We start from the raw sequence: 56,445 nt of genomic DNA, 5'->3' as shown, positions 1-56,445 counted from the left end.
GCGTGCCGACGACGCCCAGCAGAACTACGAGAACCCGCAGTCGGGGCCGGCCCTGGTGGCGGGTGCCGCGTACTACTACGGCGGCGGGCGGCTGCGCTGCGTGGACCCGCGCGGCGCGGGCCTGCGCTGGTCCTTCCCGGTCGGCGAGGACGTGCCCTCCCGCCCGGCCGAGCGGGCCGGGGTGCTGTACGTGACGGCCGGTACCCGGGTGTACGCGCTGGACGCGGCGACCGGCGCCGAGCGCTGGCGCTTCGAGGCCCCGGTGGTGCTGTTCACCCCGCCGGCGCTGGACGCGGACGCGGTGTACGTCGCCGACTACCTCGGCACGGTGTACGCGCTGGACGCGGCCACCGGCCGGGACCGCTGGCGCGGGGTCACCGGCAACCGGCAGGGCGCCGAGCCGGTGGTGGTCGGCGACGGCCTGGCACTGCTGGCCAGCGGCGAGGTGCTGTACGCCTTCGAGGCGGCCACCGGCCGGGAGCGCTGGCGCTACACCGCGCGGGGCGAGATCGTCGGTTCCCCGGCGGTCGCCGACGGCCTGGTCCACCTCGGCAGCCGGGACCACTCGCTGCACACCCTGGACCTGGCGAGCGGTCAGCTGCGCTGGGAGCTGGGGACCAAGGGCGAGCTGACCGGCTCACCGGTGGCGGTCGGCGGGCGGGTGTTCGTCGGCAGCAAGGACCGCTGCGTCTACGCGCTGGACGCCTTCTACGGCACGGCGGTGCCACCGCACTGACGGGCGGGCGGGCCTGCGGGCGGGGCTACCGCCGGCGGGCCCGCGGGTGGCGGGCGCACCAGCCCTCCCAGGCCGAGGCGACCATCTCCTCGACGCCGTACCTGGCGCTCCAGCCCAGCTCGCGGCGGATCAGCTCGGCGGAGGCCACCACCCGGGCCGGGTCGCCCGGCCGGCGCGGGGCGATCTCGCCGGTGGCGTCGTAGCCGGTGACCCGGCCGATCACGTCCAGCATCTCCTTGACGCTGACGCCCTCGCCGCGGCCGATGTTGAGGACCAGCGAGGTCTCGCCGGGCGGGTCGGCGGCGAGCCGCCGGGCGGCCGCCACATGGGCCGAGGCGATGTCGGAGACGTGGATGAAGTCCCGTACGCAGGTGCCGTCGGGGGTCGGGTAGTCGGCACCGAAGATCTGCGGGGCCCGGCCGGCCGTGAGCCGTTCGAAGACCATCGGGATCAGGTTGAACACGCCCTCGTCGGACAGCTCGGGCGAGGCCGCGCCCGCCACGTTGAAGTAGCGCAGGGAGGCGGTGGAGATGCCGTGGGCCCGGCCGGCGGCCGCGGCCAGCCACTCGCCGGCCAGCTTGGTCTCGCCGTACGGGTTCATCGGCGCGCAGGGCGCGGACTCGGTGACCAGCTCGGTGTCCGGCATGCCGTAGACGGCGGCGGAGGAGGAGAAGAGGAAGCGCCGTACGCCCGCCTCGGCGACCGCCTCCAGCACGTTCTGCAGGCCGGTCAGGTTCTCCCGGTAGTAGAAGAACGGCCGCTCGACCGACTCGCCGACCCTCTTCTTCGCGGCGAAGTGCAGGACGCCCCGCACGTCGTGCGCGCGGATCGCCGCGTCCAGGGCGGCCCGGTCCAGCGTGGAGCCCTCGACCAGGGCGACGCCCGGCGGCAGCCGGGTGGGGTCACCGGTACTGAGGTCGTCCAGCACGGCCACCCGCTCGCCGGCCGCCACGAGCTGGTGCACCACGTGCCTGCCGATGTATCCGGCGCCACCGGTGATCAACCAAGTCATGGCCCCGATCCTAAGGCGCCCGGGTGCCGGGCGAGTCGGGCCTCAGATTCGGGCATATCGGTGAAATGCTGACAAAGATCTCTGTAGTGGGAAACCTGCGATCCGGGTGACCCCCGTGTGGCGATGGAATCGGAGGCAGCCAAGGTGAACCGCAAGAAGGAAGCCACCCGCCCGTTCCCGGTCCGGCCGCGCCCGGCCGGGCGCGTGCCGCTCACCGCCCGCCTGGTCGTCCCCGGGGTGGCCGCCGCGCTGGCGGCACTGGTGGTGGCCGGATGCAGCAGCGGCTCGTCCTCCTCCTCGTCGGCCGCCCCGGCGACCGGTTCGGCCCCGGCGTCCGCCTCGGCGTCGTCCGTGGCGAACGGCAACCAGCTCCAGAACGCGTACCAGAAGGTGATCGCCGACGTCCTGCCCTCGGTGGTGCAGATCACCACCGCCAACGGCCTCGGCTCCGGCATCGTCTACGACGACAAGGGCGACATCGTCACCAACGCCCATGTGGTCGGCACCGCCGGCACCTTCGCCGTCACCCTGGCCAACAGCACCAAGGCCCTCGACGCCAGCCTGGTCGCCAGCTACCCCGACTCCGACCTCGCGGTGATCAAGCTGTCCAGCCCGCCGAAGGATCTCAAACCGGCCACCTTCGGGGACTCCACCAAGGTCGAGCTGGGCCAGATCACCCTCGCCATGGGCAGCCCGCTCGGGCTCTCCAGCAGCGTCACCCAGGGCATCGTCTCGGCCACCGGCCGGACCGTCTCCGAGCCCAACGAGGGGGCCTCTCCGGGCGCCACCATCGGCAACATGGTGCAGACCTCGGCCGCGATCAACCCGGGCAACAGCGGCGGTGCGCTGGTCAACCTGGACAGCCAGGTGATCGGCATCAACACGCTCGCCGCCACCGAGCCCGAGGCCAACGGCGCCGCCGCGCCCGGTATCGGCTTCGCCATCCCGGCGTCCACCATCACCAGCATCGCGGACCAGCTGATCAAGGACGGCAAGGTCACCAACTCCGGCCGGGCCGCGCTGGGCATCACCGCGCGGACCTTCTTCGACCAGAAGTTCCGCCCGGCGGGTGCCGCGATCGTGGCGGTCACCTCCGGCGGCCCGGCCGCCGCGGCGGGCCTCCAGGTCGGGGATGTGATCACCAAGATCGACGACACCCCGGTCGACTCGCTGAACTCGCTCACCACCGCGCTGGCCTCGCTCACCCCGGGCAGCAAGGTCACCGTCACCTACGTCCGGGACGGCCAGAGCAGGACCGCCGACGTCACCCTGGGCACCCTGGCCACCCCGTAGGCCCCGTACGGCGGCCGGCCCGCAGCCGCGCAAGGGCCGCGCGGGCCGGCCGCCGTACGGGCGGAAGGAGCCGGGACCTCGTCACTGCCTCGACGAGGTCCCGGCTCTCGGCGTACCGGCGGGCTCGCGCCGCCCGGAGTCAGCGGCGGGCGGTGCGGGTCCGCCAGGGGAGCTCGATGGTCACCGTGGTCGGGCCGCCGTCCGGGCTCTCCACCAGGAACACCCCGTCGACCGCGCGGACCCGCTCGGCCAGACCGGCCAGGCCGCTGCCCGGGTAGGCGGCGGCCCCGCCCTTGCCGTCGTCCTGGACCAGCAGCATCAGCTGGTCACCGGCCCGCCAGGCGTCGACCGTGGCGGTGCGGGCACCGGAGTGCTTGGAGACATTGGTCAGCAGCTCGCTGACGGTGAAGTAGGCGATGCCCTCGACCGCCGAGTCCGGGCGCTCCACGGCGCCGTCGTCGCCCTTCAGCTCGACCTGCACCCGCACCCCGCCCGGCACGGTGCAGCGGGCGGCCACCGCGGAGAGCGCCGCGTCCAGGCCGCGGTCGGTGAGCACCGCCGGGTGGATGCCCCGGGCCAGGTCGCGCAGTTCCTGCAGGGCGAGCTTCACCTCGCCGTGCGCGTTGTCGACCATTCTGGCGGCGGCGGCCACGTCGTCGGGCGTCTCGGTCTCCTTCAGCCGCTCCTTCGCCAGGCCCAGATCCATCGCCAGCGCCACCAGCCGGGCCTGGGCGCCGTCGTGCAGATCGCGCTCGATCCGGCGCAGGTCGGCGGCGGCGGTGTCGACCACCGTGCCGCGGTCGTCCTCCAGCTCGCGCACCCGCTCGGACAGCGCGCCGGGGTAGAGCAGGAGCTCCACCAGCATCCGGTCCACCGCGGCCTGGAAGCGGACCACCCACGGCAGGACCGGCCAGCCGACGATCACACAGATCAGTGTCACCGTGAAGCTCAGCACGCCCCAGGGCAGCAGCAGGATGTTGTACAGGGCCGAGCGCCAGCTCAGCGCGTCGGTCAGGTGGGCGACCGCGTAGCCCATGGCACCCGGCCTGGTCCGGCGCACCGGCTCCGGCTCGGTCACGCCGGAGTCGTACGCGGACCGGGCCCGGCGCCGGGCGAACGCGCCCAGGCCCCGGCAGCCGGCCAGCCCGGCGGCCAGCAGCGGCAGGCCGACCACCGTGATCGACAGCGCCAGCCCGATGCTCAGCATCGCGAAGGTGAAGACGAACCCCATGATGCCGAGCGGCAGGTTGAACATCAGCTGCCCGGCCTGCTTCCACATCCGCGCGCCGTACAGCGGGGCACGTCCGATGCGCGCGTCCTGCTCTCTGATGGCATCCGCGGCGCGGCGGTGCAGAGGCTTCATCTGGATCTACCGTCCCTCTTGATCGAGCTGGTGGTCCAAGCTTCCCCGGAGGGGGCGGGGCGTGGCCATGGGGGTGATACGTCTCCCCGGGCGGGGGTTAACCCCACCTTCGGGGGAGACCGCCGCGCGGCGCCGGGGTGTCCACGGGTTGTCCACCGGCCGTCTTGCGGATCGGGCGGGGTGCGGGGGTGGGGAGCCGTGCACTTAGACTCACGCATTGGCGATGGTTATGACCGTGTAAAGAAACGTCGTAGAACTGCCTTGTAGGGCGGTTTTCACGGCCGATGTGGAGGCGAAGGCATGGAGGGGCAGCAGGCGGCTGCCGCCGCGGCCGACCCGGCGGTCGGCAGCGGCTACTTCGACGCGTATGCCGCGATGGGCCTGCTCGCCGTCGTCGGCGTGCTCTTCGTCGCCGTGGCGTTCACCGCCAACCGGCTGCTGCGGCCGGTGGTGTACTCGCCGGAGAAGCTCCTCGCCTACGAGTGCGGCGTGGACCCGGTGGGGGAGGACTGGGCGCACACGCAGGTCCGCTACTACGTCTACGCCTTCCTGTACGTGATCTTCGCGGTCGACGCGATCTACCTGTTCCCGTGGGCGACCGTCTTCGCCGCCGACGGGTACGGCGCCGGGACGCTGATCGAGATGTTCGTCTTCATCGGCTTCCTCGCGGTCGGGCTGCTCTACGCCTGGAAGAAGGGCGTTCTGGAATGGACGTGACGCACAACCACTCGCACGGGCACGGCGCCGCCGGCGGCCCCGTCCCGCTGGGCCTCCCGGACCCGTCGCGCCCCGGCGCCGCGGTCGAGCCGCACGGTATCGGCCCGCTGGCCAGGCTCGCGCCGGACCCGGTCAAGGTCGTGCTCAACTGGGGCCGCCGCTACAGCCTCTGGTGCTTCAACTTCGGCCTGGCCTGCTGCGCGATCGAGTTCATCGCCGCGTCCATGGCCAAGCACGACTTCATCCGGATGGGTGTCATTCCGTTCGCGCCCGGGCCGCGCCAGGCCGATCTGATGATCGTCTCGGGGACGGTGACGGACAAGATGGCGCCCGCCGTCAAGCGCCTCTACGAGCAGATGCCCGAGCCGAAGTACGTCATCTCCTTCGGCGCCTGCTCCAACTCCGGCGGCCCGTACTGGGACTCCTACTCCGTCACCAAGGGCGTGGACCAGATCATCCCGGTCGACGTCTACGTACCCGGCTGCCCGCCCCGGCCGGAGGCGCTGCTCCAGGGCATCCTCAAACTCCAGGAGAAGATCGCCGCCGAATCGCTGCCCGCCCGCTACGCCGCGCCCGCCGCGGCGCTGCGGCGTCCGCTGGTGGCCGGCCCGGCACCCGAGGGAGGGGCCTCATGAGCACCGCCGAGCAGTACGCGGCGTCGGTCGGCGAGTGGGCCACCGGCGCCGAGGCATACGGGCTGATCACCGTCGACGTGCCCGCCGAGCACTGGATCGAGGCGCTGACCGCCGCCCGGGACGGGCTGGGCCTGGCCTTCTTCGACTGGCTGAGCGCCGTCGACGAGCTGGCCGAGGGCTTCTCCGTGGTCGCGCACCTGGCCGCCCCGGAAGCCCCCGGCGTGCGCCACCTGGTGCTGCGCACCCGGGTACCGCGTGACAAGGCCGCGCTGCCGACCGCCGTGGCGGTGTACGCCGGTGCCGCCTGGCACGAGCGCGAGACCCACGAGATGTTCGGCATCGACTTCCCCGGGCACCCCTACCTGGCCACCCTGCTGCTGCCGGACGGCTTCGAGGGGTACCCGCTGCGCAAGGAGTTCGTCCTCGCGGCCCGGGTCGCCAAGGCCTGGCCGGGTGCCAAGGAGCCGGGCGAGTCCGACCACGGCGACGGGCCGGCGCGACGCAAGATGCAGCCGGCCGGTGTGCCGGACCCGAACGAGTGGGGGCCGCTCAAGGGCACCCTGCCGCCGGTCGCCGAGCGGCCCGCGCGTGGCGCGCGGGCGGCGGGGGCGGCGCGTACGCCGCGGGCCGCGGCCGGTGCGGCGGCCGGTGCTGGTGCGGCCGGTGCCGAGGGTGCCGCGCCGGTGCGGGCGGATCGTCCGAGGCGGACCAGGACCGTCGGCGAGGGGTCGGTCAGCCAGGGCGGCGAGGGTGCCGCCGAGGGCACGCCCGCGGCCGAGGGTGCCGCGCCGGTGCGGGCGGATCGTCCGAGGCGGACCAGGACCGTCGGCGAGGGGTCGGTCAGCCAGGCCGCCGAGGCCGCCGGGCCTGCCGCATCCGCTGAGCCCGTTGCGCCCGCTGAGCCCGCTGAGCCCGCTGAGCCCGCTGAGCCCGCCGAGGCTGCCGCGCCCGCTGAGCCCGCCGAGGACGCCGAGCCGAAGCCGGAGCGGTCGGCGCCCGCCCGTACCCGGTCCGCCGACGCGCCCTGGCACTCGCCGGTGCCCGCGCACGACGAGCCCGGGAGCGCGGCGGAACCGGACGGCGCGGAGCAGCCCGGGACCGGGAGCGAGAAGCCGGCCGCACCGGCCGACCAGGACGGAGACAGCGCGTGAACCTGCTCGACACGTTGCTGCGCTGCGTCGCCACGCTCGTCGTCTTCCTCACCCTCCCCCTGGTCATCGGCCAGACCGAGCACAAGGTGATGGCGCACATGCAGGGCCGCCTCGGCCCGATGTACGCCGGCGGCTTCCACGGCTGGGCGCAGCTCGTCGCCGACGGCGTGAAGTTCGCGCAGAAGGAGGACATCGTCCCGGCCGGGGCGGACCGCCGGATCTTCCAGCTGGCGCCCGCCGTCTCGCTGCTGCCGTACCTGTTCGTGCTGCTCGCGATCCCGGTGGGCCCGGACGGCTTCGTCGGCCAGGCGGTGGACGCCGGCCTGTTCTTCGTCCTCGCCGTGCTCGGCGTCGGCGTGCTCGGCAAGCTGATGGCCGGCTGGGCCTCGGCGAACAAGTTCTCCCTGCTCGGCGGCCTGCGCACGGCCGCGCAGCTGATGTCGTACGAGCTGCCGATGGTGCTCGCCGCCGCCTCCGTCGCGATGGCCGCCGGGACGCTGTCGCTGCCCGGGATCATGGACGCCTGGCAGTGGTACTGGATCCCGTGGCAGATCATCGGCGCGTTCGTGTTCTTCACGGCCGGCCTCGCGGAGCTCCAGCGCCCGCCGTTCGACATGCCGGTCGCCGACTCGGAGATCATCTTCGGCGCGTACACCGAGTACACCGGCCTGCGCTTCGCGCTGTTCCTGCTCTCCGAGTACGTGGGCATCCTGGTGGTGTCCGCGCTGACCGCGGTGCTGTTCCTGGGCGGCTGGCACGGCCCGCTGCCGGACCAGCTCGGCTGGCTGTGGACGATCCTGAAGACCTTCGCGCTGGCCTTCGTGGTGATCTGGCTGCGGGTCACCTTCCCGCGGCTGCGCGAGGACCAGCTGATGCGCTTCGCGTGGCTCGTGCTGATCCCGCTCGCCCTCGTCCAGCTCGCCCTCACCGGCATCATCAAGGTGGCGATCTCATGAGCTTCCCCGGCGCCGGCCTGGCCAAGGGCCTGGCCGTCACTCTGCGGACGATGACGAAGAAGAGCGTCACCGCGCAGTACCCCGAGGTGCAGCCCGCGCTGCCGCCGCGCTCGCGCGGCGTGATCGCGCTGCTGGAGGAGAACTGCACGGTCTGCATGCTCTGCGCCCGGGAGTGCCCGGACTGGTGCATCTACATCGACTCCCACAAGGAGACGCTGCCGGCCGCCGACCCGAACGCCCGCGCCCGCACCCGCAATGTGCTGGACCGGTTCGCCATCGACTTCTCGCTCTGCATGTACTGCGGGATCTGCATCGAGGTCTGCCCGTTCGACGCGTTGTTCTGGTCGCCCGAGTTCGAGTACGCGGAGACCGACATCCTGGAACTGACCCATGAGCGGGACAGGCTCCGCGAGTGGATGTGGACCGTCCCGGCGCCACCGGCGCTGGACCCGGCGGCCGAGGAGCCCAAGGAGATCGCCACCGCGCGCAAGGCGGCGGACAAGCTGGCCGCCGCCGCTGCCGCCGCGGCTTCGGACGAGGGGGGTGCCGCGGAATGAGCCCGCTGCTGCTCGCCGCGACCGGGCCGCTGGATCCGGCCGCCCGGTCCTTCCTCTCCCCGACCGGGGTGGAGATCGTCTTCCTGCTGGTCGGCATCGCCGTGCTCGGCTCGGCCGTGGTCGCCGTCACCACCAGGCAGCTGGTGCACGCCGCGCTCTGGCTGGTCGTCGCGCTCGGCGGGCTGGCGGTGGAGTTCCTGCTGCTCACCGCCGAGTTCATCGCCTGGGTGCAGGTGCTGATCTACCTCGGCTCGGTGGTCGTGCTGGTGCTGTTCGGGCTGATGCTCACCAAGGCGCCGATCGGGCGCTCGCCGGACGCCGACTCGGGCAACCGGTGGGTGGCCCTGGTGGTGGCGCTGGCTTCGGCCGGCACCCTGGTGACGCTGGTCGTGGACGCCTTCCGGACCTCCTGGATCGACCTCGGTGCGGGCGGCGGCTCGGCGGCCGTGACGGGCGCGAGCCTGTTCCGGACCTGGGTACTGCCCTTCGAGGCGCTCTCGGTGCTGCTGCTGGCGGCGCTGGTCGGGGCGATCGTGCTGTCGCGCGGGGCCGGGCGGCGGGTGCCGCCGCCCCGGGCCGGCCGACTGCGGGCCGGGCGGCCGGTGGGGTCCAACGTGACCGTCGCCGCCGCCGCGGCGAAGGCCGCCGGTACGCCCGGGGCGCCGGCCGGTCCCGCCTCGACGACCCCGCCGCAGGAGGGCTGATGCATCTCGCCTACCCCGTCGTCCTCGCCGCGCTGCTGTTCAGCGTCGGCGTGTACGGCGTGCTCGCCCGGCGCAACGTCGTCCTGGTGCTGATGTCGGTCGAGCTGATGCTCAACGCCGTCAACCTCAACCTCGTCGCCTTCGACGCCTGGCTGCGCGACTCACTCCACGCCGGCCAGGCGCTCACCCTGTTCACCATCACCATCGCCGCCGCCGAGATCGGTCTCGGGCTCGCCATCGTCCTGCTGCTGTTCCGGGCCCGGGGCACCGCGGACATCGACAAGGTCACCGCGCTCGGCGACCCGTCCGAGTCCACCGCCGAGGAGGCGCCCGCCGGCGCCGAGGCGCTGAAGGGCCAGGCCGCCGTATGAACCTCGCCCTGCCCGCCCTCGTCCCCGCCCTGCCCGCGCTCGGCGCCGCGGCCACCCTGGCCACCGGCCGGCGCGCCCCGGGCCTGGCCCGGCCGCTGGCGATCGTGCCGGTCGCGGTCTCGGCCGTGCTGGCCCTGGTCGTCGCGCTCCAGCTCGGCACCGGCCAGACGCTGGACGCCGCCACCCGGCTCACCCCGACCGGCGGCCCCGACATCGCGCTCGGCATCCACCTGGACGGCTTCAGCTCGCTGATCTCCGTCCTGGTCGGCCTGGTCGCCACCTGTGTGCAGGTCTACTCGACCGCCTACCTCAAGGACGACCCGCGCTACCCGTCCTACGCGGCGCTGGTCTCGCTGTTCACGGCGGCGATGTTCCTGGTCGTCTACTCGGGCGACCTGATCGTGCTGCTGGTCGGCTGGGAGGTCATGGGCATCTGCTCGTACTTCCTGATCGGCCACCACTGGGAGACCGCCGACGCCCGTTCGGCCTCGCTGAAGGCCTTCCTGGTCACCAAGCTCGGCGACGTGCCGTTCCTGTTCGGCATCTTCCTGCTCGGCGCCGACGCCGGAAGCTTCCGGATCCCCGACGTGCTGACCGCGGCCACCGACGGGCGGCTCGGCCACCCGACGCTGATCGCGCTGCTGCTGCTCGCCGGTGTGGCCGGCAAGAGCGCGCAGTTCCCGCTGCACACCTGGCTCCCGGACGCGATGGCCGGCCCGACGCCGGTCTCCGCGCTGATCCACGCCGCCACCATGGTCGCGGCCGGCATCTACCTGGTCGCCCGGCTGCTGCCGGTCTTCCTGCTCTCGGGCGCGGCGCTGGTCGTGCTCGCGGTGATGGCCGCCGTGACGATGATCGGCTCGGCGCTCTGCGCGCTCGCCCAGGACGACCTCAAACGGGTGCTCGCCTACTCGACCGTCGGCCAGCTCGGCTACATGGCCGGCGCGCTGGCCAGTGGCGACCGCGAGGCGTCCGTCTTCCACCTGGTCAGCCACGGCGCGTTCAAGGCGCTGCTGTTCCTGGCCGCCGGTGTGGTGATCCACGCCGCGCACACCAACTCGATCTCCGCGATGTCCCGGATGCCGGGGCTGCGCAGGCGCGTCCCGGACGCCTACTGGACGATGGGCATCGCGCTGGTCGCCCTGGTCGGGCTGCCGCCGTTCTCCGGCTTCTTCAGCAAGGAGGCGGTGCTGACCGCGGCCGAGCACGCCGCCAACGGCGAGGCGCTGACCAACGGCCTCGGCCCGGCCTCGGCCGTGCCGCAGACGGCCGGCTGGATCGTGCTGATCTCGGCCGGGCTCACCGCGCTGATCACCGCCGCGTACGCGACCCGGCTGTTCCTGGTGGCGTTCCACGGCCCGGCGGCCGCCGCCGGTGCTGCCGCTCCCGCCGGGCCGGAGGCGGACGCGCCGTACTCGCCCGAGGTGGACGAGGCCGACCCGGCCACCGCCGAGCCGCCCGCGATGCGCTGGCCGCTCTGGGTGCTCGCCGTCCCGACCATGGGCTTCGGCGTCGCCGGCCTGCGCTCCGACTGGCTGCCCGCGCTGCTGGACGGCGGCTCGCTGCGGCCGTCGGCGGTCACCGCGGTGACCGGCACCGGCCTCGCCCTGGTGGGCGTGCTGCTGGCGTACGGGGCCTGGCGGTCGGCGACCGCACGGCTCGGCGCGGGCCGGCCGGCCCCGGCCGCCGAGGGCCGGGTGCCCGGGCAGGCCGGTGCCCCGGCCGCCGAGGTGATCGTCGCCGACCCCGGGCGCACCCTGCTCGGCCCGCTGTTCGGCCCGGCCCGGCACGGCTTCGGCGTCGACCGCCTCTACAGCACGCTGTTCGTCCGCCCGGTGACCGCCGCCGCGCGGCTCGTCCGCTTCCTCGACCGCGAGGTCGTCGAGACGTACGTCCGCAGCGGCGGGCTCGGCGCCAACCTGCTCGGCCGGGCCGTCCGGCTGGCGCAGACCGGCAACGCGCAGACCTACCTCAGCGCGCTGCTCGCCGGCGTCGTGCTGCTGGCCGTCCTGGTGGCGGTGTAGCGCATGCCCCAGCCGACCCACCCCGTCCAGCCGACCGCAGCCCGTAGGAGCCACCGATGAACGCAGTCCTCATCGCCCTCCTGGCACTGCCGCTGCTCGGTGCGGCCCTCACCCTGGCGCCGGTGTTCGGCACCGACCCGGCCGTCGCCGACCGGCGCGCGCTGCGGCTGAACACCGTCCTCACCGGTGCCGTCCTCGTCCTCACCGTCGCCCTGGCGGCCGGTTTCGACCACGACGAGCCCGCCCGGATGCAGGCCACCACCGACGTGTCCTGGATCCCGGCCATCGGTGTGCGCTTCCACCTCGGTGTGGACGGCGTCTCGCTGCCGCTGATCGTGCTGACCTCGCTGCTCACCTTCCTCTGCGCGCTGTACTCGGAGCGGCGGCTGCCGAGCGGGGAGCACGTGCCCTCCGCCCGGGCCTTCACCGGGCTCTTCCTCCTCCTCGAAACCGGCATGCTCGCCACCTTCGCGGTGCTGGACCTCGTGCTCTTCTTCCTGGCCTTCGAGATCGTGCTGATCCCGATGTACTTCCTGATCGCCCGCTGGGGGAGCGGGGCGAAGGTGCCGGCCGCCAACCGGTTCATCCTGTACACGCTGCTCGGCTCGGCCGTGATGCTGCTCGGCTTCCTGCTGGTCGGCAGCAAGGCGGGCACCTTCGACATGCAGGCCCTGGCCGCCGCCCACGGCAGCGGCCTGAGCCACACCACCCAGGTGATCGCCGCGCTGGCGATCATGATCGGGCTCGCGGTCAAGGCCCCCGCCTGGCCGCTGCACAGCTGGCTCCCGGACGCGCACACGGCGGCCCCGACCGTCGGCTCCGTGCTGCTCGCCGGTGTGCTGCTGAAGATGGGCACCTACGGTCTGGTCCGCGTCCTCCTCCCGGTCGTCCCCGACGGCACCGCGACGCTCGCCCCCTACCTGGGCGCGTTCGCCGCCGTCGGCATCGTCTACGGCTCGCTGGTCTGCCTCGCGCTCGCCCGGTCCGGAGCCAAGGGCGACCTCAAGCGCCTGATCGCCTACTCCTCCGTCGGCCACATGGGCTTCGTGCTGCTGGGCATCGCCTCCCTCACCCCGGTGGGCGTCAACGGTGCCCTGTTCGCCAACATCGCCCACGGCCTGATCACCGGCCTGCTGTTCTTCGTGGTGGGCACGCTGAAGGACCGCTACGGCACGGCGGACCTCGACACCCTCGCCGGCTCCACCGGCGCCGCCCTCTACGGGCGGGCGCCGCGGATCGGCGCGCTGCTCGCCTTCGCGGCCGTCGCCAGCCTCGGCCTGCCCGGGCTGGCCGGCTTCTGGGGCGAGCTGCTCGCGATGTTCGGCGCGTTCGATCCGGCCGAGGGCCTGTCGCGCCCCGCCTTCGTCACCTACATGGTCCTGGCCGGTCTCGGCACCCTCCTCACCGCCGCGTACCTGCTGATCGTGGTCAAGCGCGTCTGCATGGGCGACCCGAAGCAGCCCGCCCCGGTGCCGGAGCTCGCCGATCTGCGCCCGTACGAGGCCGTCAGCTGGACGCCGCTGGCCGCCCTCACCCTGCTCGCCGGCCTCTGGCCCGCGCTCCTGCTCGGTCTCTCCGATCCCGCCGTCAAGCACCTCCTCGGGGGTGGCTGATCATGCTCGGCACCGCGCTCGGAGCCCAGCTCGCACTCGGACCTCACTCCACGGGGCAGCCCACTGTGACCTCCCTCGCCGTAGCCAACCCGGGCAGCCTGATCCAGTCCGTGGACTGGGTGGCGATCGCGCCCCCGCTGATCGCCGCCGTGGCCGCCCTCGCCGTGCTGGTCACCGACCTCTTCCTGCCCGCGCGCCACAAGAAGCTGCTCGGCCGGCTCACCGCGGCCGGACTCGCCCTCGCGCTCGTCTCCCTCCTCTCGCTGACCGGCGGCGGGCCCCGGGGCACCTTCTGCGTCCGGGACACCGGCACCGACGCCCAGAACGCCGGCTGCTCGTACGTGGCCGACCACTTCGCCCTGGTCTTCCAGCTGCTGGCGCTCGGCGGCGCGCTGATCGCCGCGCTGCTGTCGATGCACACCGTGGACGAGGAGGCGCCGGGCGGCGGCTCCGCCGCGGGGCTGCCCCGCGGCGAGTACTGGTTCCTGCTGCTCTCCAGCGCCACCGGTGCCGCCCTGCTGCCCGCCGCCCGTGACCTCGCCACCCTGGTGGTCGCCCTGGAGGTGGCCTCGCTGCCGGCCTTCGCGCTGGTCGCGCTGCGCCGCGACGGCCGGGGTGCCGAGGCCGCGCTGAAGTTCTTCCTCTCCTCCGTCACCGCGACCGCCGTGATGCTGCTGGGCGTCGGCTTCGTCTACGCCGCCAGCGGCAGTCTGCACCTCGCGCTGATCGGCCACGGCCTGGACGGCGTCCCCGGACAGCTCAAGCCGCTGGCCGAGGCCGGTGCGGTGCTCACCCTGGTCGGCTTCGCCTTCAAGGTCGCCGCCGCCCCGTTCCACTTCTGGGTGCCCGACACCTACACCGGTGCCCCGCTGCCGGTGGCCGGCTACCTCTCGGTGGTCGGAAAGGCGGCGGGCCTGGCCGGTCTGGCGCTGGTCACCACGATCGCCTTCCGCCCGTACGCGCACACCTGGGGTCTGGCGCTCGCGGTGCTGGCCGCCGTCACCATGACGGTCGGCAACGTGGGCGCGCTGCGCCAGCGCTTCGACACCTCGTACAGCGCGGTGCGGCTGCTCGCCTGGTCCTCCGTCGGCCAGGCCGGCTATCTGCTGGTGCCGCTGGCCGCCGCCGGCTACGCGCCCACCGGGACCGACCCGCTCGGCGCCACCGCCGCGTACGCGCTGATCTACGGCGTGGTGAACCTGGGCGCCTTCGGTGTGGTCGCCGCCGTCGGCCGCCGGGCCGGGACCAGGGTCGACGACTTCCGCGGCCTGTTCGCCCGGCGCCGCTGGACGGCTCTGGCGCTCGCCTTCTTCCTGCTCTGCCTGGCCGGGCTGCCGCCGGGCGTGGTCGGTCTGTTCGGCAAGGTGGTGGTGTTCCGCGCCGCCGTCGACTCCGGGCTGGGCTGGCTGGCCGTGGTGATGGCCGTCAATGTGGTCATCGCCCTGTACTACTACCTGCTCTGGACGGCGCGGCTCTTCGCGCCGGCGGCGGACGGCGGGAAGGCGGCGGAAACGGCCCCCGAGCCACGGCTGCCCGCCTCGCTGGCCGCCACCCTCGGCCTCACCGCCTCGGCCGCCGTGGTGCTCTCGGCGGCTCCGCAGCTGGTCCTCCAGGTGGCCGGCGGCACGCTGTTCTGAGCCCCGGCCGGCGGTGCGGGGGATCCGGCGACCGGGTGTCGCGGTGGTCACAAGGGAACAAGGCCGACGGCCCCACCCGTTGAGCGGGCAGAGGGACGAGGCAGAAAGGGCTTCCCCACCGCGCACCATTGGAGGGCCTGCCGTGCACCGCCGGCACAACGGACTGAGGACCGCCGCACTGCTCGGTGGCCTCTCGGCGCTGATCCTGGTGATCGGCAGCTTCTTCGGCCGTACGGGTCTGGTGATCGCCCTGCTGGTCGCCCTCGGGACCAACGCCTACGCCTACTGGAACAGCGACAAGCTCGCCCTGCGCGCGATGCGGGCCCGCCCGGTGAGCGAGATCGAGGCGCCGCAGCTGTACCGGATCGTCCGCGAGCTCTCCACCTCGGCCCGCCAGCCGATGCCCCGGCTCTACATCTCGCCGACCCCGGCCCCGAACGCCTTCGCCACCGGCCGCAACCCGCGCAACGCCGCCGTCTGCTGCACCGACGGCATCCTGCAGCTGCTGGACGAACGCGAGCTGCGGGGCGTGCTGGGGCACGAGCTGAGCCACGTCTACAACCGGGACATCCTGATCTCCTCGGTCGCCGGGGCGCTCGCCTCGGTGGTGATGTTCCTGGTGAACTTCGCCTGGCTGATCCCCTTCGGCCGCAGCGAGGACGACGACGGCCCGGGGCTGTTCGGGATGCTCGCGATCATGATCCTCGGCCCGCTCGCGGCCTCGCTGATCCAGCTGGCCGTCAGCCGCTCCCGCGAGTACCAGGCCGACGCCGACGGCGCCCGGATCACCGGTGACCCGCTCGCCCTGGCGAGCGCCTTGCGCAAGCTGGAGATCGGGACCAGGCAGCTGCCGCTGCCGCCGGAGCCCCAGCTCCAGACCGCCAGCCACATGATGATCGCCAGCCCGTTCCGGCCCGGCGAGGCCGGCGCCAAGCTGTTCTCCACCCATCCCCCGATGGCCGAGCGCATCGCCCGGCTGGAGCGGATGGCGGGCCACCGCGGCTGAGCCGCCGGCTCGCGGCCCGGGTGGCCCTGGCGGCCCTGTGTCGGCCCTGGCGCGGCCCGGGCCAGCCGGTCACGCAGCGCGCCCGTACCTGAGCGGGGGTACGGGCGCGTGGACGGGCCTGTGGTGCCGGGTGGCGCGGAGCGCGGTCAGTGCGCGGCCTGCTCCGGGCGGTAGACGCAGAGCGCCCAGATGATGAAGACGTCGAGCGCGATCACGACGAGCGACCAGAGCGGGTAGTACGGCATGGACAGAAAGCTCTCGGCGGCGCTCAGCACGGTGAGGACGATACCGGCGTACCGGGCCCAGGCGGCTCCCCGGAGGACGAAGAGACCGACCACCGCGACCAGCGCGCCGACGACGATCTCGATCCAGCCCCATCCGGTGAGATCGAACCGGAACACGTACCGCGGGGTGGCGATGAACAGCTCGTCGTTCGAGACCGCCATGATGCCCCGCAGCACCTCCATGAAGCCGTTCAGCAGCATCAGGACACCCGCGAACATCACCAGGCCGGGGGCCCAGTCGCTGAACCGCTGCCCGGGCGGGGCGCCGGACCCGGCGCGCCAGGGCTGTGGCTGCTCGGGGCCGGCCGGCGGGGTGCCCGAAGCGCTGTTCATCTGCTCCTCCAGGGCCGAACGGACATGTGCTCCTCCAAAAGCCGAACGGACATTCGGACTTCGACCGTCTGCCGGGCCCGGGCGGCCGGCAACCGGGCCGCGCCTGTTCGGGTGACGCGTCGTGCGTGCCCCGGACGCCCACCGGCGGCGACTGGTAGTGGTTGTCCGACCACTGTCCGGGCCCGGTCCGGCCCCGAGCACGGAAGGCGCGGTGCGTGACTCTTCTGCCGCAGGACGTCGTGGAGCAGGCCCCGCACCCGTCGCACGCTCCCCGGCTGGACCGCTGGCTCTCCGTCCGGCGGCGCCGCCGCGGCCAGGCCCTGGTGGGCTGGCTGACCACCACCGACCACAAGCGCATCGGCACCCTCTACATCACCACCGCGTTCCTGTTCTTCCTGGCCGGCGGGGTGATGGCGATGCTGATGCGGATCGAGCTGGCCCGGCCGGGGCTCCAGCTGCTCTCCAACGAGCAGTTCAACCAGCTGTTCACCATGCACGGCACGATCATGCTGCTGATGTTCGCGACGCCGCTGTTCGCCGGCTTCGCCAACTGGATCATGCCGCTTCAGATCGGCGCGCCCGACGTGGCCTTCCCCCGGCTGAACGCGCTCGCCTACTGGCTCTACCTGTTCGGCTCGCTGATCGTCATGGCGGGCTTCCTGACCCCCGACGGCGCGGCCGACTTCGGCTGGTTCGCCTACGCGCCGCTGAACGGAGCCGAGCACAGCCCCGGTATCGGCGCGGACCTGTGGATCATGGGGCTGGCGTTCTCCGGCTTCGGCACCATCCTGGGCTCGGTCAACTTCATCACCACCGTCGTCTGCTTCCGGGCCCCCGGGATGACGCTGTTCCGGATGCCGATCTTCGTCTGGAACATCCTGCTGACGGCGGTGCTGGTGCTGTTCGCCTTCCCGGTGCTGGCGGCGGCGCTGCTCTGCCTGGAGGCGGACCGCAAGTTCGGGGCGCACGTGTTCGACGCGGCCAACGGCGGGGCGCTGCTCTGGCAGCACCTGTTCTGGTTCTTCGGCCACCCGGAGGTGTACATCATCGCGCTGCCGTTCTTCGGCATCGTGACCGAGGTGATCCCGGTCTTCAGCCGCAAACCCGTCTTCGGCTACCCCGGCCTGATCGGGGCGACCATCACCATCACCGGGCTGTCGGTCACGGTCTGGGCGCACCACATGTTCGTCACCGGGCAGGTGCTGCTGCCGTTCTTCTCGATCATGACGATGCTGATCGCGGTGCCGACCGGGGTGAAGTTCTTCAACTGGATCGGCACCATGTGGCGGGGCTCGCTGAGCTTCGAGACGCCGATGCTCTGGACGGTCGGCTTCCTGGTCACCTTCCTCTTCGGCGGTCTGACGGGCGTTCTGCTGGCGGCCCCGCCGATCGACTTCCACGTCTCGGACTCGTACTTCGTCGTCGCCCACTTCCACTACGTGGTCTTCGGCACCGTCGTCTTCGCGATGTTCGCCGGCTTCCACTTCTGGTGGCCCAAGTTCACCGGCAGGATGCTGGACGAACGGCTCGGGCGGATCCACTTCTGGACGCTCTTCGTCGGCTTCCACACCACCTTCCTGGTGCAGCACTGGCTCGGCGCCGAGGGCATGCCCCGCCGCTACGCCGACTACCTCGCCACGGACGGCTTCACCACCCTGAACACCGTCTCCAGCATCGGATCCTTCCTGCTGGGGATCTCCACGCTGCCGTTCCTCTACAACGTCTGGCACACCGCGCGGTACGGCGAGAAGGTCACCGTGGACGACCCGTGGGGTTACGGCCGCTCGCTGGAGTGGGCCACCTCCTGCCCGCCGCCGCGGCACAACTTCGTCACCCTGCCGCGGATCCGCTCCGAGTCCCCGGCCTTCGACCTGCACCACCCCGGGATCGCCGCGCTCGACCGGCGGGAGAACGCGCGCGAACCGCTGCGCTGACCGGCCGGGCCGCCGCGCTGCCGGGCCGCGCTGCCGCCCCGGGCCGCTCGTTAGGATGACAGCGTGTCCCGCCGGCCGCGGGGCGCACCATCCGGAGGGAGTGGCCGTCATGGCAGAGGAGAGACACGGCCAGGCGGCCGGGGATCCGCGTGCCCGGCGGCGCGGCCAGGGCGAGCTGGAGGCCCAGGTCCTGGCGGTGCTCCAGCGGGCGCCGGGACCGGCCACGGCGGGGTGGGTGCAGGAGCGGCTGGACGGCGACCTGGCGTACACCACCGTGATGACCATTCTGTCCCGGCTGCACGCCAAGAAGGCCGTCTCCCGGACGCGTTCGGGCCGTTCGTACCTGTGGCAGGCGTCCTCCGACGCGGCGGGTCTGGCCGCGCTGCGGATGCGCCGGATGCTCGACGGCGAGGCCGACCGGGACGCCGTGCTGGCCAGCTTCGTCAGTGCTCTGCTGCCGCACGACGAGGAGTTGCTGCGGGCGCTGCTCGACACCGCGTCCGCCGATCCGGCAGTGGCCGACCGTGAGAGCTGACCCGTGGGCTTCTTCGTCTTCCTCCCGCTCATCCTGCCGCTGACGGCGGTGCCGATCGCCCGTCTCACCGAGCAGCATCTGCATCCGCGGGCCGCGACCCGCCTGCTGACCGTGATCAGCGCGGTGATGGCGGTGTGCAGTGCGCTCTGCCTCGGCCTGATCGGCGTGGTGGGCACGGCGCAGATCCCGGGCAACCCGCTGCCGGACAGCTGGTCCGACCCGGAGGTGCGGGCGGCGCTGCCGTACCACGAGACGGTCGGCACGGCGGCGATCTGCCTGCTGGTCGTGGTGACCGGGGCCTGCCTGCGGACGGTCGTGCGGCATCTGCGGGTGCGGGCCCGGGCGCGGCGGGCGCTGGACGGGCTGCCGGCCGGGCCGGCCGACGATCTCGCGGTGCTGCCGGACGAGAGCCCGTACGCGTACGCGCTGCCCGGGTCGCCCGGGCGGGTGGTGGTGTCGACGGGCATGCTGGCCGGGCTGGCCGAGGACGAGCGGGAGGCGCTGCTCGCGCACGAGCGGGCGCACCTCGTCCACCGGCACCACCGCTATCTGCTGACCACTCAGCTGGCGGGCAGCGTCAACCCGTTCCTGCGGCCGTTGCGGCAGGCGGTGGCGTTCAGTGCGGAGCGCTGGGCGGACGAGGAGTCGGCCCAGGCGGTGGGGGACCGGCGGATCACGGCGCGCGCGGTGGCGCGGGCGGCGCTGGTCTCGCGCCAGGCGCCGACCCCCGGGTTCGCGGCCTTCGCCGCCCCGGCGCCCGTTCCCGGCCCGGTGCCGCGCCGGGTGGCCGCGCTGCTCGGCCCGGTGCCGTCCACGCGGAACTGGCCGCCGGCGCACACCCGGGCGGGGCTGGCCGCGATGGTCGCCGCGGTGGGTACCGCGGCGTCGGCGCTCTGCGCGCTCAACGCGGCGGTCGCGCTGCTGCTGGTGCTGAAGGCCGTTACGCCGCTGTAGGCCCGCCGTGCCCTCGGGGCCGGCCCTGGCCTGGTCGGCGGCCGTAGATCGAACGTTTGTTCCTTCCTGTTCTATTGAGGCAGGGGTTCGTATGCATGGCGCCCAAGGGGGCGCCCGGCTGCATATGAGGGCGTGCGCGGCGTTTTGCACGCCGGTGCCGGGCTGTGCGGAATCGATTCCTCCCTTGGTGAGGGCGTGCCTTCCGTGGAGAAACCGCCGTTCCGGGCCGGTCTGCGGGTCCGAAAAAACCGGCCGACCGGCCGATCGATAGTCATATTTTCTTAACTATCGATTTGTGATCTGAACTTATCACTCCTAGGGGTGACGGGGCTGGACAGGCCGCCGGGGTGTCGACAATCTTGACGCGAAGTAAGGACCAATCACGTATGCCGAGTTGACCGCAGGCCGGTCAGCGGAATTCTTGGGAGACATCCCGTGGCGGAAGCCCGAGCAGAGTCGGCCCCCGTTATCCAGCAACGTGACACCAGGCGTCAGTTACGCACCGCCCCGATCGCGGCCACCACCCTGTGGGCCGGCACCCTGGCCGAGGTGTTCGATGCCCGGCTGTTCCGGGCCAGTACCGAATCGGTGGCCAGCCGGCTGGAAAAGCACCTGGCCGACGTGGCGATCCGAGGGCTCGAACTCACCGATCCCGAAATCCTGACCAAGACGGCCCGCGGGCTGATGACCCCGGAACGGGACCGGATCGCCGCCTTCGACGAGGAGCGGTTGTCGGCAATCGTCGACCTCTATGTCCGGACCGGAATCCAGGTCCATTCTCCCGGGGCCATGGGGCGGCAGTTCTCGGGGGTGATCCCGCTCGCCGGGGTCGTCGATTTCGTGAGTTCGGTGGTCAATCAGCCGTCCTCGTTCTACGAGGCGGGCCAGCTGCCCAATGTGGCGGAACGCATCATGGCGGAGGAGCTCAACCGGTTCATCGGGTGGGAACCGGACAGCTTCGCCATGGTGACGACCTCCGGGGGCTCCCTGGCCAATCTCACCGCGCTGCTGGCGGCGCGGAACAAGCACTTCCCGGACTACTGGTCACAGGGCGGCGGCGCGCTCGCCGGGCGGCCCCGGCCCGCCATCGCGGTCGGCGCGGACGTGCACTACAGCGTCTCGCGGGCGGCCGGGGTGATGGGGATCGGCGACGAGCAGCTCGTCCGCCTGCCCCTCGGCGCCGACCAGCGGATCTGCCTGGACCGGGCGCGCGCGGCGCTGGCCGAGGCCGAGCGGCGCGGGCTGGAGGTGTTCTGCCTGGTCGCCTCGGCCGGCACCACCGCGGTGGGCGCCTTCGACCCGATCGACGGGCTCGCCGACCTCGCCCGGGAGAAGGGCATCTGGCTGCACGTGGACGGTGCCCACGGCGCCAGCCTGCTGGTCTCCGACAAACTCCGGGGAAAGCTCGGCGGAATCGAGAAGGCGGATTCGCTGACCTGGGACGCGCACAAGATGATGTTCGTCCCGGCGCCCTGCACCTTGCTGTTCTACCGGGACAAACGGGACAGTCTCGGGGCATTCCGCCAGCAGGCCAGCTACGTTTTCGACGAGCAGCCGGACATCTACACGGCGCTGGACAGCGGGGACAAGAACTTCGAGTGCACCAAGCGCCCGATGATCATGCCGCTGTGGGCGCTCTGGAGCATCCACGGGCGGGCCCTTTTCGCGGAGAAGATCGAATACCTCTGCCAGCTGACCGAGGATATCCACCGCATTCTGGTGGACGAGCCGGACTTCGAACCCGTGCACCGGCCGGAGGCGAACATCCTCTGCTTCCGGCACCTGCCGGACGGCCTCGGCGAGAACGAGGTGCACCGCCTCCAGCTGGATATCCGGAACCGGCTCAAAATCCAGGGCAATTTCTTCATCTCCAAGGTCGACATCGACGGGGTGGCCGCCCTGCGGGTGGTCATGATGAACCACCGGACCACCACCGAGCATTTCCGGATGCTGCTCGGCGAGATCAGGCGGGCCGGATACGACCTGCGCCACCGCGACCACAGCAGCGACAGTGAATAGGAATTCGACGATGAGCCCAGTGAGCGTTCCGCAGACCCGGACGCCGACCGTCGACGCCGCCGAGCTGGCGGTCCGGCTGATCCCCGACTGGGAGCTGAAGCCGGACTCGGTCGACGCGGTCGGCAAGCTCCCCACCTTCCTCAGCCGGATGCGCGAGGCCGAGCGGGCCTGCCACGCCCCGTACAGCGAGCTCCCGCACGAGGTGCAGGACGCGCTGGTGCTGCGCCGGCTGCAGCAGATGGTCAACACCGCGCTGCTCAACCCGCTCTGGCGCGAGCGGCTGGCCGGTGGTGGGATCGCCGGCGCCCCCGCGACGTACGAGGACTGGCAGCGCGTCCCGCTCTCCGACAAGGACGTCCAGCGCGACTTCTTCATGGACGGCCGCCCCGGCATGGTGGTGCCGATCGCGGCGGGCGGCTTCGAGATCGTGGCCAGCGGCGGTACCACCAGCGGCCGCCCGCTGGAGACCGTCTACTCGCTGCGGGAGCTGCGCGACACCTACGAGGTGGCCGGCCACTTCATGGGCACGTACCAGCTCGACGAGTACCTGGGCGGCACCGATCCCAAGTGGCTCTACACCACGCTGGCCGACTACCAGATGTGGAGCAGCGGCACCATGGTCGGCGGGGTGCTGGCCAACGTGCCCGGCATCAACTACATCGGCGCCGGCCCGGTGACCGCCCCGGTCCTGGAGCACATGTTCTCCTACCCCGGCCCCAAGGCGCTGATGGGCATCACCGCGGGCATCGCGATCCTCGGTGAACTCGGCGCCGGGATGAGCCGGGAGGCCAAGGAGAGCTTCCGGGTCGCGCTGTACGGCAGCGGGGTGCTGCCGCAGCGCAAGCGGGCCGAACTGCAGGCGATGTACCCGAACCTGGCGATCCTCAGCTACTTCGCCGCCACCCAGGCCGAGACCATCGGCCTCCAGCTGCGGGAGGAGTCGCCCTTCCTGGCCGCGGTCCCCGGTCTGCACCTGGTGGAGATCGTGGACGAGCACGGCCGCTGGGTCGCCGAGGGCGAGGAGGGCGAGCTGGTCGTCACCCGGCTGCACGCCCACGAGGCGCCGCTGCTGCGGCTCAAGCTCGGCGACCGGATGATCCGCCGGCCGCGGCTGGACGGGCCCGGGCTGAAGGCCGAGCAGTTCGAGTTCGCCGGCCGGACCGGGGACATCCTGCACCTGAACGACAGCCAGTACTCCGCCCGGCGCGCCTACGAGGCCCTCCGGGACGAGCTGCGGCGGGCCGGGACGGTCGACCTGGACGAGGTGGCGCACGAGATCCAGTTCGTGAACCACCGGGAGAGCAGGACCATCACGCTGCTCGCCTCGGTGGACGACGTGCCCGGCCTGACCTACCGGGCGGACACCGGGCTCGGGCCGTACGGGCTGCAGCGCGTCTTCGTCAACGCCCTGCCGCGCGCCCTGTCCCTGTTCAACCAGGGCGAGGCGAACCCGGCGTCGATCGAGAAGACCGGCTACCGGTTCCTGCTCACCTTCGTGCCCCGGTCCTCGACCGAGATCGAGCGGACGAGCGTGGGCAAGGTGCCGCTGGTCCGGGACCGCGGCTAGCGCGGACCCGACACCGAACAACCGTAGAGGACAGGAGTGTTATGAAGCCGCAGGTCAACATCGCCGTGGTGGTGGACGTCATCGGGGCGCTCTCGGCCGGCACGCTGCTCGACGGGAACCTCACCCTGGTGGACGACGGATCGTTCCAGAGCACCGGCCAGGGCACGCCCGAGCTGTGCACCGTCGTCGCCCCCGGCCAGGTGATCCAGTGGTCCGCGCTCGCGGTGGACCTCCAGACGCCGGTCGACATCAGGAGCATCACCTTCCTCGGGGCGGGCCACGGCGCGGAGCCGGACCCGGAGGACTTCACCGAGGAGGGCGAGAAGCTCGACCTCGACGTCTGGACCGGCGTGGTGCCGCCGTACATGACCCCCGGGGTGCTGTACCGGTACCGCCTCGAACTGCAGATGTACGAGGGCCCGCACAGCGTGCTGCACATCGACTCGCCCGCGCTGATGTGCATCTGACGGCACGCGCCGTCCACGGCACGCGGATCTGACGGAACTCCCCCGAACGACAACGAGAAAGGCGGGCTCATGCCCCAACAGCTAGCGGTCATCGTGCTGGTGGACGTCGGCAACGCGCTGGCGGCCCGGACGCTGCGGGACAACACCTACCTGTTCGACAACATGAAGCTGCACGGCTCCGAGGGCGAGGGCACCGGCGACCTGGTGACCATCATCAACGGCTCCTACTGGCAGGACGGCTCGCAGGCGAGCGAGCAGGTGCTCAACTGGCTCCCGTACAGCCTCGGTTCGATCCCGCCGACGGTCCCGCGCGGCTACCACGCCGACCGGGCGCGGCAGGCCGACCAGCAGGCGCTGACGGAACTGGCGGCGCTGGCCGACGGATCGGGCACGGTCAGCGCGGCCGATCTCGGCCGGATCCGGCGCACCGCCGGCAAGCGGGTGCGCACCACGGCCGGCACCCGCGGCCTCTCCGGCCAGAAGATGCTGGACGTGACCGGCCAGCTGGTCGCCGACGGCGGGACGTCCGCGCACAGCTACCCCTCCCCGGTGATCACCGACATCATCGGCGAGGCGGTGGACCAGAAGATCATCTACCCGGCCGAGTACGGCTCGCCGGACCTGGTGACGGACGGCTGGTACTGGTCCGCGACGATCGACACCTCCCGGCCCGGCACCTACCGCTACACGATGAAGATCCAGCTCCACGACCTGGTGCGGAAGGGGGAGGACTGGGTCTGGGAGCCGGTGAACCTCAGCTTCGACTCCCGGCTCAAGATCGTCACCGAGCCGCGGCGCAACGCCTTCACCGGGACGGGCATGGGCTACCTCCCCATCCCGCTCGGCGCCCCCGCCTGATCCGCCACCGTCGACGAACGAGGAGGAGAGCAGATGACCACCCCCGCGAGCAACAGCGGTAGCAGCACCGGCGGCGGCAAGGCCAAGCAGGCCCCGCGCAAGGCCGGTTCGCAGCGGCCGATCTCGATCACCGCCGTCGTGGACTGCGTGGGCGCCCTGGCGTCCCGCAGCACCAGCGGCCATCTCTACCTGTACGACACCAACAAGGCCGGCGGCTCGACCGGGTTCGGCACCGAGGAGCTGCGTACCAAGGTCAAGGCCGGCGACCAGCTGCTCTGGAACGTCCTGGCGCTGGAGTGCGAGGCGTTCGTCGCCATCGACGACATCGTGATCGACCCGGACATCTGCGAGCCGGAGCGCAAGGTGTACCCCGGCACCGACGTCGCCTACTGGACCGCGACGGTGAAGAAGGACGCCGGCGGCGTGGTCCCGTACCGGCTGAAGTTCAAGCTGGGCACCCGGGACGCGCCGATCACCGCCGCGCTGTCGCCGGCCCTGGTCGGCTAGACCACTTTCGCACCCAACTCCACACCGAAGGAGGAACGTTGACGAGCGCGAAGCTCAACAGCGTTGAGGAGAAGCAGAATCCGGGCCAGCTGAACTCGGTCCAGCTCAACGTCGTCACCCTGGTCAACATGGAGCGGGCGGCCGCCGCCGGCTCGCTCGCCGACGCGATGTACATGATGGACAACAGCGTCGGCGGCTCCGGCCAGGGCACGTCGCACCTGGAGACGGTCTGCAAGCAGGGCCAGGTCCTGAACTGGATCATCCGCCCGATCGACATGGAGAAGCGGCTGGACGGCACCTGGCCGCCCATGCCGAAGATCAACAACATCGTCTTCCTGGACACCGAGGCCGGTGACGAGGAGGACGTCGCGGAGCGGAAGATCTTCACCGAGCTGAAGATCTACGGCATGCCCGACCGCATGCGCGACAAGTTCACCCCCGTCTACTACTACTGGGCGGGCACCGTGCTCAGCACCGCCAAGCCGGGCCTCTACCGGTACCGGCTGGTCGTCGAGCTGGAGCAGGAGCACACCAAGGAGAAGCTCTACCTGAACACGGTCGACCACCCCGCCCTGCGGGTCCTCGCGGTCTGACCCCCGCCCACGCCCTCCACGACGGCCCGCCGGTCTGCCCCCGGCGGGCCGTCGCGGCGTTCCGGAGCCGGTGGGGACCCACCGGAACGGGTATAGGCCACCCGGGGGAGACCGTCCGTGGGAGGCTGGGCAGTATGAAGGTGATCGATTTCGTCCTGAACGTGCTCTGGCTGATCTTCTGCGGCATCTGGATGGCCATCGGCTATGTCGTCGCCGGCATCATCTGCTGCGTCCTGATCATCACCATTCCGTTCGGCATCGCGTCGTTCCGCATCGCCGGCTATGTGATCTGGCCGTTCGGCCGCACCACCGTGGAGAAGCCGGGCGCGGGCGCGCCGTCCTGCGTCGGGAACGTCATCTGGCTGGTGTTCGCCGGGTGGTGGCTGGCGATCGGGCACCTGATCACCAGCATCCCGCTGTTCCTGTCGGTCATCGGGATCCCGTTCGGCTGGGCCAACCTGAAGATGATCCCGATCTCGCTGATGCCGCTGGGCCGCGAGGTCGTCGCCACGGACGAGCGGTTCGGCGGGCGCTGAACCCGGCCGGCCGTCCGGCCGGGGGTGCGGGGTGGCGCCGGGGGCCGCAGCATGGAGGGCACGGGGGGTTCGACGTCCGGGCGCCGGGCGGTGGCGTGAGGAGATGCGATGGAGCCGAACGAGCCGCCGGACGCGGAGCGGTCGGCCGAGGCCGAAGCGCGGGTCGAGCTGCTGCGGGCGATCACCGACGAGGTCCACGCGCTGGGCGGGTACCCGGGGCAGCACCATCGTGCCCTGGTCGAGCTGGCGCACGCGTACGCCCTGGTGACCGGCGGCCGGGGAGCGGCCGCCACCTCCAGCCCGGAGCAGCAGCTGTAGCCGGAGCCGGAGGTGGCGTGATGGCGGGCGGTTCCGAGAGGAGTGGCGGCACGCCGGGGGTGGACCCCCGGCTGCTGGGCTCGGTGTTCACCGGGCTCTCGGCCGGCCTGCTCGTGCTGGACCCTGGCGGGCGGATCCTGGCCGCCAACCCGAGGGCCGAGGAGCTGCTGGGCCGCCGGGCGGCGGCGATGGCCGGGGAGGACGCCCACGAGCTGCTGCACCGGGGGCCGGGCGGCACGGAGATCCCGCGCGAGCTGTGCGTCCTGCTGGCGGTCGCCGAGCACGGCCGGCCGGCGTGGGGGGAGAGCGACACCTTTCTGACCGGGGACGGGAAGGTACTGCCGGTGCGGTGGTCGGCGGCGCCGGTGGCCCGGGACGGGCGCGTTCTGGGGCTGGCCGTGCTGTTCGCCGATATCGCCGGAAGCAGCGCGCCGGTCGGGCGGGAGGCGGGCCGGGTGGACCTGCTGGAGGACCTGGCCGAGCGGCTGACCCTGGTCGGCGAGGTCACCGAGGTGCTGTCGGAGACGCTCGACATCGAGGAGGCGCTGGACCGGCTGGGCCCGCTGCTCGTGCCCCAGCTGGCCGACTGGGTGGCCGTCGACCTGCGGACCGCCGAGGGCGACGTCCGCCGGGTCGCCGTGCTGGGACCGAAGGGCCGGGCCACCGCGCTGGAGGCGTGGCGGGGACCGCTCCCCCCGCCCACCTCGGAGTTCCGGTCGGCGCTGGCCCGCGTCCTGCACGGTGCGGAGCCCGTGGTGATCGACGCCCGGGAGATGGCCCGGCTGCCGGACGACCCGCTCGCCGCCGTACAGGCCGGCTTCCTGCGCGCGCTCGGGGCGACCTCGGCGGCCGTCGTCCCGTTGACCAGCGCCCGTGAGATCACCGGCGCGATGACGGCGGTCCGGACCGTTCGCGACCGGCCGTTCACCGCCCGCGAGCTCGCCCTGCTCGCCGACATCGGCCACCGGGCGGGCGTGGCGATCGACAACGCCCGGCTGTTCGGGGAGCAGCGCGACATCGCCACGGCCATGCAGCACCACCTGCTCACCGACCTGCCGCAGGGCCGGGACCTGCGGCTGGCCGCCCGGTACCAGCCCGCTCCGGCGGGGTCGCGGGTCGGCGGCGACTGGTACGACGCCTTCCTGCTGAAGGACGGGACGACCGCGCTGGTGATCGGCGATGTCATCGGCCACGATCTGCAGGCCGCCGCCCGCATGGCGCAGTTGCGGAACATCCTCCGGGCGCTGGCCTGGGACCGGGGCGAGCCGCCCGCCGCCGTGGTCGCGCGGCTCGACGACGCCATGGCCGGTCTCACGGACGTCCCGATGGCCACCATGGTCCTCGCGTATGTCGAGGGCCCGGCGGGCGGGCCCTGGCTGCTGCGCTGGACCAGCGCGGGACATCCGCCGCCGCTGCTGGTAGCGGCGGCCGGCCCGGCCGGTGGCGGGGCGCCCGGTGACGGCGCGCGCTACCTGGAGGCGGGACAGGGCCTGCTCCTCGGGGCGGGAGGTGACTCCGGGCGCCGGGACGGGGTCGAGCGGCTGCCGCCCGGCTCGACGCTGCTGCTCTTCACCGACGGCCTGGTCGAGGTGCCGGGCGCCGATCTCGGGGCCGGTCTGGAACGGCTCCGAGAGCTCGGCGCGGGCCTGGCGGGGCGTCCGCTGGGGAAGTTCTGCGACGGGATCCTCCGGAGCGTGCCGTCCGGCAGCACCGACGACACGGCCCTCCTCGCGCTGCGGCTGCCGTCGGCCTGAGGGTCGGCCCGGGCGCGGCCCGACCGACCGCCACGGCCGGGGCGGTCGGTCAGCGGGCCGGTCAGCCGGTCAGGGAGGCGGCCGCCAGGTCCGCCACGGCGGAGCGGGCGGCGGCCAGGGAGGCGGCGGCGAGCGGCTGGAGGCCGGCCAGGGCGGGGATGTCGTCGGCCCGGGTGAGTTCGGCGTGGACGAAGTGCAGTGCGCTGTCGGGGACGCCGAGATTGGTGAAGTAGGCGCGCAGGTAGGGGGTCTGGAAGTCGAAGGCCTCGCGCGGGGTGCCCGGGCCGTAGCCGCCGCCGCAGGCGGTGACCACCACGACGCGGGTACCGTCCAGGAGGCTCCGGCCGGTGGCGGGATCGGTGTACGCGCCGGGGAAGCTGACCCGGTCGATCCAGGCCTTCAGCGCGGCGGGAACGGTGAAGTTGTACATCGGCACGCCCAGCAGCACGGTGTCCGCTGCCAGCAGTTCGGCGATCAGCGGCTGGGTGAGGGCCCATTCGCGCCGCTCGTCCGGGCCCTCGGCCAGCGCGGACACCTCGGCGGGCGACAGCACGCCGCGGCGCTCGGCCCGGCGGCCGAGGGGGGCGTAGGCGGGGCCCAGGAGGGGCACCTGGTCGGCGGCGAGGTCCCGGTAGCGGTAGCCGGACGCGCCGTGCCGGGCCCGCCAGGCGTGCGCGAAGCGGGCGGTCAGGTCACGGCTGACCGATTCGCCCGGGAGGTCTGCGCTTGAATCCAGGTGCAGCAGGGTGGTGGTGGTCATCGGGGTCTCTCCTCGTCACCTCGGTGGTGGGTGGATCGTCATCTCCGTGACGGGGTGGCCCGAGGAAAGGTGACCGATGGACGGACGCGAGGAACCGGCGGACGGGTGCGAGGAACTGGCGGCGCGGTTCGAGGGCGAGCGCGGCCGGCTGCGGGCCGTCGCGCACCGGATGCTGGGCTCGGCGGCGGAGGCGGAGGACGCCGTGCAGGAGGCCTGGCTGCGGCTCGGCCGGGCGGACGCGGCGGCGGTCGAGAACCTGCCCGGCTGGCTGACCACCGTCGTCTCCCGGATCTGCCTCGACCTGCTGCGGGCACGGGCGGTACGGCGGGAGGAGCCGGCGGGGGAGCGGCTGCCGGACGGGGCCGGCGAGGACGGTGGTCCCGAGGAGGCGGCGCTGCTGGCCGAGGAGGTCGGCCGGGCCCTGCTCGTGGTGCTGGACCGGCTCGGGCCCGCGGAGCGCGTCGCCTTCGTGCTGCACGACGGCTTCGCGGTGCCCTTCGAACAGATCGCGCCCATCGTCGGGCGCACCACGGTGGCCGCCAAGAAGCTCGCCAGCCGGGCCCGGCAGCGGGTGCGGGGCCCGGCCGCGGTGCCGGCGGCGGAACTGGCCGGGCACCGCGAGGTGGTGGAGGCCTTCCTGGCCGCCTCGCGCGGCGGCGACCTCGACGCGCTGCTCGCGGTGCTGGCGCCGGACGTGGTCCGCCGGGCCGATCCGGCCGCGCTGCCCGCCGGGCGGGCGGCGGTGGCGCGTGGCGCCCTGGTCGTCGCGGGGGAGACGCTGGTGTTCGGGCGGCGGGCGCGGTTCGCGGCGCCCGCCCTGGTGAACGGGGACGTGGGGGTGGTGGTCGCGCCGGGCGGGCGGCTACGGCTGGTCCTGCTGGTGACGGTGGAGCGGGGGCGGGTCGCGGCGTACGAGGTGATCGCGGATCCGGAGCGGATCGCCCGGCTGGACCTGGCCCTGCTGCCGGACGGGTGACCGCCGGGGCCGTGTCCTGACCTGACCTGCCCGGCTCGGTCAGGTCAGGTCAGGGCGCCTTGGCGATCTGGACGATCATCTTGCCGGTGTTGGCGCCCCGGAGCATGCCGAGGAAGGCGTCCACCACGTGCTCGAAGCCCCGTACGACGGTCTCGTCCGGCACGACGGCGCCGGAGCGCAGATGCGGGACGAGGAAGTCGTACAGCTCCGGCCTGGCGTCCAGGTGGTTGCGGACCAGGAAGCCCTCCAGCCGCAGGCTCTTGCCGACCACGTCGAAGAGGTTGCGGGGCGCGGCCGGCGGCTGCCGTAGGTGGTTGTACTGGGCGACGGCACCGCACCAGGCGATCCGGCCGTGCTCGCGCAGCGCGGTGATCGCGCCTTCGAGGTGGTCGCCGCCGACGTTGTCCAGGTAGACGTCGAGGCCGTCGGGGGCCGCCTCGCGGAGCCGGTCGGCGATCGGGGCGTCGTGGTAGTCGAACGCGGCGTCGAAGCCGAGGTGTTCGGTGAGGTGCCGGGCCTTGGCGGCGGAGCCGGTGCTGCCGATGATCCGGCCGGCGCCGAGCAGGCGGGCGAGCCGGCCGGCGGCGGTGCCGACGCCGCCGGCGGCCGCCGAGATGAAGATCGTCTCGCCGGGCTGGAGCCGGGCGACCCTGGTCAGGCCGACCCAGGCGGACAGCCCGGTGCCGCCGAGGGCGCCGAGGTGGGCGGTGAGCGGGACGCCCTCGAAGGCGGGCAGCGGGGTGGCCTCGGCCGCGGTGACCACCGAGTGGGTGCGCCAGGCCCTGCGGTGGAACACCAGTTCGCCGACCGGCAGGGCGGGGGTGCGGGACTCGACCACCCGGCCGAGGGTGCGGCCCTCCAGCGGGGCGTTGAGCTCCCAGCCGCCCTCCTCCATCTCCTCGCGCATGTACGGGTCGACGGACTGGTGGATGTTCTCGACGAGCGCCTCGCCCGCGGTGAGCGCGGGGACGGTCTCGTCGAGGAAGGCGAAGTCGTCGGCGGTGGGCGGGCCCGACGGGCGGGCGACCTGGTGGACGACGCGGGCGATGGGGCGGGACATCGGGTGCTCCGGGGGTGGTGGCGGGCGCGGCGGACGTGATCACCGTAGGAAGGCGGCCGGGTCCCGGGCAGGGGCCGGCGTCGATGGAAGGCCGGGTTCCATGAGCAGCATTGATGGATGCCGGTAGATTCGGCGCATGAGCGATCTCGCCCCGCACGAACTGCGCATCCTGGTCGCCGTCGAGCGGGAACAGGGCTTCACGGCGGCGGCCGCGCGCCTGGGGATGACCCAGTCCGCCGTCTCGCACGCCGTGCGCTCCTGCGAACGGAAGCTCGGTGCGGTGCTCTTCGACCGCGGACGCCACGGCGCCCGCGCCACGGACGCCGGCGCGCGGGCCGTCACGTACGCCCGCCGGATCCTGCGGCTGCTGGAGGTGATGGGACCGGAGGTGCGCGGCGCCGGGGCCGGGGACGCGGCCGGGGAGGTGACCGGGCCGCTGCGGATCGTGGCCTTCCGCAGCGTCGCGGCCCACCTGCTGCCGCCCGTCCTGGCCCGGCTCACCGCCCGCCACCCCGGGCTGACGCCGCAGGTCCGGATCGTCCGCGAGCTCGGCCGCGGCGCGGCCGGCGAGGTCGCCGACGGCCGCGCCGACCTCGGGCTCGCCACACTCGACGACTCCGCCCCGCCGCCCGTCCCCGGTCTGCTGGCGGTGCGGCTCTTCGAGGAGTCGTACGCGCTGGTGCACCCGCAGGGCCATCCGGCGCCGCGCGGGCTGCCGCTGGTCGACTGGGACGAGAACTGCGGCTCCTACACCCGCGACTGGTGGGACCGACAGGGCTGGATCCCGCCCGCGACCATCGACGTCGAGGACGACTCGGTCGCCGTCTCGCTGGTCTCCCAGGGCCTCGGCATGGCGATCATGCCCCGGACGGCCCTGCTCGGCGCCCCGGACGGCCTGGCCGTCACCGGCCTCGGTCCGCGGCCGCCGACCCGGTTCGTCGGGTACGTCACCACGCCCGAACTGGTCGGTACGGCGCCCGTCCGGGCGCTGATCCGCGAACTGCGGGCGCTCGCCCTGCCGGAGGGGTTGGAGCGGGTCTGACACATGAGGGCCGTCAGGCAGCCGAGCCGCCCGCCGATGCCCGCTCGCCCGACGCCCGCTTGCCCGACACCCGCCCGCCCGTCGTCTTCGTCAGCGCACGACCGCCGAGACCGGTCGGTGGCGTAGCGCCCAGGCGGCCGCCGACGCGGCGCAGGGCACCGCGACCAGGAGGCACACCCCGGCCACCAGCCCGACCGGCCGCCACGGCACCACCCACGGCGCCGGCACCCCGAGCAGCGCCAACCCGGTTCGCATGGCGGCCAGCTGGACGGCGGCCACCGCGCAGCCCAGCACCGCGCCGACCGCCGCCACCAGCGCCGACTCGGCCGTCGCCAGCCGCACCACCTGGGCCCGGGTGGCGCCCGCCAGCCGCCACAGGGCGAGCTCCCGGCGCCGGTCGGCGGTGGCCATGACGACGGTGTTGGCGAGCGCGAGGCCGGTGTACACCAGGGCGAGGCCGAGGACCAGGACGGTGCGCAGCCAGGCGATCCGGCCGGTGGCGGGTGCGGTGGCGGTGAGCCAGTCGTCCCGGGTGCGGACCGTCGCGCCGGATGGCCCGGCGGCGGCCCGTACCCGCGTGGTGGCGGCGGCCCGGTCGGTGCCGGGGGCGAACCGGACCTCGATCCGGTCGACCCGTGCGCCCGGGGCGTTGCGGGCGGTCACATAGAGGCCGTTGTCGCCGAGGCCGTCGCGCAGGACGGCGGCCACCCGCAGCGTCGTCCGGCTGCCGTCCGCCCGGATCACCGGCACCGGCTCGCCGACCGTCGTCCGCCCCCACCCGGCGGGCAGCACGATGCCGTCGTCGTCCAGGGCGGTCACCGAGCCGGCCGTCACGGGCAGCCGTGCGACCGCCGCCAGCCCGGCCGGATCGGCCGTCCGGGCCTCGGACCCGACGGCGATGCCGTCCGGCTCGACCAGGGCGAGCGTGGTGGGCCCCGACGGGGAGACGGTGACGTCGGGGACGGCGCGCAGCGCCTCGGTGAGCGCAGCCAGGGTCGGGGCCGGGGTCGCCGTCGTGCCGGGGACGACCACGAGATCGGCGGCGGTCCGCGCGTCGGCCTCGGCCGTCCGGGCGGCGCTCACCGTGTCCAGCGCCCCGGCCAGCGAACCGGTCAGGGCCACCGCGATCAGCACCGGCGCGGCGATCGCCCCGCTGCGGCGCAGGGCCGCCGTGGCGTTCTCCCGGATCAGCCGGCCGGTGTACCGGGTCAGCCGGGCCGGGAGCCAGGTGAGGGCGCGGATCACCGGGCGGGCGAGGACCGGGGCGAGCAGCCCGCAGGCGCTGATCAGCAGCATCGGCTGGGTGGTGTAGGTCTTGCGGTGCAGGAGGTCGGCGGGGTCGGTGACGAGCGCCGTTCCGGTCAGCACGGCGGCGGTCAGCAGCAGCCCGAGGCCCCAGAGCCACCGGCCCGCGGTCATCACGCCGGTGTCGAGGTCGGCCACCCGCAGGGCGTCCAGGGGGCCGGCCCGGCCGGCGCGGCGGGCCGCCACCGCCACCCCGGACAGGGTGACGAGCAGACCGGACCAGAACGCGGCGTGCAGCGGCCAGGCCTGCTGGCCCGGCACGAAGCCGGGCGGCGCCATGCGGGCCTTCACCAGCCATCGCACCAGGCCCGGCGCGGCGAGCCGTCCGAGCGCGCAGCCTGCGGCGGAGGCGGCCGCGCCGAGGAGGAGCGCTTCGGTGAGAACGCTCCGCCGGACCTGCGCCCGGGTCGCGCCGGCCAGCCGGAGCAGGCCGAACTCGCGGCGGCGTTGGGCGACGGCGTAGGAGAAGGTGGACGCGACGACGAACGCCGAGACGAAGGCACTCACCCCGCCCGCCGTGCCGAGCGCCGCCACCAGCGAGACCAGCGCCTCCCCGCCGGGTGCGCCGACGGCGGTGGCGAGCCCCAGCAGCATCACCGCCGTCATCGCGACCCCGAGCGCGAGGGCCACGAACGCTCCGACGAGTGACGTCCAGCGGGTCTTCAGCGAGGTGATCGCGATCCGTACCATTCCCATGCCGCCAGCCAACCGTCGGCGGGCACGGCCGGTCAGCGGGCCAGGGTCTACTCCGTGGGGTGGGGCGGGCCCTACCGACGCGGTCCCGGCGGGTGCCTAGGGTGGGCGTCGGCCCGAACGAGGCGGCGGGCCGGAGCCGGACCCGAACCGGCACGGGCACCCGCACCCGCACGGGAGCGGGCGCCGGCGCGGACACAGGGGGCGGAAGGCGGGGCGATGGACGGCGGTGGTCGTGGGCCCGGGGCGTGGGGAGCGCTGCCCCGGCCGGAGTTCATGGCGGCGGTGAATCCCTGGTGGGCGGCGGCCTACCTGCTGGCGAGCGGGACGGCCGGGCTGCTGCTCTGCGCCGGGCTGCTGGTGGCGGCGACCGCTGCCGGGCTGCTGGCGGTGCTGCTGATCGGGCTGCCGCTGCTGGCGGCGCTGGCGCTGGTCGGGGTGCCGTACGCGGCGTGGGAGCGGCGGCTGTTGAGGCTGCTGGACAGCACGTCGGTGCCCGGCCCGCATCTCGTGCCGAGTCGCCCCGGACTGCCCGCGTGGCTGCGGCTGCGCTACCGCGAGCAGGCGACCTGGCGGGAGCTGGGCTTCGTGGTGCTCGCCGCGTTCGTGCTGTGGCCGGTCGATCTGGTCGTCGCCGGCTGCGCGCTGGCGGTGCCGGGTTGTCTGCTCGCCGCCCTGCCGTTGCTGCTGCTGGACGGTGAGCAGGTGAACGTGCTGAAGCTGTTCCAGGTCCATTCCCCGCTCCTGGCCGCCCTGTTGGGACTGGTCGGCCTGCTGCTGCTCCCGTTGCCGGCCTACCCGCTGACGGCGGTGGCCGTCGGCCGGGCCGCGCTCGTCCGGCTGGTGCTCGGCCAGGGCGGGCAGGAGCGGCGGATCGGTGAACTCGTCAGCTCCCGGGCCCGGTTGGTGGACGCCTTCGAGGCGGAGCGCCGCCGGATCGAACGCGATCTGCACGACGGCGCCCAGCAGCGCCTGGTGGCGCTGACGATGGCCCTCGGGCTGGCCCGGCTGGACGCGCCGCCGGGCGGACCGCTGGCCGACCGGCTCGCCGAGGCGCAGCTGGCGGCCGGCGAAGTGCTCGCCGAGATAAGGGAGTTGATCAACGGCATCCATCCGCAGGTGCTCACCGACCGGGGCCTGCCGGACGCCTGCGCGGATGCCGCCGACCGCTCACCCGTCCCGGTGGAGGTCGGCTTCGACCTGCCCGGCCGGCTGCCGCCGCCGGTCGAGTCGGCGGGTTACTTCGCCGTCTCCGAGGCGCTCGCCAACGTGGCCAAGCACAGCGGTGCGCGCGCCGCCCGGATCCACGGGCGTTACACCGGAGGGTTGTTGACCATCGAGGTGGCGGACGACGGTCGCGGTGGCGCGGACCCGGCGGGCGGCACCGGTCTCACCGGGCTGGCCGACCGGGTCGCGGTGGTGGACGGCACACTGACGGTGAGCAGCCCGCCCGGCGGACCGACCCTGTTGCGTGTGGAGATCCCTTGTACCCAGATCAAGCCGTAGACCGGCCCCGGCCCCGACCGGCCGGACTGCGCGTGGTCCTCGCCGAGGACGGTGTCCTGCTGCGCGAGGGCCTGATCGGTCTGCTGGACCGCTTCGGCCACCGGGTGGCCGCCGCCGTCGGCGACGCCGAGGCCCTGCGTACGGCCGTCGCCGAGCACGAGCCGGACATCGTCATCACCGATGTCCGGATGCCACCGGGCCAGACCGACGAGGGCCTGCGCGCCGCCGTCGCCCTGCGCGAGCGACGCCCGCGACTGCCCGTCCTGGTCCTCAGCCAGTACGTGCAGCGCTCCTACGCCGCGGAGCTGCTGGACTCCGGGGACGGTTCGGGCGTGGGCTACCTGCTGAAGGACCGGATCGGCCAGATCGAGGAGTTCGTGGCCGCGGTCGGCACGGTGGCGGCCGGTGGCACGGTGGTCGACCCGGAGGTGGTGCGGCAGCTGCTGCGGCGTCGGCGGGATCCACTGGACCGGCTGACCCCGCGCGAACGCGAGGTGCTGGCGCTGATGGCCGAGGGCCGGTCCAACGCGGCGATCTGCCGCGAACTGGTGGTGTCGGAGGCCGCGGTGAGCAAGCACATCGGCAACATCCTGATGAAGCTGGACCTGCCACCGGCCGAGGAGACGCACCGCCGGGTGCTGGCGGTGCTGGAGTTCCTGCGCGCCTGAGCCGCTGTCACCGCCCGGCGCCCGCCATGCGGTGCCTCGCCGCGGCGCCGCTCACCGCTCCAGCGCCTCCCGCAGCCGGCGGAACTCCTCGGCCAGTGTGTCCAGGGTGTAGTGGGCGTTGAGGCCGCTCGGGTTGGGCAGCACCCAGACCTCGGTGTCGCCGATGCCCTCCGGCTGGCGGCCGACCGCCGCCCCGCGGCGGCCGAAGCCGGTCCGGTACGCGCCGATGCCGAGGACGGCCAGGGCGCGGGGGCGCAGCCGCAGCACCCGGTCGGTCAACGCGGCGCCGCCCGCGCGCAGTTCGTCGGAGGTGAGCTCGTCCGCCTTGGCGGTGGCACGCGGGGCGACGTTGGTGATGCCGAGGCCGAGGCCGAGCAGTTCGCCCTGTTCGTCCGGGCGGAACTGGCGCGGGGTGAAGCCGGAGCGGTGCAGGGCGGGCCAGAACCGGTTGCCCGGGCGGGCGAAGTGGTGGCCGGTGGCGCCGGACCAGAGCCCGGGGTTGATGCCGCAGAACAGCACCCGCAGCCCGGGCCCGGCGACGTCCGGGATGGTGGTGTCCCGGGCGGCGAGCAACTGCTCCGCGGTGGGCTTCACCGGCTGAACGGGCAGAACCGGCTGAACCGGCTCCGCGACGGGCTGTGCCGGCTTCGTGGGTTTCCGCATCCGTCCAGTCTGCCCGCCCGGCCCGGCCGGCCCGGGGGCGCCCCGTTCATCCCGGGCGCCCCCGCCACCGGGCCGCCGCTGTCACCCGGTGGCCTCTCCGGCGGCCAGGGTGAGCCGTCCGGCCCCGGCCCGCCGTTCCCGCAGCCACCGCAGGCCGAACACCACCGCCGCCGCGTACGCCCAGCCGGCGAAGATGTCGACGATGAAGTGCTCCGCCCCGTACACCAGGGTGAACGCCATCGCGAGCGGGTACGCGACGAGCAGCACCCGCAGCCACCGCGCGGCCGTCGGCCAGAAGAAGAACAGCAGCATCGCCGGGTAGGCGGAGTGCAGCGAGGGCATCGCGGCGACGTCGTTGGCGAACTGGCTGCCGTTCTCGAAGATCGACCCCGCGCGCGGCAGCCCGCTCTCGGTCAGCACGTCGGAGACCACCCGGGTGAGCTCCGGCATGTTCCCCTCCTGCCCGGTGAGCCACGGAGGGTCGGCCGGATAGAGGATGTACGTCGCGAAGCCGGCGAAGGTCAGCGCGAGGTAGCAGGTGAGCAGGTGCCGGAAGCGGTCGTGGCGGCGCCGCCAGAGCACCGCCAGGATCACGAAGATCATGAAGAAGTGCGACATGTAGACGGTGACGGCCGCGTAGTCGTACCAGTGCGGCGAGCCGGGGGTGTACAGCGCGTGCTGCAGCCGGACGGTCCAGGTCTCCCCGAGGCCGAGCAGCTCGTCGGCGCGCAACTGCGGCCGCCAGTGCGGGGCCCACGGGGTGTGCGCGCCGTAGCCGCGCAGCAGCGAGTACACCCAGACCACGGCCATGACGGGCACCCAGTCGCGCAGCACCAGCAGGAAGCCGCGCCGCCCGTGGCCGCTGTGCACGGCGGCCGCGAGCAGTGCGCCGATCAGCCAGCAGAAGACCACGTCATTGGCGTACGGCATGCCGTACGTGCGCAGGTACCAGAAGAGGGCGAGGAAATAGAGCGGCCACGCCAGTAGCCGCAGCCGGGCCAGTGCGGTGGTGTGCGCACGGGGCTGGGTCACCGGACGCAGCCGCCCGGCGCGCGCGGGTGGGGGCGGCGCCGGGCGGAGCATTTTGGTCATACCGATTGAAGCTAGCAAGGCATTCTTGGAGAACTCTTTACGTATACGGCCTGTCGTTCAGCAAAGACTCAGACAGCGGAACGGCCCGGCCGGGCGCGCCCGTTACGAGACGATGCCCAACTCGTGCGGCGTGTTGTTGAACCGCCGCCCGCCGTGCTCGGTGACGGTGACGATGTCCTCGATCCGCACCCCGAACCGGCCGGGCAGGTAGACGCCGGGCTCGATCGAGAAGCACATGCCGGGGACGAGCGGCCGCTCCTCGCCCTCGATCAGGTACGGCGGCTCGTGCGTGGTGATGCCGATGCCGTGGCCGGTGCGGTGGATGAAGTACTCGCCGTACCCGGCCTCGATGATCACCCGTCGGGCGATCCGGTCGATCTCCTGGCAGCTGACCCCGGGCCGGACGGCCTCGAAGGCGGTCTGCTGTGCCAGCCGGACGATGTCGTGCACCTTCCGCACCTCGTCCGGCACGTCCGTGCCGACGTGGACGGTCCTGGTGGTGTCGGAGCCGTAGCCGTCCTTGAGGCCGCCGAAGTCCAGGACGACGGTGTCCCCGGGCCGGATGACCCGCTCGCCGGCCTCGTGGTGCGGGTTGGCGCCGTTGGGGCCGGAGCCGACCACGGTGAAGTCGACCTGGCTGTGCCCGTACTGGATCAGCAGCGCGCTGAGGTCGGCGGCCACGTCGGTCTCCCGGCGGCCGGCGAACGTCACCTCCAGGATGCCCCGGTAGGCGGCGTCGGCGGCGCCGCCGGCCGCGGCCAGGCGCTCCAGCTCGTCGCCGTCCTTGACCGCCCGCAGCATCGGCAGCGCCTCGGTGAGGGAGGAGAAGCCGGTGCCGGGCAGGGCGGCCTGGAGGCCGAGCAGGTGCATGGCCCAGGCGTTGTCGGAGATACCGTACCGCCCGGCGGGGTCGAGCAGCGGGACGGCGGCGGTGTACGGGTCCTCGCCGTCGGTCCAGTCGACCAGCCGCAGGGCGGGGGCGCCGGCCGCCTTCTCGGCGTCGGGGCGCTCCAGCTTGGGGACGATCAGGGCGGGTTCGCGCCCGGCGGTGAGGAGGAGGGCGGTCAGCCGCTCGGTGCTGGCGGTGGGCTGGTAGCCGCAGAGGTAGAGCAGGTCGGGGCCGGGGGCGACGACCAGACCGGTGAGTCCGGCGGCGGCCGCCTCGGCGGTGGCCCGGGTCATCCGGGCGGTGTAGTCCTCGGTGGTGAACGGTCGTGGCACGGGTGTCTCCCGCCTTCCTTGTGTCGACGGTGTGCTGCCGGGTTCCGGTGCTGACGGCTTGTCACGGGCCCGGTGGCGGTGGTTCGGCCGGGTGGGTGCGGGGCGTTCCGGTGCCCGGGCGCGGCCCGGGCGGTCGCCGTCACGGTCGCGCGGAGTCCGCGTAGTTCCGGAGGAACAGCGCCTCCACATGGGCCATGTGCTCGATCTCGCCGGGGTCGACGCTCTCGTTGGGCGCGTGGATGAGGCAGCGCGGCTCCTCCACCCCCATCAGGATGATCTCCGCCTCGGGGTAGGTCCGGGCGAGGACGTCACAGAGCGGGATGGAGCCGCCCTGCCCCAGGAAGGACAGCGCCGTGCCGTAGACCTCCCGCACGGCCCGGTCGAGCGCGGCGTACGCGGGCCCGCCGGTGGCGGCCCGGAACGGCGATCCCGCGCTCTCCCGCTCGATCTCCACCCGGACGCCCCAGGGTGCGGCGGCCCGCAGGTGGGCGATGAGCGCCTCCTGGGCGGGGAGCGCCTCGGTGCCGGGCGGCACCCGCAGGCTGACCCGGGCCCGGGCGGTGGCCGGGATCGCGGCGGCCGAGCCGACCACCGGCGGACAGTCGATGCCGAGCACGGTGACGGCGGGCCGGGCCCAGAGCCGGTCGGCGACCGTGCCGCCGCCGGTCAGCCGGACGCCGTCCAGCACGCCCGCGTCGGTACGGAACCGCTGCTCGTCGTAGCCGGCGCCGGCCCAGGTGCCCCGGCAGTCCAGCCCGTCGACCCGGGTGCCGCCGTCGGCGTCGCGCAGCGAGTCGAGCATCCGGATCAGCGCGGCCAGCGCGTCCGGGGCGGGGCCGCCGAACATCCCGGAGTGCACGTCGCCGCCGAGTGTCGAGACGGTGACCAGTACGGTGGTGACCCCGCGCAGCGAGGTGGTGGCGGTGGGCACGCCGACGGCGGCGTTGCCGGTGTCGCAGACCAGCAGGGCGTCGGCGTGCAACTCGCCCGCGTGCGGGGGCAGATACGCCTCCAGGCCGCCGGTGCCCTGTTCCTCCGAACCCTCGGCGACGAGTTTGACGCCCACCGGGAGATCGTCGCCGAGCGCCCGCAGCGCGGTGAGGTGCATGACGATGTTCCCCTTGCAGTCGGCGCTGCCGCGCCCGTACCAGCGGCCGTCGCGCTCGGTGAGTTCGAACGGCGGGGAGGTCCAGGCGGCGGCGTCGAGCGGGGGCTGGACGTCGTAGTGGCAGTAGAGCAGGACGGTCGGGGCGCCGGGCGGGGGCGGGCGGTGGCCGATCACGGCGTGGCTGCCGTCCGGGGTCTCCTCCAGGTGGACGTCGCGCAGTCCGGCCTCGGTGAACGCGGCGGCGACCCACTCGGCGGCCTCGCGGCACTTCTCGGGCGGGTACTGGCGGGGGTCCGCGACGGAGGGGATGGCAACCAGCTCGGCCAGGTCGGCCTTGGCCCGGGGTATCAGAGCGGCGATCCGGCGGGCGAGTTCGTCGGTCATGGGTACGGCTCCTCGGGTACGGCCCGGGACAGGCCGTACCCGGCCAGTTCACCCGGTTGCCGAGGCCGCCGCACGCGGCGTGCGCCGCACGGGTGACCGGGGGCCGGAGCGGAGCGGCGGAGGTACGGGCGGACGGGGCCCGGTCCTCTCGGGCTGATTCCCTTCGAGGCACGGAATCGTAAATATCGGGCCGATCGTCGGCGGGTTGAGCCAGGATGACTGAATGCCATACGAACTTCAGGCGTTGATCGGCCCGTTGGAGCTGCTCAGGGTGGCGGCCGCGGAGGTCCCGGCCGCCCGTCTCGCCCCGCTGGCCCAGGGGCTGGCGCTGATCCCGGCCACGCCCGCCTTCCTGGCCGCGCTCCGCCTGGGCGGCGACGGGGCATCCGGCCGCGCGTCCGGGTTCGAGTGGTTCCCGGAGGGCTTCGAGCGCCGGCTCGCCGCCTGGTCCAAGGCCGGCCCGATCGCCTGCGTCGAGGCCGACTACTTCGGCGGCACCGGCACCCAGCGCGCCGCCGTCTGGGCGGACGGGCGGCTGGAGCTCGGCCCGCTCACCAAGGCCGAGTCCGAACGCTTCCCGCCCGAGGGCAGCCCGATATCCCAGGCCCTGCGCCGGATCGGCGCCCGCGTGGACGGCGACCACTTCGACGAGTTCGAGGCGGTCGGCCTGCCCGCCCACCGCAGCACCGGGGGCTGGGCCCCGGCCGACTGAGCCTCCCGACACGGAAAGCCCCGGCCCCGAGGAGGCTCAGGACCGGGGCCGCGCCCGCGGGGTCAGCGGTAGTTCACGTACTGGATCGCGAAGTCCAGGTCCTTGCCCTTGAGCAGCGCCTGCACGGCCTGCAGGTCGTCGCGGCTCTTCGAGGTCACGCGCAGTTCGTCACCCTGGACCTGGGCCTTCACGCCCTTCGGGCCCTCGTCGCGAATGATCTTCGCGATCTTCTTGGCATCGTCCTGGGTGATGCCCTCCTTCACGTTCACGAAGATCTTGTACTCCTTGCCGGAGAGCTGCGGCTCCCCGGCGTCCAGAGCCTTCAGCGACAGGCCGCGCTTGATGAACTTGCTCTGCAGCACGTCCAGGACGGCCTTCACGCGCTCCTCGCCGTTGGCCTTCATCTCGATCTTCTCGCCGGAGCGGCTGATCTCGGCGCCGACGTTCTTGAAGTCGAAGCGGGTGGCGATCTCACGGGAGGTCTGGTTGATCGCGTTGTCGACCTCCTGCCACTCGACCTTCGAGACGATGTCGAAACTGGAGTCGGCCATGGGTGTTGGTCTCCTTGATGTTCTGGCTTCACTGACACGGCCCGCCCCACCGGGCGCCCGCCGCCCCAGCCTATCCAGCGCCACCCCGCCCCCGCCCGGGCCCGCCGCGCCGCGTTTCTTGATCCTCCGATGGCCAAAGGGGTGGCGAACCACCCCCCGGCATCGGGTATGGTTTATCCAGTCGAACGGGGCAGCGCCCCGCGAGACGAACATCCTGGCTGGTTGCCCGAGCGGCCAAAGGGAGCAGACTGTAAATCTGCCGGCATAGCCTACGTAGGTTCGAACCCTACACCAGCCACCGGATAGAGAACGGCCCCTGATCTGCGGAAACGTGGATCAGGGGCCGTTTTGTCGTGCCCGGGCGCAGGGGCGACGGGGCGTCAGGGGGAGCCGAGGAGGAGGGCCGCCGCGGCCGGGGTGTCGGGAGCGGTGTGGGTGGGGGCGGGGTGGTCCGCGGGGAGCGGCGGGGGTGGGGTGGGGGTGATCCAGATCGAGCGGAGGCCGGTGGCGTGGGCGCCCCGGAGGTCGGTGGCGGGGTTGTTGCCGACCATCCAGTCGTCGGGGGTGAGGGTGCGGCCGAGGCGGGCGGCGGCGAGGTGGAAGATCGCGGGGGCGGGTTTGCGGGCGCCGGCCTCCTCGGAGACGCAGACGGCGTCGACGTGGGGGAGCAGGCCGGTGCGGGCGAGCTTGGCGCGCTGGATGCCGGTGGAGCCGTTGGTGACGACGGCGATGGTCCAGCCGGCGTCGCGCAGGGCGGCGAGGGCGTCGGGGACGCCGGGGAGCAGGTGGGTGCGGGCGGCCTCGCGGGTGACGTGCTCCTCCCAGAGGGCTGCGCCGGAGTCGGGCAGTCCGTAGCGGGCGGCGATCCGGGTGAATCCGGCGGGGGAGCGGTCGGCGCGGTAGAGCTCGAAGACGGCGGGGGCGGCGTCGGCGGGGATGCCGTGGGTGGCGCAGAATCCGCCGGTCCAGGCATCGGCGGGGCCGTCGCGTTCGACCAGGGTGTGGTCGAGGTCGATGAGGAGAAGGGGACGCGAGGGGCGGGCGGGGCGATCCATGTGCGGAGCGTAGTGCGGCGGGGGCGGAGAGCGAGAATTCCTGGCATCGGCGGGCGGGCGCACTATTGCGCATTACTTGCAATTACTCCTGGCAGGCAGCAGAGTGTCCTCAGGGGTGGGGTGGGCCGTTCAGCCTCCCCGCTGAGAAGTCCCGGGCGTGCTCAGGTACGCGCCGGGAGTCCTCCGACAGTGCTGATCGTCTTCCCAACCGGCGCCCGCCGGGACATCGGCCCACCCGCCCCGTCCACGCCCCCCGGGGCCGGCCGCCGCATGGCGTCAACGGATCGTCAAAGGCACACGTCGAGGCGTCAGGAACGCGTAGGGGCAGGGGAGCGGGGCGGCACCCGGCCCGCAGGATCGGAGCAGCACCCGACTGCGGAGGTCCTGCCCGATGTCCAGCGCCACCACCACCCCGGCCGTCGCCGCGGAGCCCGAGCCCCCGGATACCGGCGCGGCCGGTGACCGGCACCGCCTCAGCGCCCTCGGCGGCCTGGCCGCGCTCTCCCTGGACGCGATGGCCTCCGTCGCGTACGGGCCCGAGTCGATCGTCCTGGTCCTGGCCGCGGCCGGGGCGTACGGGCTCGGCTTCACGCTCCCCGTGACGGCGGCGATCGCCGTGCTGCTGGCGGTGCTGGTGGCCTCCTACCGCCAGGTGATCGCGGCCTTCCCGGACGGCGGCGGCTCGTACGCGGTGGCCAGGGAGCATCTGGGCCGACGGACCGCGCTGACCGCCGCCGCCTCCCTGGTGATCGACTACATCCTGAACGTGGCGGTCTCGGTGACCGCGGGGGTGGCCGCGCTGACCTCGGCCGTGCCGGGCCTGTACGGCCACCGGGTCTGGCTCTGCCTGGGCGTGCTCGCCCTGGTCACCGCCGTCAACCTGCGGGGGATCGCCGAGTCGGCCCGCTGGTTCATGGCGCCGACGGCCGTCTTCGTGCTGTCCATCCTGGCGATCATCGTGGTCGGCCTGTTCCGGGACGCCCCGGTGAGCACCGAGGCGGCCACCGGGCACGCCTCGGCGCTGGCCGGCAACGCGACCGCGGTCGGCGCGCTGCTGCTGCTCAAGGCGTTCGCGGCGGGCTGCTCGGCGCTGACCGGGGTGGAGGCGGTGGCGAACGCCGTCCCGTCCTTCCGCACGCCGGGCGTGAAGCGGGCGCAGCGCACCGAGGTCGCGCTCGGCGCGCTGCTCGGCGTGATGCTGATCGGACTGGCCGTGCTGATCGGCCGCTTCCACCTCCAGCCGGTGGAGGGCGTCACCGTGCTCGCCCAGCTCGCCGACGCCTCGCTCGGCCACGGCGCCGGCTTCTACCTGGTCCAGTTCGCCACCGTGATCCTGCTGGGCCTGGCCGCCAACACCTCCTTCGGCGGCCTGCCCGTGCTGCTGCACCTGCTCGCCCGCGACAACCACCTGCCGCACGTCTTCGCGCTGCGCGCCGACCGCCAGGTGCACCGTCACGGCGTGCTCTTCCTCGCCCTGGTCTCCGCGGCGCTGCTGGCCGGCTCCGGCGGGGACGTCAACAGCCTGGTGCCGCTGTTCGCGATCGGGGTCTTCGTCGGCTTCACCGTCTGCCAGGTCGGCATGGTCAGGCACTGGTGCGTCCGGCGGCAGCGGGGCTGGCGGGCCAGGGCGGCGCTGAACGGTTTCGGCGCGCTGCTCACCGGCGTCGCGGCGGTGGTCGTCACCGGGACGAAGTTCACCGAGGGCGCCTGGGGCATCTGCCTGGCGCTGCCGCTGCTCGTCCTGCTCTTCGAGGCGGTCCACCGCGGCTACGCGCGGATCGGCGAGGCGCTGGAGCTGGGGCGGGTGCCCGGCGCCGTCACCCGCCGGCGCAGCCTGGTCGTCGTCCCGGTCACCGCGATCACCCGGCTGACCAGGGACGGGCTGAGCGCGGCGCTCTCGCTCGGCGACGAGGTCCTGGCGGTCACCGTGGTGCACGACCCGGCGGAGGCCGAGGCGCTTCGCCGGGACTGGGAGCTGTGGCGGCCGGGCGTGCCCCTGGTGGAGATCCCGGACGGCCACCGCCGGCTCGGCCCGCCGATCGCCGCCTTCGTCAACCGGCTCGGCGCCGAGCGCGCGTACGACCGGCTCACCGTCCTCATCCCCGAGGTCGAGCCGGCCCGCCCCTGGCAGCGGGCGCTGCAGAACCGGCGCGGGGCGGTGATCGACCGGGCGCTGCGCCGCCACACCGATGCCGTGGTCTGCCGGCTCCGGATGCGGATGTAGGCCTGGGCGGGCCGTGCGTCGCGGTCGCGGCGCGGGCAAATTGCCCCATATGTGGCTAAATGTCCTATCGGATCGTCATATCTTGACGATGTCTTAACGGGGGGGCTTAACGCCGTTGATACGCCCGGCAGGTGCGTGCTCATAGCGGCTCCGACCTGCGGGAACGCTCCTCCCGATCGGCGTGCCGGGCCTTTTCGGCACGCCTTCGGGGCCCATTGTCAGGCTGTTTTCGGCCCTTACGCTCGCCCATGTGTTCAACGTGCCCCAGGCGCTCAAGCGTCTAGTGATCGGCAAGGCCATGCGCAGCGAGGAGCTGGGCGAGACGCTGCTCCCCAAGCGGCTGGCGCTGCCGATCTTCGCCTCCGACCCGCTCTCCTCGGTCGCCTACGCGACCCAGGAGATCCTGCTGGTGCTCACCGTCGGTGGCACCGCGTTCCTCTACCTGACCCCGTGGGTCGCGGCCGGTGTGGTCGCGCTGATGGCGGTCGTGGTGATGTCGTACCGCCAGGTCGTGCACGCCTACCCCAGCGGCGGCGGCTCCTACGAGGTGGTGTCCCGCAACCTGGGGGCCAACTCCGGCCTGGTGGTGGCCGCTTCGCTGCTGGTCGACTACGTGATGACGGTCGCGGTGTCGGTGGCCTCCGGGGTGGACAACATCATCTCGGCGCTGCCCGCGCTCGCGGACCACCGGGTGGAGCTGGCGGTCGGCTTCGTCGCGCTGCTCGCGGCGATGAACCTGCGCGGTGTCCGGGAGTCCGGCAAGGCCTTCGCGGCGCCGACGTACCTCTTCATCGGCGGCATGCTGCTGATGGTGGTCACCGGTCTGATCCGGGTCGCGTTCGGCCACGCGCCGGTGGCGTCCAGCGCCTCGTACGGGGTCCTGCCGGTGGACGGCAAGGACACCCTGGCCGGGCTGGGCCTGCTGATGCTGGGCCTGCGGGCGTTCGCGTCCGGCTGTACCGCGCTGACCGGTGTGGAGGCGATCTCCAACGGCGTGCCGGCCTTCCGGGCGCCGAAGTCGAGGAACGCCGCCACCACGATGGCCGTGATGGGCACCACGGCCGTGGTCATGTTCGTCGGCATCACCGCGCTGGCACTGATCTCCAAGGTCCACATCACGGACGACGCCTGCCAGTTGACCGGGTTCCCCGGCGACTGCCACACCGCCCCGCAGCAGACCGTGATCGCCCAGCTGGCGGCCGCGATCTTCGGCGGCGACCACTCCGTGCTCTTCTACTTCGTCCAGGCCGTCACCGCGCTGGTGCTGATCCTGGCGGCCAACACCGCCTTCAACGGCTTCCCGCTGCTGGCCTCGATCCTGGCCGAGCACCGCTATCTGCCCCGGCAGATGCACACCCGCGGCGACCGGCTGGCGTTCTCCAACGGCATCATCGCCCTCGCGGTGGTGGCCGGCGGGCTGCTCTGGCTGTACGACGCGGACGTCACCAGCCTGATCCACCTCTACATCCTGGGCGTCTTCACCTCCTTCACGCTGTCCCAGATCGGCATGGTGAAGCACTGGAACCGCGTCCTGCGCACCGAGACCGAGCCGGGCGTCCGCGGCCCGGCCCAGCGTTCCCGGGTGATCAACGCCTTCGGCGCGGTCACCACCGCCCTGGTGCTGGTCATCGTGCTGCTGACCAAGTTCACCCAGGGCGCCTGGCTGGCCGTGGTCGCGGCGGTCGTACTCTGGGTGATGATGCGCGGCATCCGGCGGCACTACGACGGTGTGGCCGAGGAGTTGGCGGTGGACGACCCGCACGCCGAGTCGGTGCGGCCGTCCAGCGTGCACGGGATCGTGCTGGTCTCCAAGCTGCACAAGCCCACCCTGCGGGCGCTCGGTTACGCGCAGGCGTTCCGGCCGGACTCGCTGGAGGCGCTGACCGTCGCGGTGGAGCAGGAGGCCACCGGCGAACTGGAGCGGCAGTGGCGGGAGCTCGACGTCCAGGTGCCGCTGAAGGTGCTGGACTCGCCGTACCGGGAGATCACCAAGCCGGTGGTGGCGTATGTGCGCGAGTACCGCCGGACCAGCCCCCGGGACGCGGTCGCGGTGTTCATCCCCGAGTACGTGGTCGGGCACTGGTGGGAGCACCTGCTGCACAACCAGTCGGCGCTCTGGCTGAAGAGCCGGCTGCTGTTCACCCCGGGCGTGATGGTGATCAGCGTGCCCTGGCAGCTGACCTCCTCCAGCAAGGCGTACCACCCGTCCCGCCGGGCCCCGGGCGCGGTGCGGCGCGGTGAGCCGGTGGGGCGGTCGGAGCACGAGAAGCTGCCGGCGCCCGAGAACTCCTGAGCGGCACCCAGGAACGCCTGCCGGCACCGGAGAACGCCCGCACGACACCCGGAGACGTGCCCGGGCGACCCCGGCACGACCGACCGGAACGGGCCCCGGACAGCATCGCTGTCCGGGGCCCGAAACGTTTCCGCACACGGCCGGTCTCGGCCCGGTGACGCGGGCGTCAAGGTCGCGTCAACGTCGCGTATCCGCCCGTATGGAGGGCGTCAGGGAACCGTAGCGCCCCTCAACCGGCTGGTTTGCTGCTTCAGCCGGTCTTCCGCCGGTGCCGTGCGGTGCCTCCGGGCCCGGCCGCGGCCGTCTCCGAACCACTGTGGTGGAGCCCATGTCCGATCTCATCTACGTCGGTGTCACGGTCGCCGTGTTCGCCGTCATCGCCCTGATCGCACGGGGGGTGGAGAAGCTGTGAGCGCCGAGAACATCGCAGGTCTCATCGTCGCCGTCGCCCTCGTCGGCTACCTCGTCGTGGCGCTGATCTACCCGGAGAAGTTCTGACATGGGTTCCACCCTCGCGGGCTGGCTGCAGGCCCTCGCCCTGGTGGGCGCGCTGGCCCTGTGCTACCGCCCCCTCGGCGACTACATCGCCAGAATCCTCACCACTCCCAGGCACCTCGGAGTCGAGCGCGGCCTGTACAAGGTCATCGGCGTGGACGGCGACGCCGACCAGCGCTGGCCGGTCTACCTCCGTTCGGTGCTGGCCTTCTCGGCCGTCTCGGTCCTCTTCCTGTACGGGCTGATCCGCCTTCAGGGATATCTGCTGCTGAGCCTCGGCGTGCCGCAGATGGAGGGTCACCAGGCCTGGAACACCGCGATCTCCTTCGTGGCCAACACCAACTGGCAGTCCTACGGCGGTGAGTCCGCGATGGGCCACGTGGCCCAGATGGCCGGCCTGGCGGTGCAGAACTTCGTCTCCTCGGCCGTCGGCATCGCGATCGTCGCCACGCTGATCCGGGGCTTCACCCGCAACCGCACCGACCGGGTCGGCAACTTCTGGGTGGACCTCACCCGGATCACGCTGCGCCTGCTGCTGCCGATCGCGATCGTCTTCGCGCTGGTGCTGGTCGCCAACGGCGTGGTGCAGAACTTCCACGGCTTCCACGAGGTCGCCACGCTGGCCGGCGACCCGCAGTCGGTCCCGGGCGGTCCGGTGGCCTCGCAGGAGGTCATCAAGCTGCTCGGCACCAACGGCGGCGGCTTCTACAACGCCAACTCGGCGCACCCGTTCGAGAACCCGACCGGGTTCAGCAACCTGGTGGAGATCTTCCTCATCCTGCTGATCCCGTTCGCGCTGCCCCGCGCCTTCGGCCGGATGGTCGGGGACAACCGCCAGGGCTACGCGATCCTCGCCGTGATGGGCCTGTTCTGGGTGGCCTCGGCCGCGCTGATCACCTTCTCCGAGACGCAGCACTCCGGCAGCGCGATGCAGGCCGCCGGCGGGGCGATGGAGGGCAAGGAGCAGCGGTTCGGTATCGCGGCCTCCAGCCTGTTCGCCGCCTCCACCACGCTGACCTCGACCGGCGCGGTGAACTCCTTCCACGACTCGTACTCGCCGTTCGGCGGCGGGATCGCGATGTTCAACATGATGCTGGGTGAGATCGCGCCCGGCGGTACCGGCTCCGGCCTGTACGGCATGCTGATCCTGGCGGTCGTCGCGGTCTTCGTGGCCGGTCTGATGGTCGGCCGGACGCCGGAGTACCTGGGCAAGAAGCTCGGCGGCCGCGAGATGAAGTTCGCCTCGCTGTACATCCTGACCACGCCGACGATCGTGCTGGTCGGCACGGGCCTGGCGATGTCGCTGCCGGGCGAGCGTGCCGGGATGCTCAACTCGGGCGCCCACGGCTTCTCCGAGGTGCTGTACGCGTTCACCTCGGGTGCCAACAACAACGGCTCGGCGTTCGCGGGCATCACGGTCAACACCGACTGGTACGACACCGCGATCGGTCTGGCGATGGTGTTCGGCCGCTTCCTGCCGATGGTCTTCGTGCTGGCGCTGGCGGGCTCGCTCGCGCGGCAGCAGCCGGTTCCCGCCACTCCGGGCACCCTGCCCACCCACAAGCCGCTCTTCGTGGGCCTGCTGTCGGGCGTCGTCCTGATCGTCGTCGGTCTCACCTACTTCCCGGCCCTCGCTCTCGGGCCGATCGCGGAAGGTCTCTCCTGATGTCCACCCCTACGCTCACCCCCGCACCGCTCGAGAAGACGGAGAGCGCGGCGCCGCACAGAGTCTCCAACGGCCTCCTCGACCCCAGGCTGATAGTCGCCTCCCTGCCGGACGCGGTGAAGAAGCTGGACCCCCGGGTGATGGTCAGGAACCCGGTCATGTTCGTGGTCGAGGTCGGCTCGGTGGTCACCACCGTCGCCGCGATCGCCGACCCGTCCGTGTTCGCCTGGTCCATCACCGTCTGGCTCTGGCTGACCACCGTCTTCGCCAACCTGGCCGAGGCCGTCGCCGAGGGCCGCGGCAAGGCGCAGGCGGACACCCTGCGCAGGACCAGGACCGACACCATGGCCCGGCGGCTGACCGACTGGCCGGCCTCGCGGGCCGAGGAGGAGGTCTCCGGCACCGCGCTGGCGCTCGGCGACCACGTGGTGGTCGAGGCCGGGCAGATCATCCCCGGCGACGGTGACGTGGTCGAGGGCGTCGCGTCCGTGGACGAGTCGGCGATCACCGGAGAGTCCGCGCCGGTGATCCGCGAGTCGGGCGGTGACCGCTCCGCGGTGACCGGCGGCACCAGGGTGCTCTCCGACCGGATCGTGGTGAAGATCTCCTCCGAGCCGGGCAAGACCTTCATCGACCGGATGATCGCCCTGGTCGAGGGCGCCGCCCGGCAGAAGACGCCGAACGAGATCGCGCTCAACATCCTGCTGGCCTCGCTGACCATCGTCTTCCTGATCGCGGTCGTCACGCTCCAGCCGATGGCCACCTACGCGGGCGCCCCGCAGTCGATGATCGTGCTGGTCGCCCTGATCGTGGCGCTCATCCCGACCACCATCGGCGCGCTGCTCTCCGCGATCGGCATCGCCGGCATGGACCGGCTGGTGCAGCGCAACGTGCTGGCGATGTCCGGCCGGGCCGTCGAGGCGGCCGGCGACGTCAACACCCTGCTGCTCGACAAGACCGGCACCATCACCCTCGGCAACCGCCAGGCCGCCGAGTTCCTGCCGGCCCCCGGCGTGGGCACGGAGGAACTGGCCGGTGCCGCGCAGCTGTCGTCGCTCGCCGACGAGACCCCGGAGGGCCGCTCGATCGTGGTCCTCGCCAAGACCGGGTACGGCCTGCGGGCCCGCGCCCAGGGCGAGTTGACCCACGCCACCTGGGTGCCCTTCACGGCCCAGACCCGGATGTCCGGCGTCGACCTGGACGAGGCCGAGGCCGTCCACCAGGTCCGCAAGGGCGCGGCCGCCGCGGTCACCAACTGGGTGACCGAGCAGGGCGGTTCGGTCGGCGGCGAGGTCTCCGCGCTGGTCGACGGGATCTCCGCGGCCGGCGGCACGCCGCTCGTGGTCGCCGACAGGGTGGGCTCCGCCCCCGCCCGCGTCCTGGGTGTCATCCACCTCAAGGACGTGGTCAAGGAGGGCATGCGGGAGCGCTTCGACGAGCTGCGCCGGATGGGCATCAAGACCATCATGATCACCGGCGACAACCCGCTGACCGCCAGGGCGATCGCGGAGGAGGCCGGCGTGGACGACTTCCTCGCCGAGGCCACCCCCGAGGACAAGATGGCCCTCATCAAGAAGGAGCAGGCCGGCGGCAAGCTGGTCGCGATGACCGGGGACGGCACCAACGACGCCCCCGCCCTCGCCCAGGCCGACGTCGGTGTCGCGATGAACACCGGGACCATGGCGGCCAAGGAGGCCGGGAACATGGTCGATCTGGACTCCAACCCCACCAAGCTGATCGAGATCGTCGAGATCGGCAAGCAGTTGCTGATCACCCGCGGCGCGCTGACCACCTTCTCCATCGCCAACGACGTCGCGAAGTACTTCGCGATCATCCCGGCGATGTTCGCGGCGGTCTACCCGGGCCTCGACAAGCTCAACATCATGCACCTGCACAGCCCGCAGTCCGCGATCACCTCGGCGATCATCTTCAACGCCCTGGTCATCATCGGCCTCATCCCGCTCGCCCTGCGCGGCGTCCGCTACCGCCCGTCCGACGCCGGCTCCCTGCTGCGCCGCAACCTCGGGCTGTACGGCTTCGGCGGTCTGATCGTCCCCTTCGCCGGGATCAAACTGATCGACCTGGTCGTCCAGTTCGTCCCCGGCCTGAGCTGAGAAAGGAGCACCTGATGTCCAAGCCCCTGCCCACCACCGTGCGCACGCACTTCACCGCGCTGCGGATGCTGCTGGTGATGACGGTGATCCTCGGTCTCGCCTACCCCCTGCTGATCACCGGGATCAGCCAGCTGGTGCTCGACGACAAGGCCAACGGCTCGATCGTGGAGCTCGACGGCAAGGAGGTCGGTTCCAGCCTGCTCGGCCAGAGCTACAACCTCCCCAAGCAGAACCCGGACGACGAGAAGGAGGAGGCCAGGCCGGACCCGAAGTGGTTCCAGCCGCGGCCCTCCGCCGGCGGCTACGACCCGAAGAGCTCCGGCGCCTCCAACCTCGGCCCGAACAGCGAGGACCTGCTGAAGACCGTCGAGGACCGTCGTGCGGCCGTCGCCGCGTTCGACGGCGTCGACCCGGCGAGCGTGCCGGTGGACGCGGTCACCGCCTCCGGCTCCGGCCTCGACCCGCAGATCTCCGTCGCCTACGCGCAGGAGCAGGTCGCCCGGGTCGCCAAGGCCCGCGACCTGCCCGAGGAGACCGTGCGCAGGCTGGTCGAGAAGTACACCGAGGGGCGCTCGCTCGGCTTCCTCGGACAGGAGGGCGTGAACGTCGTACTGCTCAACACCGCGCTGTCGGAGCAGAAGTGACGATCAGTCCGAAAAATCCCTGAACAGGCCGACCCGGGCCGGGGCAGCAGCCCCCGGCCGGGGTCGGCCGCCGCCGTACCCTCCCTCGTACGAAAGAGCGCCCATGGCCCGCGACCTCACCCCCGGCTCCCGCCGAGGCCGGCTGAGGGTGTACCTCGGCTCCGCCCCCGGTGTGGGCAAGACCTACCGGATGCTGGACGAGGCCCGGCGCAGACGGGAACGCGGCGCGGACGTGGTGGTCGGCTACATCGAGTGCCACGGCCGCCGCTACACCGAGGCGCTGGTGGACGGCCTGGAGCTGCTGCCGAGGGTCAGCCGCTCCTACCGCGACAGCGACTTCGAGGAGATGGACCTCGACGCCGTCCTCGCCCGCCGTCCGTCCGTGGCCCTCGTGGACGAACTGGCCCACACCAACATCCCCGGCGGCCGCAACGCCAAGCGCTGGCAGGACGTCGAGGAACTGCTGGACGCCGGGATCGACGTCATCACCACCGTCAACATCCAGCACCTGGAATCGCTGAACGACGTCGTCCAGAAGATCACCGGCATCCCGCAGCGCGAGACCGTCCCGGACGAGGTGGTCCGCCGGGCCGACCAGATCGAGCTCGTCGACATGGCCCCCCAGGCGCTGCGCCGCCGGATGGCCCACGGCAACGTCTACAAGGCGGAGAAGGTGGACGCCGCGCTCTCCAACTACTTCCGGGTCGGCAACCTCACCGCCCTGCGCGAACTCGCCCTGCTCTGGGTGGCCGGGCGGGTCGACGAGGGCCTGCGCGACTACCGGGCCAGCCACAACATCGACCGGGTCTGGGAGACCCGCGAACGCGTCGTGGTCGCCCTCACCGGCGGCCCCGAGGGCGAGACCCTGATCCGCCGCGCCGCCCGGATCTCCCGCCCGTCGCCCACCACCGCCCCCGACGGTGACGCGCCGCGCCGCCCCTCCCTCCGCACCGCCGGCGGCGACCTGCTGGCCGTCCACGTCACCCGCAGCGACGGCCTGGCCGGCGCCTCCTCCGGCGCACTCGCCCAGCAGCGGCAGCTGGTCGAGACCCTCGGCGGCAGCTACCACGTGGTCGTCGGCGACGACATCCCCACCGCGCTGCTGGCCTTCGCCCGCGCCCACGACGCCACCCAGCTGGTCCTGGGCACCAGCCGCCGCGGCCGGATCACCCGCTTCCTCACCGGCCCCGGCATCGGCGAGACCACCGTGGACGCCTCCGAGGACATCGACGTCCACATGGTCACCCACGAGTTCACCGGCCGCGGCCGGCTGCCCTCGCTCGGCCGCCGCCACTCCCGGCGCCGCACCATCGCCGGCTACCTCGCCGGGCTCGTCCTGCCCTGGCTGCTGACGGCCCTGCTCTCGCAGGCGCCCGAGCGGGTGAACCTCACCACCGACGCGCTGATCTTCCAGCTCGGCGTGGTCGTCGTCGCCCTGCTCGGCGGTGCCACCTCGGCCCTGCTGGCCTCGGTGGTCGCCTCGCTGCTGCTGAACTACTTCTTCATCCCGCCCGTGCACACCCTGACCATCGGCGAGACCAACAACATCGTCGCGCTGGTGGTCTTCGCCGCCGTCGCGCTCGCCGTCTCCACCGTGGTCGACCACGCGACCCGGCTCACCAGCCGCGCCGCCCGGGCCACCGCCGAGGCCGAGACCCTCTCCACCCTCGCCGGCAGCGTGCTGCGGGGCGCCGACGCCCTGCCCGCCCTGCTGGAGAAGTCCCGGACGGCCTTCGGCATGGACTCCGTCGCCCTGCTGGAACGCGCCGGCGGCGAGGTGCTGGCCCGCTGCGACGGGGAGGCCCCGGCCGACGGCGCCCCCGACACCGACACCCCCGCCGCCCCCGACCGCGCCGGAAGCGCCGGAACCGGCGAGACCACCGAGGTCCCGGTCGGCGCGGACGCCGTCCTGGTCCTCACCGGCCGCCGGCTGCCCGCCGCCGACCAGCGCGTCCTCACCGCCTTCGCCGCCCACGTCGCCGCCGCCCTCGAACGCGACCGGCTCGCCGTCGTCGCCGCCGAGGTCGAACCCATCAAGGCCGCCGACCGGATGCGCACCGCCCTGCTCGCCGCCGTCAGCCACGACCTGCGCACCCCGCTCGCCGCCGCCCTCGCCTCGGTCGGCTCGCTGCGCAGCCCCGACGTCGAGTTCTCCGCCGAGGACCAGGCCGAACTCCTCGCCACCGCCGACGAGTCCCTGGTCAGGCTCACCCGGCTGGTCGACAACCTGCTCGACATGAGCCGCCTCCAGGCGGGCGCGCTCACCCTGCACCTCGCCGAGACCCACCTCGACGAGATCCTGCCCCGGGCCCTGGACACCCTCCCCGCCCCGTACGCCCCGGTCCAGCCGCTCGACCTGGACACCGCGCCCGCCGTCCTCGCCGACCCGCCGCTGCTGGAACGCGTCCTCGCCAACGTCATCACCAACGCCCTGCGCCACAACGCCCCCGGCGCACCCGTGCTGGTCACCGCCAGCCACCACCGGGACCAGGTCGAGCTCCGGGTGATCGACCGCGGCCCCGGCATCGCCCCCGAGGACCGCGACCGGGTCTTCCTGCCCTTCCAGCGCCTCGGCGACACCGACAACACCACCGGCGTCGGCCTCGGTCTCGCCCTCTCCCGCGGCCTCGCCGAGGCCATGGGCGGCAGTCTGGAGGTCGAGGACACCCCCGGGGGCGGCACCACCATGCTGCTCACCCTGCCCGCCGCCCACCCGGGAGAAGCGCCCGTATGAGAGAGCGAAGCCGACGAATGACCGAAACGCGCCTGTCCCGCGAGGCGGGCGCCGGGCGACGGGGGCACCTTCCGGCCTCCGGGACCGGGGGAGTGGCGCGCGCATGAGCGAGATCCTGATCGTCGACGACGAACCCGCGCTGCTACGCACCCTGCGGATCAACCTGAGCGCCCGGCAGTACGCCGTCCGGACGGCGGCCAGCGGCGGGGAGGCCCTCGACCGGGCCGCGCACACCGCGCCCGACGCCGTGCTGCTCGACCTCGGCCTGCCCGACCTGGACGGCATGGAGGTGATCCGGAGCCTGCGCAGCCGCAGCGCCGTGCCGATCATCGTGCTCTCCGGCCGGGCCGGCGCCGCCGACAAGGTCGGCGCCCTCGACGCCGGCGCCGACGACTACCTCACCAAGCCCTTCCTGATGGAGGAGCTGCTGGCCCGGCTGCGCGCCGTGCTGCGCCGGCCGCCGGGCGGGATCGCCCTGCCCGCACCGGTGATCGGCGACCACACCGTGGACCTCGCCGCCACCACCGTCAGCGGCCCGGACGGCCCGGTCCGGCTCACCCCGACCGAGTGGCGCATCCTCGCCCTGCTGCTCGCCAGCCCCGGCCGGCTGGTGCCCGGCCGGCGGATCCTGCGCGAGGTCTGGGGGCCGGCCCAGGAGGAGCGCGGCAACTACCTGCGGGTCTACCTGGCCGGCCTGCGCCGCAAGCTGGAACGCGACCCGGCCCGGCCGCGCCATCTGATCACCGAGCCCGGCATCGGCTACCGCTACGAGCCCTGACCGGACGGGAACCCCGCGGTGTCAACGGTCCGTCAAGGGGGGCCAGTCGCACGACAGGAGGGCGTCAAGAGCGGGCGGAACGGGTCGTCCGTGGGCGTAGCGTCAGCGCTGGGAGAGCGGCCCCGCTCCATGTGGGGGATGCCTGGGGCCGCTCCGCCGCCGGTGGGGCCCACCGACGTCATCGGCGGCCAGCAGGTGGGGGAGGGGCGCGCGGTTCAACACCGCGCGCCCCCATCTGTTTCGGCCCCGGCCCGCGGTCAGCCGCCG

At 73.0% G+C, this 56,445-nt stretch carries 51 protein-coding genes and 1 tRNA gene (2 of these 52 running past the window's edge); 39 read left to right on the top strand and 13 right to left on the bottom strand.

Annotated features, from left to right (window positions below; translation table 11 throughout):
* A protein-coding gene (locus tag AB0P06_RS07960; RefSeq protein WP_363605930.1) for a PQQ-binding-like beta-propeller repeat protein crosses the window boundary here: on the top strand, nt 1-736 show its end. It extends 1,721 nt beyond the left edge of the window; the window shows 736 of its 2,457 coding nt (coding positions 1,722-2,457); its start codon lies beyond the left edge, outside the window; it ends in the stop codon at nt 734-736.
* A gap of 25 nt (nt 737-761) precedes the next feature.
* On the opposite strand, the gene galE is transcribed toward AB0P06_RS07960, so the two are convergent.
* Nucleotides 762-1,748 carry a UDP-glucose 4-epimerase GalE gene (gene galE, locus AB0P06_RS07955; protein ID WP_363605928.1) on the bottom strand — a complete coding sequence of 329 codons (987 nt, stop codon included), beginning with the start codon at nt 1,746-1,748 and terminating at the stop codon, nt 762-764.
* A 123-nt stretch (nt 1,749-1,871) separates the two neighbouring features.
* Between galE and AB0P06_RS07950 the strand changes: the two genes are divergently transcribed.
* Nucleotides 1,872-3,041: a trypsin-like peptidase domain-containing protein gene (locus tag AB0P06_RS07950; protein ID WP_363605927.1), complete on the top strand. Its 1,170-nt coding sequence runs from the start codon at nt 1,872-1,874 to the stop codon at nt 3,039-3,041.
* Nucleotides 3,042-3,180: 139 nt separating this feature from the next.
* Here AB0P06_RS07950 and AB0P06_RS07945 read toward each other — a convergent pair whose 3' ends face one another.
* Nucleotides 3,181-4,320 (bottom strand): sensor domain-containing protein, encoded by a 1,140-nt coding sequence (locus AB0P06_RS07945; protein ID WP_363606057.1) that lies wholly within the window; start codon nt 4,318-4,320, stop codon nt 3,181-3,183.
* 384 nt (nt 4,321-4,704) lie between these two features.
* Here AB0P06_RS07945 and AB0P06_RS07940 point away from each other — a divergent pair, with 384 nt between their 5' ends.
* From AB0P06_RS07940 to htpX, 11 genes are all read left to right on the top strand, one after another.
* The gene (locus tag AB0P06_RS07940; protein WP_363605926.1) at nt 4,705-5,121 is read left to right on the top strand and encodes an NADH-quinone oxidoreductase subunit A; all 417 of its coding nucleotides are present in this window, start codon (nt 4,705-4,707) and stop codon (nt 5,119-5,121) included.
* Entirely contained in the window at nt 5,112-5,756 is a 645-nt protein-coding gene (locus tag AB0P06_RS07935) for an NADH-quinone oxidoreductase subunit B family protein (RefSeq protein WP_363605925.1), read from the top strand. Before AB0P06_RS07940 ends, AB0P06_RS07935 begins: the two co-directional genes overlap by 10 nt.
* Nucleotides 5,753-6,907, top strand: coding sequence for an NADH-quinone oxidoreductase subunit C (locus AB0P06_RS07930; protein WP_363605924.1), 1,155 nt, complete (start codon nt 5,753-5,755; stop codon nt 6,905-6,907). The genes AB0P06_RS07935 and AB0P06_RS07930 overlap by 4 nt, the downstream gene beginning before the upstream one ends.
* Before the next feature lie 2 nt (nt 6,908-6,909).
* Nucleotides 6,910-7,863: a complex I subunit 1 family protein gene (locus AB0P06_RS07925; RefSeq protein WP_363606055.1), complete on the top strand. Its 954-nt coding sequence runs from the start codon at nt 6,910-6,912 to the stop codon at nt 7,861-7,863.
* Nucleotides 7,860-8,420 carry an NADH-quinone oxidoreductase subunit I gene (locus AB0P06_RS07920; RefSeq protein ID WP_363605923.1) on the top strand — a complete coding sequence of 187 codons (561 nt, stop codon included), beginning with the start codon at nt 7,860-7,862 and terminating at the stop codon, nt 8,418-8,420. Before AB0P06_RS07925 ends, AB0P06_RS07920 begins: the two co-directional genes overlap by 4 nt.
* Nucleotides 8,417-9,124, top strand: coding sequence for an NADH-quinone oxidoreductase subunit J (locus AB0P06_RS07915; protein WP_363605922.1), 708 nt, complete (start codon nt 8,417-8,419; stop codon nt 9,122-9,124). The genes AB0P06_RS07920 and AB0P06_RS07915 overlap by 4 nt, the downstream gene beginning before the upstream one ends.
* The gene (gene nuoK / locus AB0P06_RS07910; RefSeq protein ID WP_363605921.1) at nt 9,124-9,495 is read left to right on the top strand and encodes an NADH-quinone oxidoreductase subunit NuoK; all 372 of its coding nucleotides are present in this window, start codon (nt 9,124-9,126) and stop codon (nt 9,493-9,495) included. Before AB0P06_RS07915 ends, nuoK begins: the two co-directional genes overlap by 1 nt.
* Nucleotides 9,492-11,519, top strand: coding sequence for an NADH-quinone oxidoreductase subunit L (locus AB0P06_RS07905; protein ID WP_363605920.1), 2,028 nt, complete (start codon nt 9,492-9,494; stop codon nt 11,517-11,519). The genes nuoK and AB0P06_RS07905 overlap by 4 nt, the downstream gene beginning before the upstream one ends.
* A gap of 56 nt (nt 11,520-11,575) precedes the next feature.
* Complete coding sequence (locus tag AB0P06_RS07900) at nt 11,576-13,132, top strand: NADH-quinone oxidoreductase subunit M (protein ID WP_363605919.1); 1,557 nt, start codon at nt 11,576-11,578, stop codon at nt 13,130-13,132.
* Nucleotides 13,133-13,197: 65 nt separating this feature from the next.
* Entirely contained in the window at nt 13,198-14,769 is a 1,572-nt protein-coding gene (locus tag AB0P06_RS07895) for an NADH-quinone oxidoreductase subunit N (protein ID WP_363606054.1), read from the top strand.
* 142 nt (nt 14,770-14,911) lie between these two features.
* A complete protein-coding gene (gene htpX / locus AB0P06_RS07890; RefSeq protein WP_363605918.1) occupies nt 14,912-15,775 on the top strand; it encodes a zinc metalloprotease HtpX in 864 nt (287 codons plus the stop codon).
* A 146-nt stretch (nt 15,776-15,921) separates the two neighbouring features.
* Here the strand turns inward: htpX and AB0P06_RS07885 are convergent, their stop codons facing one another.
* On the bottom strand, nt 15,922-16,392 hold the full coding sequence (locus tag AB0P06_RS07885) for a hypothetical protein (RefSeq protein ID WP_363605916.1): 471 nt from the start codon (nt 16,390-16,392) through the stop codon (nt 15,922-15,924).
* Between the two features lie 275 nt (nt 16,393-16,667).
* Between AB0P06_RS07885 and ctaD the strand changes: the two genes are divergently transcribed.
* From ctaD to AB0P06_RS07825, 12 genes are all read left to right on the top strand, one after another.
* A complete protein-coding gene (ctaD, locus tag AB0P06_RS07880) occupies nt 16,668-18,326 on the top strand; it encodes a cytochrome c oxidase subunit I (RefSeq protein ID WP_363606052.1) in 1,659 nt (552 codons plus the stop codon).
* A gap of 109 nt (nt 18,327-18,435) precedes the next feature.
* Nucleotides 18,436-18,861 (top strand): BlaI/MecI/CopY family transcriptional regulator, encoded by a 426-nt coding sequence (locus tag AB0P06_RS07875; protein WP_363605914.1) that lies wholly within the window; start codon nt 18,436-18,438, stop codon nt 18,859-18,861.
* Between the two features lie 3 nt (nt 18,862-18,864).
* Nucleotides 18,865-19,815: a M56 family metallopeptidase gene (locus AB0P06_RS07870; protein WP_363605913.1), complete on the top strand. Its 951-nt coding sequence runs from the start codon at nt 18,865-18,867 to the stop codon at nt 19,813-19,815.
* Between the two features lie 435 nt (nt 19,816-20,250).
* Nucleotides 20,251-21,834 carry a pyridoxal-dependent decarboxylase gene (locus AB0P06_RS07865; RefSeq protein WP_363605912.1) on the top strand — a complete coding sequence of 528 codons (1,584 nt, stop codon included), beginning with the start codon at nt 20,251-20,253 and terminating at the stop codon, nt 21,832-21,834.
* Between the two features lie 10 nt (nt 21,835-21,844).
* Nucleotides 21,845-23,401 (top strand): hypothetical protein, encoded by a 1,557-nt coding sequence (locus AB0P06_RS07860; protein ID WP_363605911.1) that lies wholly within the window; start codon nt 21,845-21,847, stop codon nt 23,399-23,401.
* 41 nt (nt 23,402-23,442) lie between these two features.
* Nucleotides 23,443-23,868 carry a hypothetical protein gene (locus tag AB0P06_RS07855; RefSeq protein ID WP_363605909.1) on the top strand — a complete coding sequence of 142 codons (426 nt, stop codon included), beginning with the start codon at nt 23,443-23,445 and terminating at the stop codon, nt 23,866-23,868.
* A gap of 69 nt (nt 23,869-23,937) precedes the next feature.
* Nucleotides 23,938-24,726 (top strand): hypothetical protein, encoded by a 789-nt coding sequence (locus tag AB0P06_RS07850; protein WP_363605908.1) that lies wholly within the window; start codon nt 23,938-23,940, stop codon nt 24,724-24,726.
* A 33-nt stretch (nt 24,727-24,759) separates the two neighbouring features.
* Nucleotides 24,760-25,233 carry a hypothetical protein gene (locus AB0P06_RS07845; protein ID WP_363605907.1) on the top strand — a complete coding sequence of 158 codons (474 nt, stop codon included), beginning with the start codon at nt 24,760-24,762 and terminating at the stop codon, nt 25,231-25,233.
* A gap of 38 nt (nt 25,234-25,271) precedes the next feature.
* Nucleotides 25,272-25,826: a hypothetical protein gene (locus AB0P06_RS07840; RefSeq protein WP_363605905.1), complete on the top strand. Its 555-nt coding sequence runs from the start codon at nt 25,272-25,274 to the stop codon at nt 25,824-25,826.
* Between the two features lie 134 nt (nt 25,827-25,960).
* Nucleotides 25,961-26,362, top strand: a complete 402-nt coding sequence (locus AB0P06_RS07835; RefSeq protein WP_363605904.1) for a YccF domain-containing protein — start codon at nt 25,961-25,963, stop codon at nt 26,360-26,362.
* Nucleotides 26,363-26,470: 108 nt separating this feature from the next.
* Nucleotides 26,471-26,680: a hypothetical protein gene (locus AB0P06_RS07830; RefSeq protein ID WP_363605902.1), complete on the top strand. Its 210-nt coding sequence runs from the start codon at nt 26,471-26,473 to the stop codon at nt 26,678-26,680.
* 20 nt (nt 26,681-26,700) lie between these two features.
* Nucleotides 26,701-28,434: a SpoIIE family protein phosphatase gene (locus AB0P06_RS07825; protein WP_363605901.1), complete on the top strand. Its 1,734-nt coding sequence runs from the start codon at nt 26,701-26,703 to the stop codon at nt 28,432-28,434.
* Nucleotides 28,435-28,495: 61 nt separating this feature from the next.
* On the opposite strand, the gene AB0P06_RS07820 is transcribed toward AB0P06_RS07825, so the two are convergent.
* A complete protein-coding gene (locus AB0P06_RS07820; RefSeq protein ID WP_363605899.1) occupies nt 28,496-29,194 on the bottom strand; it encodes an NAD(P)H-dependent oxidoreductase in 699 nt (232 codons plus the stop codon).
* 76 nt (nt 29,195-29,270) lie between these two features.
* Between AB0P06_RS07820 and AB0P06_RS07815 the strand changes: the two genes are divergently transcribed.
* Nucleotides 29,271-30,170, top strand: a complete 900-nt coding sequence (locus AB0P06_RS07815) for a sigma-70 family RNA polymerase sigma factor (RefSeq protein ID WP_363605897.1) — start codon at nt 29,271-29,273, stop codon at nt 30,168-30,170.
* 49 nt (nt 30,171-30,219) lie between these two features.
* Here the strand turns inward: AB0P06_RS07815 and AB0P06_RS07810 are convergent, their stop codons facing one another.
* A complete protein-coding gene (locus AB0P06_RS07810; protein WP_363605896.1) occupies nt 30,220-31,230 on the bottom strand; it encodes an NADP-dependent oxidoreductase in 1,011 nt (336 codons plus the stop codon).
* A gap of 136 nt (nt 31,231-31,366) precedes the next feature.
* Here AB0P06_RS07810 and AB0P06_RS07805 point away from each other — a divergent pair, with 136 nt between their 5' ends.
* Nucleotides 31,367-32,272: a LysR family transcriptional regulator gene (locus AB0P06_RS07805; protein ID WP_363605894.1), complete on the top strand. Its 906-nt coding sequence runs from the start codon at nt 31,367-31,369 to the stop codon at nt 32,270-32,272.
* A gap of 90 nt (nt 32,273-32,362) precedes the next feature.
* On the opposite strand, the gene AB0P06_RS07800 is transcribed toward AB0P06_RS07805, so the two are convergent.
* On the bottom strand, nt 32,363-34,273 hold the full coding sequence (locus tag AB0P06_RS07800) for an FtsX-like permease family protein (RefSeq protein ID WP_363605893.1): 1,911 nt from the start codon (nt 34,271-34,273) through the stop codon (nt 32,363-32,365).
* 273 nt (nt 34,274-34,546) lie between these two features.
* On the opposite strand from AB0P06_RS07800, the gene AB0P06_RS07795 reads away from it, so the two are divergent.
* Entirely contained in the window at nt 34,547-35,776 is a 1,230-nt protein-coding gene (locus tag AB0P06_RS07795; RefSeq protein ID WP_363605891.1) for a sensor domain-containing protein, read from the top strand.
* Nucleotides 35,755-36,444, top strand: a complete 690-nt coding sequence (locus AB0P06_RS07790) for a response regulator transcription factor (protein ID WP_363605889.1) — start codon at nt 35,755-35,757, stop codon at nt 36,442-36,444. Before AB0P06_RS07795 ends, AB0P06_RS07790 begins: the two co-directional genes overlap by 22 nt.
* Nucleotides 36,445-36,495: 51 nt before the next feature.
* Here AB0P06_RS07790 and mug read toward each other — a convergent pair whose 3' ends face one another.
* From mug to AB0P06_RS07770, 4 genes are all read right to left on the bottom strand, one after another.
* Nucleotides 36,496-37,107 carry a G/U mismatch-specific DNA glycosylase gene (mug, locus tag AB0P06_RS07785; RefSeq protein WP_363605887.1) on the bottom strand — a complete coding sequence of 204 codons (612 nt, stop codon included), beginning with the start codon at nt 37,105-37,107 and terminating at the stop codon, nt 36,496-36,498.
* A gap of 81 nt (nt 37,108-37,188) precedes the next feature.
* A complete protein-coding gene (locus AB0P06_RS07780; RefSeq protein ID WP_363605886.1) occupies nt 37,189-38,199 on the bottom strand; it encodes a phosphatase PAP2 family protein in 1,011 nt (336 codons plus the stop codon).
* A 102-nt stretch (nt 38,200-38,301) separates the two neighbouring features.
* Complete coding sequence (locus tag AB0P06_RS07775) at nt 38,302-39,381, bottom strand: aminopeptidase P family protein (protein WP_363606051.1); 1,080 nt, start codon at nt 39,379-39,381, stop codon at nt 38,302-38,304.
* Between the two features lie 178 nt (nt 39,382-39,559).
* Nucleotides 39,560-40,912 carry a dipeptidase gene (locus tag AB0P06_RS07770; RefSeq protein ID WP_363605884.1) on the bottom strand — a complete coding sequence of 451 codons (1,353 nt, stop codon included), beginning with the start codon at nt 40,910-40,912 and terminating at the stop codon, nt 39,560-39,562.
* Between the two features lie 223 nt (nt 40,913-41,135).
* Here AB0P06_RS07770 and AB0P06_RS07765 point away from each other — a divergent pair, with 223 nt between their 5' ends.
* Nucleotides 41,136-41,624, top strand: coding sequence for a hypothetical protein (locus AB0P06_RS07765; RefSeq protein ID WP_363605882.1), 489 nt, complete (start codon nt 41,136-41,138; stop codon nt 41,622-41,624).
* A gap of 62 nt (nt 41,625-41,686) precedes the next feature.
* Here the strand turns inward: AB0P06_RS07765 and AB0P06_RS07760 are convergent, their stop codons facing one another.
* On the bottom strand, nt 41,687-42,175 hold the full coding sequence (locus AB0P06_RS07760; protein ID WP_363605881.1) for a YajQ family cyclic di-GMP-binding protein: 489 nt from the start codon (nt 42,173-42,175) through the stop codon (nt 41,687-41,689).
* A 216-nt stretch (nt 42,176-42,391) separates the two neighbouring features.
* On the opposite strand from AB0P06_RS07760, the gene AB0P06_RS07755 reads away from it, so the two are divergent.
* A tRNA-Tyr gene (locus AB0P06_RS07755) sits at nt 42,392-42,473 on the top strand.
* Between the two features lie 82 nt (nt 42,474-42,555).
* Here AB0P06_RS07755 and AB0P06_RS07750 read toward each other — a convergent pair.
* The gene (locus AB0P06_RS07750; RefSeq protein WP_363605880.1) at nt 42,556-43,230 is read right to left on the bottom strand and encodes an HAD family hydrolase; all 675 of its coding nucleotides are present in this window, start codon (nt 43,228-43,230) and stop codon (nt 42,556-42,558) included.
* A 391-nt stretch (nt 43,231-43,621) separates the two neighbouring features.
* Here AB0P06_RS07750 and AB0P06_RS07745 point away from each other — a divergent pair, with 391 nt between their 5' ends.
* From AB0P06_RS07745 to AB0P06_RS07710, 8 genes are all read left to right on the top strand, one after another.
* Entirely contained in the window at nt 43,622-45,454 is a 1,833-nt protein-coding gene (locus tag AB0P06_RS07745) for an APC family permease (RefSeq protein WP_363605879.1), read from the top strand.
* Between the two features lie 298 nt (nt 45,455-45,752).
* Complete coding sequence (locus AB0P06_RS07740; protein ID WP_363606049.1) at nt 45,753-47,747, top strand: APC family permease; 1,995 nt, start codon at nt 45,753-45,755, stop codon at nt 47,745-47,747.
* A gap of 408 nt (nt 47,748-48,155) precedes the next feature.
* Entirely contained in the window at nt 48,156-48,245 is a 90-nt protein-coding gene (gene kdpF / locus AB0P06_RS07735) for a K(+)-transporting ATPase subunit F (protein ID WP_097237446.1), read from the top strand.
* Between the two features lies 1 nt (nt 48,246).
* Nucleotides 48,247-49,908, top strand: a complete 1,662-nt coding sequence (gene kdpA / locus AB0P06_RS07730; protein ID WP_363605878.1) for a potassium-transporting ATPase subunit KdpA — start codon at nt 48,247-48,249, stop codon at nt 49,906-49,908.
* Entirely contained in the window at nt 49,908-52,022 is a 2,115-nt protein-coding gene (kdpB, locus tag AB0P06_RS07725; protein ID WP_363605876.1) for a potassium-transporting ATPase subunit KdpB, read from the top strand. Before kdpA ends, kdpB begins: the two co-directional genes overlap by 1 nt.
* A gap of 14 nt (nt 52,023-52,036) precedes the next feature.
* Nucleotides 52,037-52,666, top strand: a complete 630-nt coding sequence (gene kdpC / locus AB0P06_RS07720; protein ID WP_363605875.1) for a potassium-transporting ATPase subunit KdpC — start codon at nt 52,037-52,039, stop codon at nt 52,664-52,666.
* 103 nt (nt 52,667-52,769) lie between these two features.
* Entirely contained in the window at nt 52,770-55,400 is a 2,631-nt protein-coding gene (locus tag AB0P06_RS07715) for an ATP-binding protein (RefSeq protein ID WP_363605873.1), read from the top strand.
* 103 nt (nt 55,401-55,503) lie between these two features.
* The gene (locus AB0P06_RS07710) at nt 55,504-56,178 is read left to right on the top strand and encodes a response regulator (RefSeq protein WP_363605871.1); all 675 of its coding nucleotides are present in this window, start codon (nt 55,504-55,506) and stop codon (nt 56,176-56,178) included.
* Nucleotides 56,179-56,435: 257 nt separating this feature from the next.
* On the opposite strand, the gene AB0P06_RS07705 is transcribed toward AB0P06_RS07710, so the two are convergent.
* Nucleotides 56,436-56,445 carry the 3' portion of a hydrolase gene (locus AB0P06_RS07705; protein ID WP_363605869.1) on the bottom strand. 1,262 nt of this gene lie beyond the right edge of the window, so the window shows 10 of its 1,272 coding nt (coding positions 1,263-1,272); its start codon lies beyond the right edge, outside the window — the gene reads right to left on this strand; its stop codon occupies nt 56,436-56,438.

The sequence above is a fragment of the Kitasatospora sp. NPDC088351 genome, assembly GCF_040685575.1.
In the GTDB taxonomy this organism is placed as follows: Bacteria; Actinomycetota; Actinomycetes; order Streptomycetales; family Streptomycetaceae; genus Kitasatospora.
The sequence above is the reverse complement of the archived record's forward strand: the minus strand, read 5'-3'. Positions and strand labels throughout refer to the sequence as shown.

Bases quoted from the DNA above. Each gene is read 5' to 3' on its own strand.
- kdpB (WP_363605876.1), top strand. From the start codon at position 49,908: ATGTCCACCCCTACGCTCACCCCCGCACCGCTCGAGAAGACGGAGAGC.
- AB0P06_RS07900 (WP_363605919.1), top strand. From the start codon at position 11,576: ATGAACGCAGTCCTCATCGCCCTCCTGGCACTGCCGCTGCTCGGTGCG.
- AB0P06_RS07815 (WP_363605897.1), top strand. From the start codon at position 29,271: ATGGACGGACGCGAGGAACCGGCGGACGGGTGCGAGGAACTGGCGGCG.
- kdpC (WP_363605875.1), top strand. From the start codon at position 52,037: ATGTCCAAGCCCCTGCCCACCACCGTGCGCACGCACTTCACCGCGCTG.
- AB0P06_RS07915 (WP_363605922.1), top strand. From the start codon at position 8,417: ATGAGCCCGCTGCTGCTCGCCGCGACCGGGCCGCTGGATCCGGCCGCC.
- AB0P06_RS07805 (WP_363605894.1), top strand. From the start codon at position 31,367: ATGAGCGATCTCGCCCCGCACGAACTGCGCATCCTGGTCGCCGTCGAG.
- AB0P06_RS07800 (WP_363605893.1), bottom strand. From the start codon at position 34,273: ATGGGAATGGTACGGATCGCGATCACCTCGCTGAAGACCCGCTGGACG.
- nuoK (WP_363605921.1), top strand. From the start codon at position 9,124: ATGCATCTCGCCTACCCCGTCGTCCTCGCCGCGCTGCTGTTCAGCGTC.
- AB0P06_RS07940 (WP_363605926.1), top strand. From the start codon at position 4,705: ATGGAGGGGCAGCAGGCGGCTGCCGCCGCGGCCGACCCGGCGGTCGGC.
- AB0P06_RS07875 (WP_363605914.1), top strand. From the start codon at position 18,436: ATGGCAGAGGAGAGACACGGCCAGGCGGCCGGGGATCCGCGTGCCCGG.
- AB0P06_RS07945 (WP_363606057.1), bottom strand. From the start codon at position 4,320: ATGTGGAAGCAGGCCGGGCAGCTGATGTTCAACCTGCCGCTCGGCATC.
- AB0P06_RS07835 (WP_363605904.1), top strand. From the start codon at position 25,961: ATGAAGGTGATCGATTTCGTCCTGAACGTGCTCTGGCTGATCTTCTGC.
- AB0P06_RS07905 (WP_363605920.1), top strand. From the start codon at position 9,492: ATGAACCTCGCCCTGCCCGCCCTCGTCCCCGCCCTGCCCGCGCTCGGC.
- AB0P06_RS07760 (WP_363605881.1), bottom strand. From the start codon at position 42,175: ATGGCCGACTCCAGTTTCGACATCGTCTCGAAGGTCGAGTGGCAGGAG.
- AB0P06_RS07935 (WP_363605925.1), top strand. From the start codon at position 5,112: ATGGACGTGACGCACAACCACTCGCACGGGCACGGCGCCGCCGGCGGC.
- galE (WP_363605928.1), bottom strand. From the start codon at position 1,748: ATGACTTGGTTGATCACCGGTGGCGCCGGATACATCGGCAGGCACGTG.
- AB0P06_RS07715 (WP_363605873.1), top strand. From the start codon at position 52,770: ATGGCCCGCGACCTCACCCCCGGCTCCCGCCGAGGCCGGCTGAGGGTG.
- AB0P06_RS07860 (WP_363605911.1), top strand. From the start codon at position 21,845: ATGAGCCCAGTGAGCGTTCCGCAGACCCGGACGCCGACCGTCGACGCC.
- AB0P06_RS07820 (WP_363605899.1), bottom strand. From the start codon at position 29,194: ATGACCACCACCACCCTGCTGCACCTGGATTCAAGCGCAGACCTCCCG.
- AB0P06_RS07885 (WP_363605916.1), bottom strand. From the start codon at position 16,392: ATGAACAGCGCTTCGGGCACCCCGCCGGCCGGCCCCGAGCAGCCACAG.
- AB0P06_RS07770 (WP_363605884.1), bottom strand. From the start codon at position 40,912: ATGACCGACGAACTCGCCCGCCGGATCGCCGCTCTGATACCCCGGGCC.
- AB0P06_RS07745 (WP_363605879.1), top strand. From the start codon at position 43,622: ATGTCCAGCGCCACCACCACCCCGGCCGTCGCCGCGGAGCCCGAGCCC.
- AB0P06_RS07710 (WP_363605871.1), top strand. From the start codon at position 55,504: ATGAGCGAGATCCTGATCGTCGACGACGAACCCGCGCTGCTACGCACC.
- AB0P06_RS07950 (WP_363605927.1), top strand. From the start codon at position 1,872: ATGGAATCGGAGGCAGCCAAGGTGAACCGCAAGAAGGAAGCCACCCGC.
- AB0P06_RS07930 (WP_363605924.1), top strand. From the start codon at position 5,753: ATGAGCACCGCCGAGCAGTACGCGGCGTCGGTCGGCGAGTGGGCCACC.
- kdpA (WP_363605878.1), top strand. From the start codon at position 48,247: ATGGGTTCCACCCTCGCGGGCTGGCTGCAGGCCCTCGCCCTGGTGGGC.
- mug (WP_363605887.1), bottom strand. From the start codon at position 37,107: ATGCGGAAACCCACGAAGCCGGCACAGCCCGTCGCGGAGCCGGTTCAG.
- AB0P06_RS07775 (WP_363606051.1), bottom strand. From the start codon at position 39,381: ATGACCCGGGCCACCGCCGAGGCGGCCGCCGCCGGACTCACCGGTCTG.
- AB0P06_RS07850 (WP_363605908.1), top strand. From the start codon at position 23,938: ATGCCCCAACAGCTAGCGGTCATCGTGCTGGTGGACGTCGGCAACGCG.
- AB0P06_RS07830 (WP_363605902.1), top strand. From the start codon at position 26,471: ATGGAGCCGAACGAGCCGCCGGACGCGGAGCGGTCGGCCGAGGCCGAA.
- AB0P06_RS07855 (WP_363605909.1), top strand. From the start codon at position 23,443: ATGAAGCCGCAGGTCAACATCGCCGTGGTGGTGGACGTCATCGGGGCG.
- AB0P06_RS07765 (WP_363605882.1), top strand. From the start codon at position 41,136: ATGCCATACGAACTTCAGGCGTTGATCGGCCCGTTGGAGCTGCTCAGG.
- AB0P06_RS07825 (WP_363605901.1), top strand. From the start codon at position 26,701: ATGGCGGGCGGTTCCGAGAGGAGTGGCGGCACGCCGGGGGTGGACCCC.
- AB0P06_RS07845 (WP_363605907.1), top strand. From the start codon at position 24,760: ATGACCACCCCCGCGAGCAACAGCGGTAGCAGCACCGGCGGCGGCAAG.
- AB0P06_RS07810 (WP_363605896.1), bottom strand. From the start codon at position 31,230: ATGTCCCGCCCCATCGCCCGCGTCGTCCACCAGGTCGCCCGCCCGTCG.
- AB0P06_RS07795 (WP_363605891.1), top strand. From the start codon at position 34,547: ATGGCGGCGGTGAATCCCTGGTGGGCGGCGGCCTACCTGCTGGCGAGC.
- AB0P06_RS07740 (WP_363606049.1), top strand. From the start codon at position 45,753: ATGCGCAGCGAGGAGCTGGGCGAGACGCTGCTCCCCAAGCGGCTGGCG.
- AB0P06_RS07750 (WP_363605880.1), bottom strand. From the start codon at position 43,230: ATGGATCGCCCCGCCCGCCCCTCGCGTCCCCTTCTCCTCATCGACCTC.
- AB0P06_RS07920 (WP_363605923.1), top strand. From the start codon at position 7,860: ATGAGCTTCCCCGGCGCCGGCCTGGCCAAGGGCCTGGCCGTCACTCTG.
- AB0P06_RS07780 (WP_363605886.1), bottom strand. From the start codon at position 38,199: ATGACCAAAATGCTCCGCCCGGCGCCGCCCCCACCCGCGCGCGCCGGG.